This is a genomic window from Companilactobacillus kimchiensis (genome assembly GCF_001438805.1).
In the GTDB taxonomy this organism is placed as follows: domain Bacteria; phylum Bacillota; class Bacilli; order Lactobacillales; family Lactobacillaceae; genus Companilactobacillus; species Companilactobacillus kimchiensis.
Genome location: NZ_JQCF01000015.1, coordinates 1 through 48,801, shown reverse-complemented (window position 1 = coordinate 48,801; position 48,801 = coordinate 1). Strand labels below are relative to the sequence as shown.

45 protein-coding genes are annotated in these 48,801 nt (G+C 36.0%); 30 read left to right on the top strand and 15 right to left on the bottom strand.

Features of this window, described 5'->3' with window-relative positions:
• Positions 1-133 precede the first annotated feature (133 nt).
• The 5 genes from IV57_RS08410 (at position 134) to IV57_RS08390 (ending at position 5,597) form a co-directional block, all read left to right on the top strand.
• Entirely contained in the window at positions 134-676 is a 543-nt protein-coding gene (locus IV57_RS08410; protein ID WP_057881079.1) for a GNAT family N-acetyltransferase, read from the top strand.
• A gap of 64 nt (positions 677-740) precedes the next feature.
• Positions 741-1,586 carry an aldo/keto reductase gene (locus IV57_RS08405; protein ID WP_057881078.1) on the top strand — a complete coding sequence of 282 codons (846 nt, stop codon included), beginning with the start codon at positions 741-743 and terminating at the stop codon, positions 1,584-1,586.
• Between the two features lie 324 nt (positions 1,587-1,910).
• Positions 1,911-3,503 carry a cation:proton antiporter gene (locus IV57_RS08400; RefSeq protein WP_057881077.1) on the top strand — a complete coding sequence of 531 codons (1,593 nt, stop codon included), beginning with the start codon at positions 1,911-1,913 and terminating at the stop codon, positions 3,501-3,503.
• 166 nt (positions 3,504-3,669) lie between these two features.
• A complete protein-coding gene (locus IV57_RS08395) occupies positions 3,670-4,734 on the top strand; it encodes a baeRF8 domain-containing protein (RefSeq protein WP_057881076.1) in 1,065 nt (354 codons plus the stop codon).
• Positions 4,735-4,982: 248 nt separating this feature from the next.
• Complete coding sequence (locus tag IV57_RS08390; RefSeq protein ID WP_057881075.1) at positions 4,983-5,597, top strand: NAD(P)H-binding protein; 615 nt, start codon at positions 4,983-4,985, stop codon at positions 5,595-5,597.
• Between the two features lie 288 nt (positions 5,598-5,885).
• Here IV57_RS08390 and IV57_RS08385 read toward each other — a convergent pair whose 3' ends face one another.
• Positions 5,886-6,455 carry a sugar O-acetyltransferase gene (locus IV57_RS08385; protein ID WP_057881074.1) on the bottom strand — a complete coding sequence of 190 codons (570 nt, stop codon included), beginning with the start codon at positions 6,453-6,455 and terminating at the stop codon, positions 5,886-5,888.
• 173 nt (positions 6,456-6,628) lie between these two features.
• Between IV57_RS08385 and IV57_RS08380 the strand changes: the two genes are divergently transcribed.
• Entirely contained in the window at positions 6,629-7,099 is a 471-nt protein-coding gene (locus tag IV57_RS08380) for an NAD(P)H-binding protein (protein WP_057881073.1), read from the top strand.
• Between the two features lie 773 nt (positions 7,100-7,872).
• On the opposite strand, the gene IV57_RS08375 is transcribed toward IV57_RS08380, so the two are convergent.
• The 5 genes from IV57_RS08375 to IV57_RS08355 all read right to left on the bottom strand — a co-directional run bounded on the left by IV57_RS08375 (position 7,873) and on the right by IV57_RS08355 (position 13,694).
• Positions 7,873-9,684 (bottom strand): oligopeptide ABC transporter substrate-binding protein, encoded by a 1,812-nt coding sequence (locus IV57_RS08375; RefSeq protein WP_057881072.1) that lies wholly within the window; start codon positions 9,682-9,684, stop codon positions 7,873-7,875.
• A 104-nt stretch (positions 9,685-9,788) separates the two neighbouring features.
• Positions 9,789-10,739: an ABC transporter permease gene (locus tag IV57_RS08370; protein WP_057881071.1), complete on the bottom strand. Its 951-nt coding sequence runs from the start codon at positions 10,737-10,739 to the stop codon at positions 9,789-9,791.
• Positions 10,740-10,753: 14 nt separating this feature from the next.
• Positions 10,754-11,713: an ABC transporter permease gene (locus tag IV57_RS08365; RefSeq protein WP_057881070.1), complete on the bottom strand. Its 960-nt coding sequence runs from the start codon at positions 11,711-11,713 to the stop codon at positions 10,754-10,756.
• Positions 11,713-12,684 carry an ATP-binding cassette domain-containing protein gene (locus tag IV57_RS08360; RefSeq protein ID WP_057881069.1) on the bottom strand — a complete coding sequence of 324 codons (972 nt, stop codon included), beginning with the start codon at positions 12,682-12,684 and terminating at the stop codon, positions 11,713-11,715. The genes IV57_RS08365 and IV57_RS08360 overlap by 1 nt, the downstream gene beginning before the upstream one ends.
• On the bottom strand, positions 12,681-13,694 hold the full coding sequence (locus tag IV57_RS08355) for an ABC transporter ATP-binding protein (protein ID WP_057881068.1): 1,014 nt from the start codon (positions 13,692-13,694) through the stop codon (positions 12,681-12,683). The genes IV57_RS08360 and IV57_RS08355 overlap by 4 nt, the downstream gene beginning before the upstream one ends.
• Positions 13,695-14,211: 517 nt before the next feature.
• Here IV57_RS08355 and IV57_RS08350 point away from each other — a divergent pair.
• Positions 14,212-14,700, top strand: coding sequence for a hypothetical protein (locus tag IV57_RS08350; protein ID WP_057881067.1), 489 nt, complete (start codon positions 14,212-14,214; stop codon positions 14,698-14,700).
• A 153-nt stretch (positions 14,701-14,853) separates the two neighbouring features.
• Here the strand turns inward: IV57_RS08350 and IV57_RS08345 are convergent, their stop codons facing one another.
• Positions 14,854-15,078 carry a hypothetical protein gene (locus IV57_RS08345; protein ID WP_057881066.1) on the bottom strand — a complete coding sequence of 75 codons (225 nt, stop codon included), beginning with the start codon at positions 15,076-15,078 and terminating at the stop codon, positions 14,854-14,856.
• A 152-nt stretch (positions 15,079-15,230) separates the two neighbouring features.
• Between IV57_RS08345 and IV57_RS08340 the strand changes: the two genes are divergently transcribed.
• The 10 genes from IV57_RS08340 to argH all read left to right on the top strand — a co-directional run bounded on the left by IV57_RS08340 (position 15,231) and on the right by argH (position 29,727).
• Positions 15,231-15,485 (top strand): hypothetical protein, encoded by a 255-nt coding sequence (locus tag IV57_RS08340; RefSeq protein ID WP_057881065.1) that lies wholly within the window; start codon positions 15,231-15,233, stop codon positions 15,483-15,485.
• Positions 15,486-15,900: 415 nt separating this feature from the next.
• Positions 15,901-18,237, top strand: coding sequence for a glycoside hydrolase family 65 protein (locus IV57_RS08335; RefSeq protein ID WP_057881064.1), 2,337 nt, complete (start codon positions 15,901-15,903; stop codon positions 18,235-18,237).
• A gap of 430 nt (positions 18,238-18,667) precedes the next feature.
• On the top strand, positions 18,668-19,477 hold the full coding sequence (locus IV57_RS08330) for an SDR family NAD(P)-dependent oxidoreductase (RefSeq protein WP_057881063.1): 810 nt from the start codon (positions 18,668-18,670) through the stop codon (positions 19,475-19,477).
• A 13-nt stretch (positions 19,478-19,490) separates the two neighbouring features.
• Positions 19,491-20,237, top strand: a complete 747-nt coding sequence (locus IV57_RS08325; protein ID WP_057881062.1) for a MurR/RpiR family transcriptional regulator — start codon at positions 19,491-19,493, stop codon at positions 20,235-20,237.
• A 150-nt stretch (positions 20,238-20,387) separates the two neighbouring features.
• Positions 20,388-21,782, top strand: coding sequence for a PTS sugar transporter subunit IIC (locus IV57_RS08320; protein WP_083488934.1), 1,395 nt, complete (start codon positions 20,388-20,390; stop codon positions 21,780-21,782).
• A 424-nt stretch (positions 21,783-22,206) separates the two neighbouring features.
• Complete coding sequence (locus IV57_RS08315) at positions 22,207-23,643, top strand: 6-phospho-beta-glucosidase (RefSeq protein ID WP_057881061.1); 1,437 nt, start codon at positions 22,207-22,209, stop codon at positions 23,641-23,643.
• Position 23,644: 1 nt separating this feature from the next.
• The gene (locus tag IV57_RS08310) at positions 23,645-24,544 is read left to right on the top strand and encodes an ROK family protein (protein WP_057881060.1); all 900 of its coding nucleotides are present in this window, start codon (positions 23,645-23,647) and stop codon (positions 24,542-24,544) included.
• Between the two features lie 125 nt (positions 24,545-24,669).
• On the top strand, positions 24,670-26,976 hold the full coding sequence (locus tag IV57_RS08305) for a glycosyl hydrolase family 65 domain-containing protein (RefSeq protein ID WP_057881059.1): 2,307 nt from the start codon (positions 24,670-24,672) through the stop codon (positions 26,974-26,976).
• 127 nt (positions 26,977-27,103) lie between these two features.
• The gene (locus IV57_RS08300) at positions 27,104-28,351 is read left to right on the top strand and encodes an argininosuccinate synthase (RefSeq protein ID WP_275472415.1); all 1,248 of its coding nucleotides are present in this window, start codon (positions 27,104-27,106) and stop codon (positions 28,349-28,351) included.
• The gene (gene argH, locus IV57_RS08295; protein ID WP_057881057.1) at positions 28,348-29,727 is read left to right on the top strand and encodes an argininosuccinate lyase; all 1,380 of its coding nucleotides are present in this window, start codon (positions 28,348-28,350) and stop codon (positions 29,725-29,727) included. The genes IV57_RS08300 and argH overlap by 4 nt, the downstream gene beginning before the upstream one ends.
• 90 nt (positions 29,728-29,817) lie before the next feature.
• On the opposite strand, the gene IV57_RS08290 is transcribed toward argH, so the two are convergent.
• Entirely contained in the window at positions 29,818-30,456 is a 639-nt protein-coding gene (locus tag IV57_RS08290; protein ID WP_057881056.1) for an SDR family oxidoreductase, read from the bottom strand.
• Positions 30,457-30,620: 164 nt separating this feature from the next.
• Between IV57_RS08290 and IV57_RS08285 the strand changes: the two genes are divergently transcribed.
• From IV57_RS08285 to IV57_RS08240, 10 genes are all read left to right on the top strand, one after another.
• On the top strand, positions 30,621-30,971 hold the full coding sequence (locus IV57_RS08285; RefSeq protein ID WP_057881055.1) for a winged helix-turn-helix transcriptional regulator: 351 nt from the start codon (positions 30,621-30,623) through the stop codon (positions 30,969-30,971).
• Between the two features lie 343 nt (positions 30,972-31,314).
• Positions 31,315-32,466, top strand: coding sequence for an acyltransferase (locus IV57_RS08280; protein ID WP_057881054.1), 1,152 nt, complete (start codon positions 31,315-31,317; stop codon positions 32,464-32,466).
• Between the two features lie 4 nt (positions 32,467-32,470).
• A complete protein-coding gene (locus tag IV57_RS08275) occupies positions 32,471-33,988 on the top strand; it encodes an AMP-binding protein (RefSeq protein ID WP_057881053.1) in 1,518 nt (505 codons plus the stop codon).
• Entirely contained in the window at positions 33,985-34,962 is a 978-nt protein-coding gene (locus IV57_RS08270) for an aliphatic sulfonate ABC transporter substrate-binding protein (protein WP_057881052.1), read from the top strand. Before IV57_RS08275 ends, IV57_RS08270 begins: the two co-directional genes overlap by 4 nt.
• Positions 34,963-35,044: 82 nt before the next feature.
• Positions 35,045-35,569: a helix-turn-helix domain-containing protein gene (locus IV57_RS08265; RefSeq protein WP_057881051.1), complete on the top strand. Its 525-nt coding sequence runs from the start codon at positions 35,045-35,047 to the stop codon at positions 35,567-35,569.
• Positions 35,570-35,692: 123 nt separating this feature from the next.
• Positions 35,693-36,367 carry a CPBP family intramembrane glutamic endopeptidase gene (locus IV57_RS08260; RefSeq protein WP_057881050.1) on the top strand — a complete coding sequence of 225 codons (675 nt, stop codon included), beginning with the start codon at positions 35,693-35,695 and terminating at the stop codon, positions 36,365-36,367.
• Between the two features lie 108 nt (positions 36,368-36,475).
• Positions 36,476-36,994, top strand: a complete 519-nt coding sequence (locus IV57_RS08255) for a helix-turn-helix domain-containing protein (RefSeq protein ID WP_057881049.1) — start codon at positions 36,476-36,478, stop codon at positions 36,992-36,994.
• 128 nt (positions 36,995-37,122) lie between these two features.
• On the top strand, positions 37,123-37,350 hold the full coding sequence (locus IV57_RS08250) for a helix-turn-helix transcriptional regulator (RefSeq protein WP_083488931.1): 228 nt from the start codon (positions 37,123-37,125) through the stop codon (positions 37,348-37,350).
• Positions 37,343-37,561: a hypothetical protein gene (locus tag IV57_RS08245; protein WP_057881048.1), complete on the top strand. Its 219-nt coding sequence runs from the start codon at positions 37,343-37,345 to the stop codon at positions 37,559-37,561. The genes IV57_RS08250 and IV57_RS08245 overlap by 8 nt, the downstream gene beginning before the upstream one ends.
• Positions 37,562-37,688: 127 nt before the next feature.
• Entirely contained in the window at positions 37,689-38,234 is a 546-nt protein-coding gene (locus tag IV57_RS08240; protein WP_057881047.1) for a helix-turn-helix domain-containing protein, read from the top strand.
• 45 nt (positions 38,235-38,279) lie between these two features.
• Here the strand turns inward: IV57_RS08240 and IV57_RS08235 are convergent, their stop codons facing one another.
• The 7 genes from IV57_RS08235 to IV57_RS08205 all read right to left on the bottom strand — a co-directional run bounded on the left by IV57_RS08235 (position 38,280) and on the right by IV57_RS08205 (position 45,568).
• Positions 38,280-38,696 carry a protein-export chaperone SecB gene (locus tag IV57_RS08235; protein WP_057881046.1) on the bottom strand — a complete coding sequence of 139 codons (417 nt, stop codon included), beginning with the start codon at positions 38,694-38,696 and terminating at the stop codon, positions 38,280-38,282.
• A gap of 80 nt (positions 38,697-38,776) precedes the next feature.
• Complete coding sequence (locus IV57_RS08230; protein ID WP_057881045.1) at positions 38,777-39,583, bottom strand: MerR family transcriptional regulator; 807 nt, start codon at positions 39,581-39,583, stop codon at positions 38,777-38,779.
• 170 nt (positions 39,584-39,753) lie between these two features.
• Positions 39,754-40,479: an ABC transporter ATP-binding protein gene (locus IV57_RS08225; protein WP_057881044.1), complete on the bottom strand. Its 726-nt coding sequence runs from the start codon at positions 40,477-40,479 to the stop codon at positions 39,754-39,756.
• Entirely contained in the window at positions 40,479-41,291 is an 813-nt protein-coding gene (locus IV57_RS08220) for an ABC transporter permease subunit (protein ID WP_057881043.1), read from the bottom strand. Before IV57_RS08220 ends, IV57_RS08225 begins: the two co-directional genes overlap by 1 nt.
• Positions 41,292-41,294: 3 nt before the next feature.
• Entirely contained in the window at positions 41,295-42,800 is a 1,506-nt protein-coding gene (locus IV57_RS08215) for an AMP-binding protein (protein ID WP_057881042.1), read from the bottom strand.
• A gap of 693 nt (positions 42,801-43,493) precedes the next feature.
• The gene (locus tag IV57_RS08210; RefSeq protein ID WP_057881041.1) at positions 43,494-44,879 is read right to left on the bottom strand and encodes a sensor histidine kinase; all 1,386 of its coding nucleotides are present in this window, start codon (positions 44,877-44,879) and stop codon (positions 43,494-43,496) included.
• On the bottom strand, positions 44,876-45,568 hold the full coding sequence (locus IV57_RS08205; protein ID WP_057881040.1) for a response regulator transcription factor: 693 nt from the start codon (positions 45,566-45,568) through the stop codon (positions 44,876-44,878). The genes IV57_RS08210 and IV57_RS08205 overlap by 4 nt, the downstream gene beginning before the upstream one ends.
• A gap of 700 nt (positions 45,569-46,268) precedes the next feature.
• Between IV57_RS08205 and IV57_RS08200 the strand changes: the two genes are divergently transcribed.
• The 3 genes from IV57_RS08200 (at position 46,269) to IV57_RS08190 (ending at position 48,776) form a co-directional block, all read left to right on the top strand.
• Positions 46,269-46,691, top strand: coding sequence for a Fur family transcriptional regulator (locus IV57_RS08200; protein WP_057881039.1), 423 nt, complete (start codon positions 46,269-46,271; stop codon positions 46,689-46,691).
• Positions 46,692-46,814: 123 nt separating this feature from the next.
• Positions 46,815-47,354, top strand: coding sequence for a PadR family transcriptional regulator (locus IV57_RS08195; protein WP_057881038.1), 540 nt, complete (start codon positions 46,815-46,817; stop codon positions 47,352-47,354).
• A gap of 3 nt (positions 47,355-47,357) precedes the next feature.
• Positions 47,358-48,776, top strand: coding sequence for an MFS transporter (locus IV57_RS08190; protein ID WP_057881037.1), 1,419 nt, complete (start codon positions 47,358-47,360; stop codon positions 48,774-48,776).
• Positions 48,777-48,801 lie beyond the last annotated feature (25 nt).

The following is a 48,801-nucleotide window of genomic DNA, read 5'->3' as shown; positions in this document are numbered from 1 at the left end:
ACGCTAACGATAGGGACTGACATATGTCAGTTCCTTTTTTTGTGCCCTCATTTTTTTGATGTGAACTGTAAAAATGGTTAGTTTTATGGTTAAATATTCAGTTATAAAATACTCTAATGAGAAGGTATAGTGAATGACAAAGATTAGACAGGCTACTGAAAATGATGCCCAGGAATTGCTTGATATTTATGGACCATATATTACTAATACCACAATTACATTCGAAGATGTAATTCCTGCAGTTGAAAACTTCAAACAACGAATCAAGGATATTTCGGAGACTTTCCCATATCTTGTTGCAATGGATGATACTGGTAAAATACTTGGTTATGCATATGCTCATTTTTATGGACCACGAGCAGCGTATGCTTGGACCGTTGAGGCCAGTATATATGTTGATCATAACTACGAAGGACATGGTTTAGGGACCAAACTGTACAAAGAGTTAGAGGATATATTGAAACAGCAGGGGGTCGTTAACTTGATGGCCTGCATTACGGAAGAAAATGCCAATAGTATCAAATTCCACGAAAAATTTGGTTATGAGAAAGTCGGTACTTTTAAAAAAGTGGGTTATAAATTCCACCGCTGGTTAGATGTTACTTGGATGCAAAAAACTCTAAATACTCGTCAGAAAAATATGTCTAAAATCATTCCTTATAATGAATTAAGTTAAAATGTTTGACCTAGAGTTACCTCTAAGGTTTATTATCAACTTATGATCTGAAGGGAGTATTTTTATGACAAAGCTAACAGATACATTTGATATATATAATGGTGTAAAAATTCCTCAAGTAGCTTTTGGTACATGGCAAATTCCTGCCAGCAAAGCTAGACAAGCAGTAAAGGACGCAATTGATGTGGGTTATAGACATATCGATACAGCTCTTGTCTATGAGAATGAAAAAGAAGTTGGGCAAGGTATCAAGGATTCTGGCGTAAAGCGTGAGGACTTATTCGTCACTTCTAAATTGCCAGCTGAAACAAAGACTTATAAGGGCGCTTTAGCCGATTTTGAAACAACTATGAAGAATTTGGATATCGATTATTTAGATCTTTATCTAGTACATGCTCCATGGCCATGGGGCCAAATTGGTGCCAACTATGATGAAGGTAACGTTGATATTTGGTGTGCTATGGAAGAAATTTATAAGTCAGGCCGTGTTAAAGCTATTGGTGTTTCAAACTTTAACGTGCATGATTTGGAAAATATTATGAAGACTGCCACAGTTAAACCGATGGTCGATCAGATTCAATATTACATTGGATTTACCGAACCGAAGATTACTGAATTTGCTAAAAAGAATGATATTTTGGTGGAAGCATATTCACCATTGGCAACTGGTGGTTTGATCAACAATCAAGCTGTATTGAAGATTGCTGAAAAATATGATGTAAGTGTGCCACAATTAGCTATTAAATTTGTTATCCAAAATGGAGTTTTGCCATTGCCAAAGGCTGTTCATAAGGAACATATTGTCGCTAATACTAAATTGGAATTCGAAATTAGTGCTGAAGATATGAAAGTATTAAATTCAATGCCTGATACAGCACCATCACATTTTCATAACCCAACACAGGGTTAAGGAGATATAAATATAAATATAATTCAAAAAGGAGCTTTAACTTCGATTACGGAAGTTAAAGCTCCTTTTTGATGGGAAGGAAACGATTAATTGTAATAGTGAGGGTTAGAAATAGAGCTACTTTTAAAGGCTTTGAAGTTATTCGGTAAATTTGGTGGTATGAAAGAATAAAATCTCTTCAAGGACTAATGGTGGGGTCTGGATATAGTTAGGAATTAATCTATTGCGAATAAATACCATAATTGGAAAGATGAGTTTTCGACTAATGTTTTTTAATTTTAATAGACATATTGTAATATTAAGATAGATAAAGGGGATGAGGTCATGGGGCTTTATGAATCAACTTTTGCGATCCTAATTGCAGTTGCATTTGGTAATATTATTTCAAAATTGGTTCCGAAGGTTTCTGCAACATATATCAATTTATTAGTAGGGATAATCTTTGGTATTATTCCATTTACCAATCATATGATTTTAGGATTTGATAATGAAATATTTATGTTGCTGATAATTGCGCCATTACTGTTCTTTGAAGGACAGAAGACGATGAATTTTATTATTTGGCAAAAATATCGCAATATTATTAGTGCAGCAGTAATTCTAGCGGTAATCATTGCCATAGTGGGAATGCTGACAATCCATGCTTTGATGGGAGTCGCTTTGCCATTAGCCTTAATTATTGCAGCTATCAGTACCCCTACGGATGCAACGGCATTGGAGTCAGTTTCGGATGGCCTAGTTTTACCTAAAAAAATTGGTTCAATGTTAAAAATGGAATCACTATTTAATGATGCAACTGGAATTGTGTTGCTACAGGCAGGATTGATTTGGTTTCAAACGGGAAAGTTTTCATTTGCGGCTAATTCAAAAGCATTTTTTGTTTCAGCAATTGGAGGAATGTTCTTTGGAGTCGCTTTTGCATTCGCCACGATGGTTTTCCGACAATGGTTAGTACGAACAAAAATAAATGTTATTTCCTCACAGACTCTGATTTTTATTTTGACCCCCTATATAATTTATATTTTGTCTGAAAAATTTGAACTCTCAGGAATTATTGCTGTGGTCAGTGCTGGTTTGGTTTTTAATAGTGAAGTTAGAAGAAGTCGTTTTACTTCGCCACGCCAGATGCACTTTGGTGTTCAGTTGATGAACTTTTTAAATGAAGTTTTAAATAGCTTTGTTTTCGTCGTTTTAGGGATTAGCTTGGAAAGAATTGTTGTCCAACAAACAAAGAATATCTCGACATCATTTACTTGGTTGATGATTGCTGTGTTGATTTATTTGTCATCATTGGTTGTTAGGTTTTTGTACGCAAAACTAATTAGTAAATTGACTTCTTATGAGGCTATGGTCTTTTCACTTGGTGGTGTTCATGGGTCAGTCACTTTGGCAATGGCGTTCTCTGTTATTGGAGTAAGCATCAAAAATAATTCTAGAACGTTTGATTTAATTATCTTGGTGGAATCAGTTGTTATCATTTTGAGTATGATCGTGCCTACGATAGCCTTTAAATTTATCTTGAAAAAAGTTCCACAAAATAAAATATCGACTGATGTTGTAAAAATTCGTCGAGAGATGGTCGATTTGGGTATTAAAAGTATTGATGATCTAGACGGTATTTCTCAAGCAGTTAAAGATAGTGTGATTTATGACTTGCAGGATCAAATGCGAGAGAACAGTGTAGGTGACTATTTACAGCAATGGAATAGCGTCAATGGATCAGTCGGAATTTTCGCCTCGGATTTGCGGGAACAAGAGCATAAGGCCTTGTTGCATGCTTTTGGAGTTGAACAGCATTATCTAATTTCAGTAGCGGATAAAAAAATTATTGATCGTAAATATTTGGATGACATTTTTAGTGAGTTATTATTAGCTGAATCAATAATCCTAGATCCAGGTAATCAAATTGAAGAGTAATGAATAAACGAGAGTGGGCACTGTTTACCTTAAGCGGAAACAATTATGCTGCAAACTCTTTTTTTTATAGATAAATTTATATAATTGTTAGACAAAAGTATCTACATCATGCTAATATAAAAATATACTAATGATAACTATAAGATTTTACATAAGGAGATGAACTATGAAATTAAAAAACGATAACTTAATGAGACTATTGACAACCGATATGGAACCCCAAATTAGCATTATTTTACCGATTCATCCGGAAACTCCTCAGGTAGAAAGTAATATTCTTACTTACAAGAATCTTCTAAAAGATGTTAAAAAAGATTTAGAGTACAACTATCCACGTCGGGAGTGGAATAACGTTGTTGAAAAATTAGATGCTTTAGTCCTCGATCGAAGTTTATGGAATGATGCAAAAAAAGCCTTATTGATTTTTGCTAACAATGAAACCATGGAAATTTGTGAAATGGAACATACAGTATTAGCTAAGGAACATGTTGGTAGTACTTTCTTAGTACAAGATTTATTACTACCAGAGGAAAATATTCAAAAATCAGATTATCTAATCAATATTAGTCGAGATCGGATTCATATCTTTGAGACTGATAATTTGAAAGAAATTGAAATAGAAGGACTGCATACCAAATTTGCTGATTATTATTCAGATTTTGATGCCAATTCGAATGTGAATTCAGGTTCATATGGTGGCTTAAATGCTACTTACCACGGGCATCGTGCCAAATCTGAAGAACAACAAAAGGATCAGTCAATCTACTATCAATATTTGGATAAAGAGTTGATGGAACTGCATCGAAGTAAGGGATATAGTTTTGTTCTGGCAGGTTTACCAGAGGTGTTAGATGTCTACCTTAAATCGTATGGTGATAGTAGCTATATCGGAGGAATCATGCATGGACCGATATTTAATCTATCTCATGTGGAATTAGTAGAAAGATTAAACGAATTTTATGCTTTTGAAAGAATGGCTGGGGTGGAAAAAGTTAAACACGATATCGATATAGCCAGCAGAGAGAATCGAATTATCAATGATTTAAATACCATTGATTTTGCTTTAAGCAATCGGGATGTTAAGTCGTTAGTGTCGTTTAATGATGGTAGTTCATATTCAGTGGAGCATAATAAGTTGCTGATTAAATCTCTGATTAATAAAATCAATTGTCGAGTTTTATATACCGTCGACGATAATAGTTATCCTAGTATGAATGCAATTTTGTATTAGTGTAGTACTGCTATCCACCAAACATAGATTTAATTGGTGTTGAATTCTAAAACAATTCCCTGTGTTGATTGGTATATCCAGTTAATACAGGGAATTTGTTGTATCGAATTAAAATAATCAATTATAAATGAGAGACATAAGAACCGTACTTTTGACTGTATGTCCACCTGGAACTCCAACATCAAACTAAAGAAAGATGTACCATATAGGTGTAACTGAGAAGTAAAAATAAATCGGAGGTAGAGAAAATGGCAAATGTATTAATAATTGGTGCAACAAGTTCAATGGGACAACTTGCAGCAAGATATTTCCTGAACAAAACTGATGATAATATTACTTTGATGGCACGTTATACTGGGCTTTTATCACCAATTGATGAAAAACGGGAACGTGTATTTCAAGGAGACATTATTGATGAACAGATTTTGAGTGATGCAATGAAGGGTATTGATGTGGTTTTGGTATCACTCGATAGTAATGAGGAACGTTTGATTCAAAAAATTATTGATATGATGGATAAACATGGTATCAAGCGATTCTTATTCCTAACATCTATGGGGATTTGTAATGAGGTTCCACTTACTACTGGTGCATCAGGCAATTTGACTGAGGACTCGATTTTGAATCCTTATAAAGAAGTTATTAGTGTAATTGAGAATTCCGATTTGAACTACACTATCATTCGTCCTAGCTGGTTAGACGATGGAAAAGATGTTGATAATTATGAGATCACTCATAATGGCACACCATATCGTGAAAATGACGTTTCACGTGAAAGCGTGGCGGATCTTATCGTTCGTCTAGCCCACAATGACAAGTTGGGTTCACATGATGATTTGGCAATTAGTCGTAAGACAGAATAGGTAAAAACACCTAATACTTCTGATTAAGGTTTGGCTAAAATGAGAGCGTACTTAACTTTCCTTCTTTCCAATCTTTACTCCAGACTAAATAATATTTTAAATCTAAAGAGACTCATATGATCTGATATACTTATCAGATCATATGAGTCTCTTTGTTGTTAAAATGAATTGGAATAAATATTCGTAAAATAATTTAAATTAATAAAGCTAAAGGATATTCACCTAGTCTGGAGTAAAAAATCGATGGACTAAATAGCCCGCTATGTTCCAGCCTAATCATTTTTTTAGTTATGCTTGGGGTTTATTTTCGCGTAAAATTTTAGCAGGGTTACCAACAACAATAACATTGTCAGGGAATGAGTGTGTGACAACTGAACCAGCACCGACAATAACATTATTGCCTAATGTTACTCCGGGAAGAATACTGGCACCGCCACCGACCCAAACATCGTTACCGATGGTGATTGGAGCTGTAGTTTCAGCTTCAGTACGACGAATAGCTGGATCTAGGGGATGTTGTGGTGTGTAGAGACCGACTTTTGGTCCAAACTTAACATCATTACCGATAGTGATTTTACCTTCGTCACAGATCATTACATCGTGATTAGCGTAGAAATGGTTACCGATAGTGATATTAATACCATAACTAAAATAAATTGTTGGTTCAACGAAGAACCGATCACCAGCTGATTTTAGTAGACTTTTGATATTTTGATTACGAGTTTTACTGTCAGAAATGCGATTGTAATCCATGAGTTTGTTGCGGACATCGATACGTAATCCGGCTAAATCCTCAGACTCCAAATACATTTCTCCATTGATCATTTTCTGGTACGATGAATCTTCTTCAATATTCATTTATAAATCTCTCCTCAAATTTGACGATACAATAAGCATAGCACACTGACCAAATGCTTGTGATATTGGTAAATAATCTGAAAAATATGACAGAAAAGGTTCAAAAATTTGTTAAGACTGATATTATCAGGTTAGAATTGAAAATCCTTTAGTAGTTAAGTAGGAGGTTGCCAATGAATGTTTTGATTTTAGGTGCGAATAGTAAGATTGCTCAATTAGTTGAGCAACAAATTTTATATGATAAGGCGTTTGCGGATACTAAGTTAACAATGTTTTTAGATGAAGATAGGTCGATCAATGATTTGGAAAGTTCTCAGGCAAGTGTAATCGTTGGTGACAGTAATAACTTATCTGATTTGGAGGCCGCCACTGAAGATCAGGATGTTGTGTTTGATATTACCGAAGCAACTAATAAGGAACAAATAACAACTAAATTGATGCAGGCAATGGAAGCTAATGGTGTGATCAGAATTGTTTCGGTCAATGATTTTAATGATCAGTCAACTAGGCTTTATCAAGATAAAGGTTTTAACTACACCTTCTTACGCAGAGAAAGTAATGTTGATAATAAATTAGTTGAAGTTATTTTAAGGATCATTGATGATTCAGGATACTTGTTAAATAAGGATATCAAGTTGAATTAGATTGGTTCTTTTTCTGAAGTTTGGTTAGAGCGGGAGCGTGTTTAACTTCCCGTCTTCCGTAAAAATCGGGAATTGGCTGGAACGCTGTGGACACGACTTGGAGCCAACCAAAGACCGGTTGTCTTCAAGCTCGGTCTTATCCTAAGCCAGCACAAATCGCTGACTAAGGATAATTTCACAGCTGAGCCATTCCCAATTTTTACTCCAGACTAAATAACATTTTAATTATTTTGTTAGTTAAAAATAATTTTTCATTTATTGATTTTACATAATATTTTCAACACAAATAGTCCATATTAACTGATTATAATGTCAGATAATATGGACTATTTGTGTCTTTAATTATAAAACTAAACAAATTAGAAACTTTTAAAATATTTTAAGTAACTAAAAATAGAAACAACTATCTAGTCTGGAACAAAAATTGAAATTGGCTCAGTAGTGAAGTTGTTCTTAGTGGGGAACCCACTTAGAACAAGGCCGAACTTGAAGACAACATGGTTCTTGTTGGCTCCAAGTCGTGCCCACTACGTTCCAGACAAATTTCGATTTTTGTGGAAGACGGCAGCATAATGACAACTTCGTTGATTTATGCTCTAATCGAACTTCAGTAAGAATCTTAGACCAGACAAAAAGGTTGAAGCAACTTGGATCGGGAATTATCCAAGAAGTTTCAGCCTTTTTTGAGGTTTTATAATTCAAATCTATTAACCATTTTTTATGTGTGTGTAATGGGAGAATGGTTAATTCGATAATGAACGAGGTACCATTGACTACTTCATACTTGAAGAAGTCAATGTAAGGTTACTGTAGAAGTCAACATCGTTAGCAGGACTAATGTTAAAGCCTTTCACACGGTTGTTGACTGGTTGCCATGCATATGAGAATTGTTCACCAACAACACCGGCTTGACTGTTCATATATTCTTGCCAATCCTTGAATGTCTTAGTACGGCTCTTGTCGTTCCAAGCAGAACTATCATTCATCTTGTTGATCAATTGAGTATTCTTAGCAGTAGCAAAGTGACCCATGTTGAATGGAGCAGTTTCACCATATAGTTGTGATTGTGAAGGTTCTGATGATAGTGACCAAACACCTAACCAGAGATCCATAGTGTTTTGACTAGGTTTTTGGAGTGTGTCATAGAAACTATTTGTTTCAATTGGTTTACCGTTAACCAACTTAACGTTCAAACCAACTTTGTGCCATTGTTGTAAGTAATCTTGGTAAGTAGCTTCAGTAGTAGCGTTACTTGACATAGCACCGAAGTGAATTGTAAGTGGTTTGCCTTGTGGATCTGAGCGCCACTTGCTACCGTTACGTTTCTTGTATCCAGCATCATCAAGTAACTTGTTAGCTTTCTTGATGTTTAAAGCATATCCAGCAGCATTTTTATCATAGTATTTTTGGAAGACTGGTGGAATTAAAGTATTGGCACGTTGTTTAACGCCGTTACCAAATTTCTTAGAAACTTGATCAACGTTTAGAGCGTACATCATAGCTTGACGAAGGCTCTTATTAGACATTTTCTTGCTTGGATCTTCAACGTTTTTACCAGTTTTAGTATCGAAATGACCTAAATTGAAGGCAAAGTAGCTATAACCTAATGAAGGTTCGCCGACATTAGTAAAGCCTTTGACATTCTTTAAGTTCTTGTAGTCAGTACCACCAAGGGAAGCGGCGGGGAATGGAACAACAGAATCATATTTCTTTGATTGAAGAGCTTTGTCAATATTGTTCAAAGAAACAACGTTGATAGTAATGTGGCCAATTTGAGCTTTCTTGCCGTAGTAGAACTTGTTTGGTGACCAACTAGTTGATTCACCTTCAACAACTTTATCTAGCTTGTAAGCACCGGTAAAGATAGGGTTCTTACGGACGGGAGCTGATGAAGCAAGTTTAGCGATAGGAATGTTCTTGATGTGTTCATATGGTTCAATATATTGTGAAATATATGAATTACCAACGAACTGCATGCTTGGTGACATCTTTTGGAAGTGAATAACGGCAACTTTACCATTTTCACCATCAGGCATTGTGATACCAGAAATAGTATCAGCAGTTCCCTTATGATAGGCAGCCATACCTTCGATGTTTTCAAAGTCAGATGAGTATTGACTTGAAGTTGAATCCTTGTTGCCTAAGACTTCATAAGCGTATTCAATATCTTTAGCAATGACAGGTGATCCATTGGACCATTTACCATTTTTACGGATAGTGATGGTAGCAGTTTTAGCTGAACGGTCAAGCTTTTGATCAGCAAGTCCACCGGAGATGATTTTGTAGTTCTTATCATATTTGAATAAATTATTTAAGTTACCTGGTGCAAAGGCCATAGAATCGGAAGCATTAGAAGCTAGTTGAGGATCAGTAATACCTTGGAAAGGTGAATTGCTGACCAAAGCCAGTTTCAAAGTACCGTTCTTAGTAGCAGTTTTATCAGTTGCGTCTGAATTTTTATAAGTAGTTGAGAACTTAACAGCAGCGTTTGAGGATGAAGAGCTGTTGTTAGAACAACCGGCAAGTGTCAAAACAGCTAAAAAGGTAACTGCAGCGACAACAAGTTTATTTTTGGTTTTAACCATTGTGTGTTTCCCCCTTAAAATTTATAACCCTAAATACTTTGTAATATGGTGCAAAATTCAATCATTAGTAGGCACCATCTCCCTAAAATTATTTCTTGATTAAATTAATCTGTAATTCCATGACGTTGAGAAGCATCAGCTGAACGACGGACAACTTGACCGATATAACTGATCGATAAACAAAGAATGATAATCAAAATAGCGGCAGGTAACCAAGTCCACCAGTATTGTGTGATGTTATTAGGATCATTAGCATTAGCAATCAAAGTACCAAGTGATGGTGTTTGAATGGGTAATCCAAAGCCTAAATATGAAAGTCCAGTTTCAACCCCAATATTTTCAGCAAAGGATAAAGTTGTATCAACGATAATCAATGAAGAAATATTAGGCATGATCTCTTTGAAGATAATTTTGAAATTACTAGTTCCTGATGTTTTAGCAGCAGCAACGTAGTCCTTCTCAGATTCTGAAAGAGTCCGTGACCGAATCAGACGGGAAGTACCTTCCCAATAAAAAATTGAAAAGATGAAGGTCAAAGTGACGGCATTGTAATTTTTGATGATGGTAACTAAAACAATGATCATCATAGTCATAGGTAGCATCATCATGAAGTCATACACACGTTGCATACCCCAGTCGATATAACCGTTGAAATAACCAGAGATTAATCCCCAACAGATACCAAAAGTTGATGAAATTAATGTCAAACCAATGGCGATACCAATTGAGTTTCTGGCTCCGACAATCAATTGCTGACCGACTGAACGGCCTCCAGTGTCAGCACCAAATAAGAAACCATTTGATCCCGGTGCGGCGTTGTAATTCATAATATTGGTTTCCATCATTTTCGGTGTGTTAATAAATAACGCCGCAATCATAACGAAAAGGATAAAACCGATAACGATTATTAAGGCTCCCATGGCTGGTTTATCAGCTTTAAATTCGTTCCAGATGATTTTGGCTGATGAAGGAGTAGCCTCTTCACTGGCCTCTTTAGTAAGTCGATCCAAGTCGGCCGCAGAAATATTTGAATGTTTATTTAAATTTTCTTCCATAATTAACGGCCCCCTTATTGAATTCGAATTCTAGGATCAACGATACTAAGAATAATATCTGAAAGTAGAGTTCCTAATAGATTTAAAATTCCATAAATTAAAACAAGTGCGGTGATAACGGTGTAATCACGGTAACTAATTGAGTTGATGAAGAGTAGTCCCATACCAGGGTATGAGAAGACGGTTTCGGTAAATAGGGAACCGTTCAACAATCCGGTAATTGAGTAACCTGCAAAAGCAGCAATTGGTAGGAGCGAATTTCTAAAGATATGATGTTTGTAAATATCTTTTTCTGGAACGCCTTTAGAACGGGCAGTTCTGACATAATCAGAACGTTTAGCGTCAATAACTTCAGAACGAAGGTATTGCACGACATTGACGGTTCCAAACAAGGCACCCAAGATACCAGGTAGCAAAATATGGTAAATACGAGAACCAACTGATTGAATTCCTGGTGTGGCAGTTGAAGAGATTGAACCAGTTGTAGGGAACCAACCAAGAACGAATCCGAAGATCCAAACGCCAATAACTAAGATAACGAAGAAGGGAATACAGAAGGTAACATAGGTATAAACTCGGATAATGCTATCGGGTAGTTTACCTTCATGCTTAGCTGCATACATGCCCATTGGTAAAGCAATACAGTAAGTTAAAATGGTTGTGAATAAAGCTAACCAAAGGGTGTTGATGGCACGACCACCAATCAAACGAGTAACTGGTTCTTGGTATTGGTAACTATTTCCCAGATTACCGTGGAACAAGTGGACGACCCAGTTCCAATATTGTTGATACCAAGGATCGTACAAGCCATTAATTTTCATTAAGTGGTGAAGTTGAGCGGGATCGGCTTTCGGGTTAATGGAACCGGTGAACGGATCACCAGGCATAGCCTTAGCTAATAGGAAAACTAAAATACTTAGGATAATAATTTCAGGAATCATAATTAAGATACGACGGAGAATTGTTTTCCACATTATGCTTTTACCTCTCCTTCTTGAACGATTTGTTGGGCCAATGCTTCAGGTAAAGCCACTGCATGCGTTGGTGATACTTGAACTAAAGGATAAGCGTCACCGTGTTCGTCATAATATTTATCTTGTTGTTCACGATAAACTTGTTCAACGGCTAAACGAGCCTCACGGTGAGCCTTACGTTGACTAACATTAGTTTCAGGGATAGCTGCTAGGAGTCGTTTGGTATAAATATGTAAGGGATGATTATAAATATCATCACGAGTACCAATTTCGACTAAACGACCGCGGTTCATGATGGCGATGTTATTACACATATGTCTGACAACACCTAGATCATGAGAAATGAAGAGATAAGAGATACCAAATTCACGTTGGATTTTTTTCATAAAGTTTAAAACTTGTGCTTGAACAGAAAGGTCCAAAGCAGAAACAGGTTCGTCAGCGATGATCAATTTGGGGTTAGTAGCAACCGCTCGAGCAACACCGATACGTTGTCTTTGACCACCAGAGAATTGGTGGGGGTACTTGTATAAGGCATCAGCATCAAGACCAACAATATCTAATAATTGCAGAACTCGTAGTTTTTCATCATCTTTACTAAGATGTTCAAAGTTACGTAGTGGTTCAGCAATAATATCTTCAATTCTCTTCCGGGGATTTAAACTGGAAAGGGAATCTTGGAAAATCATTTGGACATCATGATTGTAATCGAGGTGGTTACGATTTGATTTTTTGGTGATATCTTTTCCTTTGTACATGATTGAACCGCTAGTAACCTTTTCAAGACCAACGACAGATTTACCAGTGGTTGATTTTCCAGAACCGGATTCACCAACTAAACCATAAGTTTCACCGGCTTCAATATTAAAACTGATACCATCAACAGCTTTAACTGAGTCAGTCACACGGTTCCAGAAACCGGAGCGAATAGGATAGTGAACTTTTAAATCTTTGATTTCAATTAGACTCATGCTTTCACATCCTCCGCTTCATCAGGAAACTTAAATTCTTTGTAACAGGTGCAACGAACTTCATGTCCAGTTTCAATTACATGCATCACGGGATCTTTTTCATGAGCCGATTCAGGGACCCAAGGAATTCTGGGAGCAAAACGATCACCTTCATGAGGCATTCTTTGTAGTGAAGGAACATTGCCTTGAATGACATACAAATCATCATTTTGATTTTCCAATTGAGGCATTGATCTTAACAATGAACGAGTGTAGGGATGTTTAGGCGTGTTGAATATTTGTTCAGCTGAACCTTGTTCAACAATTTGACCAGCATACATAACTGCTACACGGTCGGCGGTTTCAGCAACAACTCCTAAATCATGAGTGATCAAAATGATACCAGCGTGATTTTCTTTTTGAATTTCACGAAGAACGTCGAGAATTTGGGCCTGAATGGTTACATCCAAAGCGGTCGTTGGTTCATCAGCAATGATTAAATCGGGCTTACAGGCGATGGCAATGGCAATGATGACCCGTTGACGCATACCACCTGATAATTCATGAGGGAATTGATGAGCAGTTCTTTTAGGATTAACAATTCCTACTTGATCAAGTAATTCTAAAACTCGGTCATGTTTTTGTTCTGCGGTGAAATTAGTGTGATAATCCATTACTTCACTGATTTGATCTTCAATTCTTTTAAGTGGATTCAAAGCAGATAATGGATCTTGAAAAATCATACCGATTTTTGCGCCCCGGAACTTGTTGTAGCCAGCTTCATTGAGTGTTAACAAATTAGTGCCTTCGAAATCAACTTCTCCAGAAATTTTTGTTTCGGCTGGATCATGTAATCCCATAATGGTTGTAGCTAAAGTACTCTTACCACAGCCAGATTCACCAACAATTGCAAGTATTTCATCGTGATGCACCTCTAAGTTGATGTGAGAAATGGCATCGTAATACTTACCATTGATTTTGAAAGCAGTGCTGACGTCCTTTATATTTAAGAATTCTGATGTGGATTCCAAGAAATCCCCTCCCGCTTTTTAATTTGTCTCTTATTCTCCCTAGCCATGTTAGTGGCTCACACATACGTTTGAATTGAGATACTTAATAATTGATTTTGATTATAATTAACATTTTTCTAATTTACAAGTCTTTAAATTAAAGAATTATTAAAATAATTGAACGAAAAATAAGAATATACAGAGGAAGTCTATGGCATCAGCGTGTAGGACGTTACAAAATTGGTGAGAGCGTTATCATTTATGCTTTTAAAAGACAATTTGTCTGTTTAATGCCTTTTGGCTGCAACGTTACAACGATAAATTTGATGCCAAAAGGGTAAAAAATAGGACAAATACTAGCCTATTTAGCTGTAAATTTGTCCGATGAATAAAAATTTTAAAAATGATAAATTTTATTAGAATTTAGTTTGCTGAAAGGATTGAAACAGGTTTTTAGTTCGTGCATACTGTCCAGACACATGTTTATGAATTTTAAAATTAAGAGTGTTAATATATCTATAAGAAAAAGGGTGGTTACATGCGTCATCGTAAAAGCAATAAGAAACCAATAATTATTACGATTGTGTCAATTTTAGTAGTTTTAGTATTATGTATCGTGTTTTTCTTTCCATTGAATAATGTTTTAAGAAATGCAACTGGCAAAGATACGGCTAGTGACAAGGTAGTTAAATCAGAATTGGTGAAAAAGGTTAAATCAAGAAAAACTGGCGACGTGGCAAAAGATGAAAAAATCGATCGTGCCGCTTCAGTTTTGAATAAGAAAAAAATGTCACAGATTATGTCGGCGGCTGATAATCAGAAACAAGCTGCGGATTTGATTGAGAATTCTTCATCATTAACAAAAGATCAATCGGAAAAGGCTGCGCAAGAGATCTTTTCGAACGATAATTATTCTGGGCTTCGCCAAGCTATTAGTGATGGTAATTGGTATCAAGCTTATCAACAATATCAAAAATTATCTGACAATGGTCAATTGAATCAATTGCAACAGGATATTAATCAATAGCCTAATATGGAAATAAAAAATCCCCTATATTAATTGGTTTGGCATGATGCCTTCCAGTTAATATGAGGGATTATTTTATTTATGAGTTAATTGTTTTGTGAATCGGCAGCTTCATTTTGATAAATTACATCTCATTTAACTGATTTAAGGTTTCTATAAGAATGTATTGGTATCCTTATCTTCAGTACTGTCGTAGAAAAAAGCTTCTATAGGAATATTATATTTATCACGAATCAGTAGGATTTCCTTTTGCGTAAATCCTAAATCGTCATTTTTTCTACGGATAGTAGAAGTTGATTTTTCTAGTAGTTTGGCAATATCACTTTGTTTGATGTTTTTTAGAGTGAAATAGGCCTTAAGATATTGATTATTGAACATAATAAATTTATTCCCCTATCCAAGTGTCTTTCCTTAATTTAGGAACAGCTTTATGTTAAGCTAGAATTACAAATTTTTCAATAAGTTTTTTGGAAAAAGTTATATTTTGAGTTAAAATATCATATATGAAAGGTATAGGTTGTATTTGACATATGATGACAATTGGAAGATATTTGAGAACTAAAAGATTTTTTAAAGAATTAACCTTGCAACAGGTCGTGGATACAGTACGAACTAACTATAACTTTTCAACATCAACTTCAGTTTTAAGTACGATTGAAACTGATAAAAACAAGATCATAGATGGAGAATTGTTATTCGTATTATCTGATTTGTATGGAATTGATTTAAATGAAATTAGCGAATTGATTTTAAAGAACCTTAAAGAAAATAATAATAGAATTTAAAAAAGTAATTAGATTAGAGGTTTTATTAGTCTAATCTTTTGTATAAAAATATAAATAACGAATTATTACTATTTATATAATAGTGATAAAAAAAACTCCACGTCAAATTTTTTTGACGTGGAGTTTTTTATTTCTTTTACAAACATGAATTGATCAGGTTTTTTATCGATAAAAACAATTAAATCATCTGTCATAAACTGATATTGATTAAACTCAATAATTTGGACACATAGTAATAATTTTTCGTTGGATGATTTTTCTAGCAAGTGTAACTTGTGGGATTAATTCAAAAAAAGTTAGGTACTTGCTTTCACATTATCGATGAAATCGTTTACAATATGTATGAGGAAGTTTAAACAGGTTAACGACATTACTAGTATTGAGGCAAAATAATATGACGAATGGATGATGAAATATGAAATTTTGCGTAGATACAAATAAAAAGAATAGCTGGTATATAGGTACTGAAGATTTTGATTCGACAATGATTAATAAAATGGAGACCTTAATGTTTCAAGGTAATGGATACTTTGGAATGAGGGCTGCGGCAGAAGAACATCAACTTAATGAGAGACGTAATATGTTTGTTTCGGGGACATTTGATGCTTTTCCAAGCGAAGTAACTGAATTACCAAGTTTGCCAGATTTAATAAATATGGAGATAAAAATCGATGGGCAGGCTTTATGTTTAAGAGATGGTCAAGTAGAGAATTATCATAAGTATTTGAATATGAAGAATGGCGAATTGATCCGTGAATTTGATTGGATCATTAACCATAAACGAATCAATTTCAAATTTTCCCGCTTTATTTCGATGCAAGACAAGCATCTGATGGTTTCCAAAGTGGAAATTGGATCTGATCGTGATGATTTAAACATCAAAATTAGATCAGGAATTGATGGTCAACAGTCTAACAGTGAAACGCAACACTTAATGGAGGGCGACAAACGATTATACGAGGGTACCTTTATTCAATTGAAAGAGGAAACTCAACAGTCGCATATCAAATTTGTTTTTAATGTCAGACATCGGGCCTATATTGATGAAGTTCTATTAAATAACAAACCATTTATTAAAATGGGTCGTCGTCAGATTTTTGGGAATTATGATGTTGATTTGAACAAGGGACAAAAATTTACTTTGGTGAAGTATGCCAACGTTTATACCAGCATTGATTCTGATGTTGATAACAATGATTTAGCCGAGTTATCGGTCAATGCCTTAAAGAAAAATTGTTTATCAAATTATCAAGAATTATTGCAAAAATCGGAGAAAATTTGGAATAAAGATATTTGGCAAAAAAATTATGTCGAAATTGATTCTGACGATATTAATCCGCAAGTAGCAATTAACTTTGCTCGTTATCAGATGGCTGCTAATACACCGCGTGATCCGAGAATGAATATTGGAGCCAAAGGGATTACTGGTGAAGGTTATAAGGGACATACTTTTTGGGATACTGAAATCTTTATGTTGCCATACTATATCTTTACGATGCCTAATGTAGCCCGTAATTTACTGAAGTATCGTTATTTAGGATTAGAAGGTGCACATAAGAAAGCACAATTTAATGATTATGATGGCTCACAATTTCCTTGGGAAGCGGCTTGGCCTAGTGATGGTGAAACAGCGCCACTTTGGGGTTCAGCTGATATTGTAACTGGTGAACCGATGAAAATTTGGTCAGGATTTATTGAACAACATGTTACTAGTGATGTGGTGATTGCGACAATGGAATATTTGAGTGCTACTGATGATCAAAAGTTTGCTGAAGATATGGGTTACGAGATTATTTTGGACGCCGCCAAATTCTGGACTAGTCGTTTGGAATATGACCAGGATCATGATAGATATGAAATTACTGACGTCATTGGTCCCGATGAATATAAGGAACACGCTGATAATAATGCTTTTACTAATTATACGGCTCAATGGTGCATTCAAAAGGCCATTAAAGTTGTTAACCTTTTGAAAGAGGATCATCCTGATTTATATGTAAAACTAGATGACAAATTAAATTTAGTAGGTGCCTATGAAGATTGGGTATCAAAGGTCAACAAAATTTATTTACCACAACCTAATGCTGATGGAGTAATTCCTGAGGATGACAAATATTTGTCCAAACCAATAATTGATCTTTCTAAATACAAATTGAATAATCAAATTAGTAATATTTTTAAGGATTACAATTTATCTCAAGTCAATGATATGCAGATAACCAAACAAGCAGATGTTTTATTATTGATCTATCTTTTTGAGAATATGTTTGATGATGATATCAAACGGAGTAATTGGGAATATTATGAACCTAAAACGACACATGATTCTTCACTCTCACTTTCAACCCATGCCATTTTGGCCAATGACTTAAAACTAGATGAGTCAGCCTATAATTTCTATGAAATGGCCTGTGAAACTGATCTAGGTGTGCATATTGGAAAATCAGTTCAAGGATTACATATGGCAGCCTGTGGTGGAATTTGGAATATGACGATTGAAGGATTCGGTGGTGTCAGAATTACCAATGGTAAATTAAGAATCGAACCGCACTTACCAGCTACTTGGCGGAATTTGAAATTCCAAATCAATTGGCAAGGTAGCCTACTAAAGGTTTGTGTGGTCAATGATAAAATGTCAGTCGAAGTTGTGGGGGATAGCATCGAATTTGTTAATCAGAATCAAGATTATCAAGTTCCGGCTAACTCTAGAATTGAAATTGAAGTACCAGTTGAGGAAACAGTTGAAAGATAGTAATAAAAGCGAGTGGGATATAACATGGCCAGTTCTTGAGCATTAAGGCAAAAAGGTCTGTTAATCATCTTCTGTTTCTGATGTTTGGTTAAAAATTCCGTCTGCCACAACAAAGCTGGTTGATTCTTATTAATTTAAAATAAAAATCACACCATATTATTGTGAATCTCTTAATTGAGGATTCATAAATAATATAGTGTGATTTATTTATTTGAAAATGTATCCCATTTAATAATCGAACTTGAGTAAGAACCATCTTCTGGTTACTACGGGTCTGTTTGTTTTAAGCAGAAAGAGTTAAGTTATTTTCCACATTTAAAGTAAAAACAGTTATGTCCAAAATTATTTTGATGTTAAACCAAGAAATCTAGGTTTCATGCATGGTTTACGCTAAAATAAGAATAACGTAATGTTTCGGAGGTAACTTTCTATGACGAGAGTCGTAATTATTACAGGAATTTCATCAGGTATGGGACGGGCAGCAGCTTTGTACTTTCAAAAACAAGGTTTTGAAGTATATGGCGGTGCCAGACGAATAGCTAGATTAATTGATTTGAATGAACTAGGCATCCATACGCAGAAATTGGATGTGACTGATAAGTTATCCATTCGTGGATTGGTTGATCATGTCATCAAGGAACAGGGACGAATTGATATCTTGATCAATAACGCAGGTTATGGAGAATATGGTCCCTTAGAGGAAATACCAATTGAGAATGCTAGAAGACAATTTGAAGTAAATTTATTCGCTGTCAATCAATTAACACAACTAGTTTTACCAGTTATGAGACGTCAAAAATCTGGGCGAATTATTAACATTTCTTCAATTGCGGCGGATGTTTATAGTCCTTTGGGTGGTTGGTATCACGCAACTAAAGCTGGATTGAATATGTGGAGTGATGTTTTAGATCAAGAAGTTAAACCATTTGGAATTCGTTCAGTTGTGATTCAACCAGGATTGACCAAATCAGAGTGGAGTAAAATTGCGATGGAAAATGCTCGCAAGAATTTGTTAAAAAACTCTCCATATACTGGTTTGGTTGATAAGGTGGAAAAACTTTTCTCAGAGATTAGTACCGGAGCAACTTCTGAGGATTTAGCTAAAGTATTCTATCAAGCTGCGACTGATTCTAGACCAAAACGTAGATATTACAATTCAATTATGGATCATGGCATGGTAATGGTTGCGCGGACAATGCCGAATACATATCGGGCAGTATTATCGAGATTGATGAAATAGGGGAATGAATTAGATGGCATTTTTTGGGTTTAAAGATATAGAGAAGTTGTCAGAGGTGGATATGGCGGTTTATCGTTATATTGTTGATCACGATGAGCAGGTGCCATATATGCGCGTTCGTGACCTGGCAACGGGGGCACATGTTTCAAATTCATCAGTGATGAGATTTATTCATAAGATTGGTTACAGTAGTTTTCCAGAATTTAAAGTGTCATTTAAAAGTGAAAATCAAGATCTAATGGAATCTAAGAGTGATATTTTAACAATGTTTACTCGGGATGCCTTTCCACAGAATATCGAAAAGACGATCAAATTAGTAGCACATTTAATGTTAGATGCTGACAATATTGTCTTTATCGGTATGGGTGCTTCAGGTGCCATTGGGGAATATGCGGCACGACAAGCATCATCTCTAGGATTTAATTGTTTTGCAGTTAAGGACCCTTATTACCCTTTGATTCAACAATTGAGTAATGCGTCTAATAATGTCTTGATTACGCTGTCAGTGTCAGGAAAAACGACAGAATTAGTCGAGATGTTAAATAATTTTGTTAATTCCGCAGATACCGTCCTTACGAGTATTACGGGGAACATTGAAAGTCCAATTGCTAGAATGGGACGTTATGCGTTGTCGTATAGTATTGAGGAAACCAGGATTCACAAATATTACGACCTTACAAGTCAAGTTCCAGCGGTCTATTTGGTTGATGGGCTGTTAAAAGAATTACATAGTCAAGATCTTGCTCGTCAATTACATTAAAATATCTACCTATGGTACACAGTGTTCCCAACTAGGAATATTAAGCAACCGTTAGGTACGAATAACCAAAGCGCTTACAAAGTCTTCACTTTTTGTAAGCGCTTTTTTATACTTAATGAGTAAATTAATTAAGGGGGGACAAATATTATGATGAATGGTTTTAATGCTTTCATGGAAAAACACATCGTACCGTTTGCAACGAAGTTGAATGAACAACGTCACATTGCTGCAGTTCGTGATGCTTTCATGTATACATTTCCAATAACAATGGCTGCTTCAATTGTTATTCTGATTAATAGTCTTATTTTTTCAAAACAAGGTTTTATTGCACAAATTTTATTCTTACCGAAATTTTTCCCACATTTGGAAGAAGCTCAAAAACTTTTAACTTCTGTAACTAACGGAACGATGAATATCATGTCGATTTTCATTGCTTATCTAGTTGCGAGAAATTTGGCCAAGCATTTCAAGGCCGATGACATGCTAGTCGGTATGACTGGTATTGCCGTCTTTATGATCATGTATACACCTTCAATTATGAAAGCTGGTGTTACATACTTACCAACAACTTACATGGGTGCACAAGGTTTGTTCGTTGCGATGCTCTGTGGTGGTTTAGTTGGTGAATTTTTACCAAAACTTACTAGAATTAAGAAACTACAAATTAAGATGCCTGAAATGGTTCCACCTGCTGTTGCACGTTCATTCAATGGCTTGATTCCAATCGTAATTGTAATCATGACTGCTTCAATCTTAAATTACTTGATTCAATTAGTTGCTCCACAAGGTATCAATGATGTTATTTACAAGTCGATCCAAACACCATTGACTCATATCGGGGTAAATATCTACGGTGTTATTATCATCGCTATCGTTCAAAACCTACTATGGCTTGTAGGTATTCATGGTCCAAACACTTTGAATGCTTTAAGATCAATTATCTTTACCGAAGCTGATCTATCAAACCAAACTTTCATTGCTGCTCATGGTGGTAGTACTGCCGGAGTTCCACATCCAGTTACTTGGGGAATTATGAATGATGTTTTCGCTAATATGGGTGGTAGTGGTATGACCCTCGGTCTTATCATTGCAATCTTCCTTGTTTCCAGAAGAAAGGATTACCGTACGATTGCTAAAATGGCCTTCGTACCGGGATTATTCAATATTAATGAACCATTGATGTTTGGTTTGCCAATTGTTTTGAACCCAATTATGGCAATTCCATTCGTCCTAACACCAGTTGTTAATATCTTGATCGGTTACTTAGTAACCATTGTACTGAAGTGGATGCCGTCGCCAGCTATTGGTATGACGTGGACCACGCCGGGACCATTGCTGCCATTCTTAGGAACCGGTGGTAATTTGGTCGGATTATTGATGGGATTTGTTTGTTTAGGAGTGTCCGTAATGATGTACTTCCCATTTGTTCTTGCTGCTAACAAGATGATTATTCCTGATGAAGATGAATCAACAAATGACAAAGAAAAAGAAATTGAAAAAGATGCTAAAAAAGAAGCACCTGCTGATGATACCGTTCTTTCTTAAGCTATCTTAAGTATGCCACTCTCCACAAGAAAGAAAAATTAGCTAGAGCATAGCAAGCACAATCTTTAAGCCCTAGGTATTTGTTTTCAATGTAGTATGGCTTAAGTCTACTAAGTAGGTGTTCAATTAAGCTACTATAAAATTTGGTTATAAAAATCAGATCAAAATATCAGATACATTAATCTGAAATAGGATATTTAATTAAAAAATAATAGATAGATTCACTAGTCTGGAGTAAAAAATCGATGGGCTAAATAGCCAGATTTTCCTTAGTTGGCGGATTCTGCCAACTTAGGAAAAGGCCAAGCTTTAAGACAACGTGATTTTCGTTGGCTTAAAGTTGTGCCGGCTATGTTCCAGCCCAATCGATTTTTTGCGGAAGACGGCATCAATACACAAACCAAATTAAAATCGGAGGCATTTCATGACATTAAAAGGACAAGCATTCCCGGATGGATTCTTATGGGGCGGGGCTGTGGCTGCTCACCAGCTTGAAGGTGGATATGACCAAGGCGGTAAGGGTTTAAGTACAGCTGATGTAATGACAATCGGTGCCAATGGTGTAGCACGAAAAGTTACCGATGGAATCGACCCCAATGAATTTTATCCGAACCACAATGCAATCGACTTTTATCATCGTTATCCCGAAGACATTAAATTGTTTGCTGAAATGGGCTTTAAAGCCTTTCGGACATCAATCGCCTGGACTAGAATTTTTCCCAACGGCGACGAAGCGGAACCGAATGAAGCTGGTTTAAAATTTTATGACGATATGTTTGACGAATGTTTGAAATATGGCATTCAACCGGTCATTACTTTATCCCATTTCGAAATGCCTTATCACTTAGTAAAAGAATACGGTGGTTGGCGTAGTCGGAAAGTAATTGACTACTTTGTTAAATTTGCCACAGTTGTTTTCAAACGTTATCAGCACAAAGTTAAATACTGGATGACCTTCAACGAAATCAATAATCAAACTGATTTTGAATCCAGTCACGCTTTGTTCACTGATTCTGGAATTATGCCTAAGGCTGATGAAAACAATGAAAGATTAATGTATCAAGCTGCTCATTACGAATTAGTTGCCAGTGCTGAGGCAGTAAAAATTGGTCATAAGATCAATCCTGATTTCCAAATTGGCTGTATGATTGCGATGACGCCAATTTACCCATTAACTTCGAAACCAGAAGATATCCTCTTTGCACAACGAGCTATGCAAACGAGATTCTGGTTCGCTGATGTTCACGCCAATGGATTTTATCCAAAATGGTTGTTGAATCGTTTTGCAGAGAAAAAATTAGATATTGATATCACTGAAGCTGATTTAAAAGTTTTACGTGAAGGAATAGTCGATTATATTGGCTTTAGTTATTACATGTCCTTTGCTGTTAAAGATACGGGTAAATTGGAATATAACGAAAGCCATGACCGAGTGGATAATCCTTATGTCAAAGCTAGCGACTGGGGTTGGCAAGTTGATCCTGTCGGTCTTAGGTATGCGTTGAACTGGTTTAATGATCGTTATCATTTACCATTGTTTATCGTTGAAAATGGACTAGGGGCAGTTGATAAAAAGACTGCCGACAATCAAATTCATGATGACTATCGAATCGACTATATGACTGATCATATTCGAGAAATGAAAAAAGCTGTTTTAGAAGACGGCGTTAATTTAATTGGTTATACTCCTTGGGGATGTATTGATCTGGTAGCTGCAAGTACTGGTCAAATGTCCAAGCGTTACGGTATGATCTATGTGGATGAACAAGACGATGGTAGTGGTTCACTTGATCGTTATAAGAAAGATTCATTTTATTGGTTCAAAGATGTAATTGAAACCAATGGTTCGGAGATTGAATAAAATGAAAAAATATATTGGAATTGATATTGGTGGGACCTCAGTTAAATATGGTTTGGTCGATGAGGATGGAATTGTTTCGAACAAAGCTAGTTTCAAAACTAAAGATACAGACCAAGAGGGTCTGCTGAATGATTTAGTTGCAGCGGTTGAAAAAATAAAATCCGTTGATGCAAATATTATCGGTATCGGAGTTAGTATGCCTGGGGTTGTCCAAGCGAATGGTTTCTTAACTACTTCTGGTGCTGTTACCTGTTTCACTGGTATCAATTTGAAAGAACTACTTGAAGCAAAAACTGGTTTGCCAACTAAGGTTGAGAATGATGCTAATGCAGCAGCAGTCGCCGAAAAATGGATTGGCTCTGCTCAAGGGATTCATGATTATCTCAGTTTAGTCTTAGGAACTGGTGTCGGTGGTGCTTTAGTGATCAATGATCAAATTTATCGTGGAGCACATGCTCGGTCTGGTGAGTTCGGTTGGATGATTGTTGAAGATGATGATATTGATGTGGAAATGGGAACTTTAAATTTCCGCGGTGCTACCGTGATTGGTTTGATTAGACGCTATAATCAATTTAGTGAGCAACCAGTTGACGATGCACGTTTGATTTTTAAACGGGCTGATGCCGGAGAGGCTCTTGCCAATAATATTTTGAAGAGTTATTATCACAGTTTGGCTAAAGGAATTATCAATCTTGAAGTTGCTTTTGATCCAGCTGTGGTTATTATCGGTGGAGGAATTAGTGCTAACACTGAATTTATCGATAACTTAAATAAAACTATTGAGGAAGTTAAAAAAATTCACAATAGTATCAAGAATTTAGACTTGCCACCTGTGAAAGCTGCTAAGCTCAAAAACGATGCCGGCATGATCGGTGCAGTCTATCAATTAATTAATGCCTAGATGAATGAAGACATACCGTCAAAAAGTATGTCTTTTTTGTTGCCATTTATAAAATAAATAATTATATTTGAAGGGAGAACGAATATGTGTTTAAACAAATGATGACTTAAGGAAAGATGATTAATATGTTATTTGGCGTAGATACGAAAAAAGATAATGATTGGTGGATCGGTAGTAATACTCCGAATACAAACAACCTTAGTAAATTTGAATCATTGCTTTTCCAAGGTAATGGCTATTTAGGTATTCGAGGGACATTTGAGGAACATTATCTCAATGAAAAGCGAGACATGTTTATATTAGGAACTTTTGATAAGTTTCAAGATGAACCTACCGAATTACCCAATTTACCTGATATTGTCAATTTGGAAATTAAAATCAATGGTAAAATTTTTAATTTGGATCAGGGTGAGGTTACTAATTATCAACGTGGTTTGAATTTGAAGAATGGTGAAGTAACTCGTTCATTTGATTGGAAGTTTGATAAAGAACAATTCAAATTTGAATTTCGACGGTTTGTTTCAATGGCTAACTTACATCTATTTGTTTCTAAGGTGACAGTAACCCCGTTGAATAATAATGTAAGGATTCAAATCAAATCGGGAATTGATGGGCAGATGACTAATAGTGGAACTCAACATTTGGTTGAAGGCAGCAAACGTTTATTTAGAGCTCGTTTTGTACAAATGCAGACGCAAACACAAGATTCAAAGGTTAAATTTGCCTTGACGGAATATCATCGTTTATTTTTGGATAAAGTGGAATTGTCATTGAATCCTCATTTGGAATTGAATCGGCGCCAAGCCTTTGCTAATTATTCAATCGGCGTTGAAAAGAATCAAACTTTGACCTTCGTGAAGTATGCCAATGTTTATTCCAGCACGGATAAGGATCTTAGATACGGCGTTGGTCGAGACTCAATTCATGAATTGGAACACTTAGGTCGGACCAGCTATGCGAGTTTGTTAGCTGAGTCTAGTCGAGTTTGGGAGGAACAATTTTGGCAAAAGAGTCTAGTCGAGATTAAATCTCATAATAATAAACCGCAAATTGCAGTTAATTATGCTCGTTATCAATTGATTTCTAATACACCGCACGATTTTGGAATGAATATCGGTGCTAAAGGGATGACAGGTGAGGGGTACAAAGGCCATGCTTTTTGGGATACTGAAATGTTTATGATGCCATTCTTTACTTTTAATTTGCCACAATATGCGCATAATTTAATGGAATATCGTTACCTAGGATTGATAGGTGCAGTCAAAAAAGCTCACCAAAATGGTTATCAAGGCGCTCAATATCCTTGGGAAGCTGCTATGCCAATTGACGCTGAATCTTCGCCACTTTGGGGTGGTGCTGATATTATCACAGGCGAACCGATGAAAATTTTATCAGGTGAAAGTGAATTACACGTGACTAGTGATGTTGCCTTTGGAGTTTCTCAATATTTGAGAGCAACCGATGATCAAAAATTTGCTAAACGTATGGGTGATGAGATCATTTTACAATGTGCTAAATTCTGGGCCAGTCGGGTGGAATGGAGTACCAGATTAAATCGTTATCAAATTACTGATGTGATTGGTCCTGATGAGTATAAGGAACATGCTAACAACAATGCCTTTACTAATTACATGGCACATTGGTGTATGGAAAAGGGTGCCAATATAATTGCTGATTTGCGCCAAAATGATATGGCAACATATACTTCTTTGGATAAGAAATTACCATTAGCGACTCTATTTAGAGATCTGATTGAGAAAGCTTCAATGATGTACTTGCCACAACCAGATGCTGAGAAAATTATTCCTCAAGATGACAATTATTTATCTTATAAAACCATCAATGTTCAAAAATATAAGGAATCGGATAATACTTCAGAAATTTTTAAGGATTTCAACTTGAAACAATTGGATAAGATCCAAGTTACCAAGCAGGCTGATGTCTTACTATTATTGAAACTTTTTGAAGATAAATTCTCTACAAGTGTTATTAAGAAAAATTGGTTCTTCTATGAACCTCGAACTACCCATGATTCTTCTTTGTCATACTCAACACATGCTATTTTGGCAAATGATCTTAGCTTATACGAACAAGCTTTTAGCTATTTTGAACATGCCTGTCAGATTGATCTGGGGACTAACATGCAATCGTCCGTTAAAGGAATTCATCTGGGGAGTATGGGTGGTATTTATAATACCGTGATTGAAGGATTCGGTGGGGTTAGAATCGTCGAAGACAATTTGTCTATTCAACCGCAGCTTCCTAAAACTTGGGAAACTTTGAAATATTCACTGATTTGGCAAGGTGTAAAAATTAAAGTTTTGGCCACTCAAGATTATTTTTCGATAGTATCTGATAGTAAATTTAAATTTATTTATCATGACAAAGATTATCAAGTTGAACCGAAGGAAAAGCTTACCATTGAGCTTTAGAGATAAAAAATTATATTATAAAAAGTTAGAATTTCTAATTTTCCTCTAATTTAGTTGTTGAAAATGAATTTTAATGGTGTTAATATCATTTTCATAAATTAATTTTTTTCTAATAAAGGGAGATAGTATTATGACAGAGACAAACAAAGTAGTTCTAGCATATTCAGGCGGATTGGATACATCAGTAGCGATTCCGTGGCTAAAAAATAAAGGATACGACGTCATTGCATGTTGTATTAACGTTGGTGAAGGAAAAGATCTTGAGTTTATCAAGAACAAGGCAATCGATGCCGGTGCGGTTGATGCCATCGCCATTGATGCTTTGGATGAATTCGCTGATGATTACGCATTAGTAGCTTTACAAGGACACACCCTCTACGAAGGTGTTTATCCGCTTCTCTCTGCTCTATCCCGACCTCTTATTAGTAAAAAATTAGTAGAAATTGCCCAAGAAAATGATGCAGTCGCCATTGCCCATGGCTGTACCGGAAAAGGTAATGATCAAGTTCGTTTTGAAGTTGCTATCCACGCTTTGGCACCAGAAATGACAGTGCTTGGCCCAGTTCGTGATTGGCACTGGTCACGTGAGGAAGAAATTAAATATGCTAGGGAACATAACATTCCAATTCCAATAGATTTGGACTCACCATATTCAATTGACGCCAATATTTGGGGACGTGCTAACGAGTGTGGAGTATTGGAAGACCCATGGAATGAAGCACCGGAGGATGCTTTTGACATCACTAATCCAATTGAAAAAACTCCTGATGAACCAACAAGTATCGAAATTAAATTCGAACACGGTGTTCCGGTGACATTGGACGGCGAAAAAATGAAGTTGTCTGATATGATCCAAGAACTAAATGTCGTTGCCGGTGAAAATGGTATCGGTAGAATTGATCACATTGAAAACAGATTGGTTGGTATCAAGTCGCGTGAAGTTTACGAAACACCAGCTGCTGCGGTCTTATTGAAAGCTCACAAAGAACTTGAAGATTTGACACTCGAACGTGATTTGGCTCACTTCAAACCATATATTGAAAAAGAATTGAGTGACACAATTTATAACGGATTGTGGTTCTCACCATTGATGGATTCATTGTTGGCCTTCTTGCATGAAAGTCAAAAGATGGTCAATGGAACAGTTAAATTAAAGCTCTTTAAAGGTACTATCTGGGTTCAAGGACGTAAATCACCTAATTCACTTTATGATAAAGATTTGGCAACATACACTTCTGCTGATTCATTTGACCAAGAAGCGGCACAAGGATTTATCAAACTTTGGGGTCTACCAACTCAAGTTTCTGCTCAAGTAGCCAATAAGGTTGCTGAAAAAAAGGCTAACCAAACTCACCAAACTGAGGTCAACCAATGAGCACAGAAAAACTGTGGGGTGGAAGATTCTCAGCTCAGGCTGATTCTTGGGTAGATGAATTTGGTGCTTCAATTAGTTTTGATCAGTTGATGGCTGATGAAGATATTGAAGGGTCTTTGGCACATGTCAAAATGTTGCAAAAGACCGGTATCTTGAGTTCAGATGATGTCAGTCAAATTGTCGCTGGACTGGAAGATATTCAAAAAGATCTTCACCAAAACAAACTCCATTTCACAGTCGAAAATGAAGATATCCATATGAATATTGAAAGTATTTTGACTGATCGAATTGGTCCCGTAGCGGGGAAGTTACATACTGGTCGTTCTAGAAATGACCAAGTGGCAACCGACTTTCATCTTTATGTTAAGAATCGTTTGCCTAAAATCATTGAAGAAATCAAAACGATTCAAAAGACTTTGGTTAAGTTGGCGGCTGAGAATGTTGAGACAATTATGCCTGGATATACTCATTTACAACACGCTCAACCAATTTCTTACGGCCACTACTTGATGGCTTACTATTCAATGTTGAAACGTGATATTGAGCGGTTTGAATTTAATGAAAAGCATACTGATATTATGCCTTTAGGTGCCGCAGCCTTAGCCGGAACAACCTTCCCAATTGATCGTCAATTTACCGCTGACGAATTAGGATTTGGTGATATTTATAGCAATTCATTGGACGCTGTGTCTGATCGTGACTTTGCTTTGGAATTCTTGAGTAATTCTTCAATTTTGATGCTACATTTATCTCGATTCTGTGAAGAACTCAGCATGTGGGTCAGTTACGAATTCAATTATTTGGAATTGAGCGACAAGTACACGACCGGAAGTTCTATCATGCCTCAGAAGAAGAATCCTGATATGGCGGAGTTGATCCGTGGAAAGAGTGGTCGTGTCTTCGGTCATCTGTTCGGATTACTTTCAACGATGAAATCTTTACCTTTGGCCTACAATAAGGACCTACAAGAAGATAAAGAAGGTGTCTTTGATACTGTCAAAACTATTTTGCCAGCTTTGAGAGTGTTCAATGGCATGATCTCAACTGTTAAAGTTAAGAAAGATAATATGTATAAAGCTACAACACATGATTTTTCTAATGCGACTGAATTGGCTGATTACTTGGCTACTAAAGGGATTCCCTTTAGACAAGCCCATGGTATTGTTGGTGAATTAGTGTTAAAAGGAATTCAAACGGGTAAGAATCTGCAAGATATTTCGATGGCTGAATTTAAAGAAATCTCACCTTTGATCGAAGAAGATGTCTATGAAGTCTTGAAACCAGAAGTTGCCGTCGCCAGAAGAAATTCTTACGGTGGTACTGGGTTTAAACAAGTTCAAGCACAAATCGATAAAGCTAAGGAAGAATTGAGCTAGATCCTTTTTTAATAGCAAAAATCAAAAAATTCTCTTCATTGATTGTATTATCAATTAATGAAGAGAATTTTTTTTGTTATATTTAGAATTTTACAGTGGTTTGATGTCAGATATTTTGGTAGTTCCTGCATATAGATTGAATGATTTATTATTAAACTTTTCATTCTTTAGTGCTTCTACAGTGACCAGGGCAACATCTTGTCTGGTTATTCTAGGATTGTTATTATTGATTAGATCGACTTCTTTTTTAGCTTTATCATCAGTTAAAATGGCAGGTCTGATGACGGTATAAATTAATCCTGAAGTTTTCAGATATTGTTCAGCATAATATTTGGCAATGTAGTATTGAGGTATGTCGTAAATACTCCAAGTTGCTCGATCTTCGGCTCCAGCAGCAGAAATCATGATGAATTTTTCAATATGATTCTTTATTGCTGCCTGCATGACTTTAACGGCACCGTCTAAATCGATCCACATTGCTTGTTCAGGATGTGCTTGGGATGCTCCGGAAGCAAATACGATTGAATCAATATCAGCTAATTTTTCAGCTATTTCATCAACGGTCATATTAACAATGTCAATAATTGCCGTTTCAATTCCATGGTTTTCAAATTCTGCTGCTTTTTTGGTTGATCGAACCCCAGCGACAACTTGAGTACCGTCTTTTTTAATTTCTGATAAGATTTGTGATCCAGTTCTACCAGATGCACCGATAACAATTGTTTTCATTAGTTTCTCCTTGGTATATTCTTAGGTTAATTAACTTACTTTATATATAAAGTAGGTTTTATTCTTTACCTTGTGATTCAAGATATTGAGAGTATATAACCCTATAATTACTTAAACAAGAAGACAAAATAATTACCGTAACGCACCTAAAGGAGTCTAACGTAATGATAAAAAGTGATTTGCTCAATGAAGTTTTTAATAAAAATTTATCTGAAACAGGATTTGGTTACACCTTAGATAAAATTGGTGGTAAATATAAAATCAGCATTCTGTATGTCTTGTCCTTGAAAAAGGGACCAATGAGATATAACGAGTTGAAAAGAGCTCTAGATTCAATTCCCTCAAAATCGTTAACAAATGCGCTCAATGGTCTAACTATCGACGGATTAATAGCTAGACATCAATTCCCAGAAATTCCACCTAGAGTAGAATACGATTTAACAGCAGAAGGTGAAACGTTGATACCAGTGTTGGATGCAATGTGTGACTGGGGAGAAGCACATAAGAATAAATAAAATTATGATTGTTTGCTTTAAAAATAGTCCTATATCAATTGGTTTGAATAATTCATGCCAATTAATATAGGACTATTTGTTTGTCTAAATATTCTATTGTCGTATTTAAATGACAATAGAAATGTACAGAAACCTAGTCTGGAGCAAAAATTGAAATTAGCTCCAAGTTGTGCCCAACACGTTCCAGCTAAATTTCAATTTTTGTGGAAGACGGCAGTGAACAAACCTAAAATAAGAAATTCATATATTAACCTTAATAAATCATCAAGACCCCACCACTACTAGGATGCTATAACTTATATATGCTTTTGAACAAGCAATAAATCGTAATAGAGGTGACGCTTTGGCAGAGGCACAGAAAAAAAGATATTTACATGAAGTGGATCTGATGCGAGTTGTTTTTATCGGTGGCGTGTTATTGAATCATACGACCACGGCTTTTAAGAATAACGTAGCTGATGGATCTGGAAGTCAGCTTTTTATCGAAGCAAGTCATTTGGCACTTCATTTTACCAGAATGGGTTTTATGTTTATGACCGGTCTGGTCTTAGTTCTCAATTATTACAATAAAGAAAATCATTGGTTCAGCTTTTGGAAAAAACGTTACATCAGTGTTGGAGTTCCTTATATCGGTTGGAATGCCATCATCATGTGGTTCACAACAATTACCGCTGGTGTTGCACTGAGTTGGCCGAACTACTTTAAAAATTTAACCGATGCCGTTATTCATGGGAATAAGTATTACATGTACTACATTCTCGTGACGTTCCAGTTATATCTGATTTTCCCGTTAATAGTTTATCTGTTTAAAAAATTACCGGATCATCATTTAGCCATCTTGATAACCAGTGCCATTATCCAATTATTATTATTGATCGGTATCAAATATTGGTTACCAGGTGTTAATCGTGACAGTTGGTGGTATCTCTTTCGAGCTTATGGAATGAACGTTTTAGTTTATCAATTTTATTTTATCGCCGGAGCATATGTGGCAATTCATTACGATCAAGTTGATAAATTCATTGAAAAATATCATCGCATGATTGGTTGGTCAACGTTAGTTTTAGCGATTGGTACAGTTGCCTTGTTCTTTGGAAATCTACATATTTTGAAATTAAGTATGAGTGCAACCGAATCAATTCACCAACCATTTATCTTTATTTATGACATCTTCATGATTGCCTTTGTTTTCTGGATTGGTCGGCAATATGCCCACGCTAGAAATCGTGGTCTACCTAATTGGTTAGATCGAGGTATCAAGAATATGTCAAAGGTATCTTTTGGAATTTACTTAGTTCAAACGATTCCACTTACAATGCTTTATGGAATTCTCAGCATGATCAAAGTTCCCTCAGTCGTCATGCTATTAATGTTACCGCTTGGGTATGCTTTTGTTCTCGGTGGAGCATTCTTAATCTCATGGTTCTGCTACAAGGTTCCTCCATTCGGAGTGCTGATTGGCAGACCACAATGGCACCTTAAAAAAGGAGTATAAAAAAATGTCAAAAATAACAAATCAATTAAACAAGCAATTAGTGAATAATATGAGTGAAAATATCATTAAAGATGAAACATTGAATCAATGGTTCAAAGGTTATGAAATAGCCGATGATGTCCGCATGATTCGGGAAGAATTGTTAGACTTGCACGTTGGATTAGGCGATGTGGTGCTGGTTTGTTTACCAAACACAGCTGCTTATCCAGCAATTACGCAGGCAATTTGGGAAGTTGGGGCAGTGATGCACCCAATTGCCGCCACTACTCCAGAAGTGGAATTGCAACAAGAACTATCCGAACATGATTATGTGGCCTCAATTGTTGGTCAAGAATTAGTTGATGCTGTATTAGATGATCAATTAGCTATTGTGACGGCGTTACATTTGCAGACCTACTCGTTATTACATATCATCCGTAATCGTGAACTAATGGGTCATGACGCAGCTGTTCCAATGGAATCTGATTTAGCCTTAATTATGAATACTTCGGGAACAACCGGTAAGCCTAAGCGAGTTGGTCTAACACATGAATTGTTGTTAAATGGCGTTGAACATGATATCGAAAGTCATGGCATGACAGCCTTAGATACGACACTAGTGGTGATGCCAATGTTTCATATCAATGCACAGGCAGTGTCGATTCTTTCAACGAGATTATCTGGTGGCAAAATTGTGATAGCCGATAAATTCAGTGCTTCCAAATTTTGGAACCAAGTTCGTGATAATGAGGTAACTTGGGTCTCAGTGGTACCGACTATCATCAATATCCTTTTGATTAATCAAAGGGCCAATGAAAGTTATGATAATGATATTAAATTGCGTTTTGTCAGATGTTCATCATTTGCTTTACCACTTGATAAACTAAATGCTTTTCAAAATAGATTTCACACGACGATTCTTGAAGGCTATGGTATGACAGAGACCGCTAGTCAATGTACTATCAATCCGTTCGATGCACCAAAGATCGGTTCAGCAGGTAAGGCCTTTAAGACTGATGTCGCAATTATGATCAATAATGAAATTAGCAAAGAAGCCAATCAGATTGGAGAAATTGTTGTTCGCGGCGATCACGTTATTAGTGACTACTTAGATTCACATCCGGATTCATTTCAAGATGGTTGGTTTCTAACCGGTGATTTAGGTTATCTCGATGAGGACGATTATTTATTCGTGGAAGGACGTAAGAAAGATATTATTAATCACGGTGGTGAAAAAATCGCTCCAGTTCAAGTTGAAAATTCACTCAGTCAGTTGAGCTTTGTTAAAGAAGTTTCGGTTATTGGAACACCAGATACACTCTATGGTGAAGCTGTAACAGCAGTGGTTATTAGTCAAGGGTTACAAGATGAAGAGTTGGAACGACAAAAAATTATGGCTCATGCTAGGGAAACTCTAGCCAGTTATGAACAGCCAACCCGGATTTTCTTCGTGGATGACTATCCTCGAAATGCGACTGGTAAAGTAATTCGTTTGAAATTACGTGAACAGGTTATGTCTGCTTTAGTAGGGAGAGCTGGATGAACAAAAAACGAAGAGGTTTTAAGAAGTTATTGATTAGTCTTGTTTTGATCCTTTGGGCTGGAATTGCTATTTACGGATTCAAGCAAACCGATGCTGGTGCCGCTACTTCTGATTTAAAGACGGTTACGATTGGTTATCAAAAAGGTGATCCTTTCGATATTGCCAAAGAACGTGGCGAATTCGTTAAGAAGATGAAGGCTAAAGGGTATAAAATTGTTTGGAAGGAATTCCAGGATGGAAGTTCCTTAATGCAAGCAATGAAATCTGGTAGTATCGACTATGCTAGAACCGGAGATGCGCCACCAGTTTCTGCTTTATCAACTGGGACAAGGCTAACCTATATTGCTGCCAGTTCGTCGAAGGCCAAAGGGTCAGGAATTTTAGTCAAAAAATCTTCAAGTATTTCGTCATTGAAAGACTTGAAGGGTAAAAAAGTTGCCTATACTAAAGGAACTAGTTCCCAATACATGCTGGCTGCCGCTTTGAAAAAGGCCGGTTTAAGTACCAGTGATATTACCTGGGTCAATATGGATCAATCCAGTGCTAGTGTAGCTTTTTCAAAAGGTAAGGTTGATGCTTGGGCTACATGGGATCCGTACACTTCCCAAGCTGAATTAACGCAAAATGCAAAATTATTAACAAATGGTGTTGGCATTACTAATAATCGTGATTACATTTTGTCTATGCAAAGTTATGCCAAGAAAAATACTGAAGTATCGAAGTATTTGGTTAAATATCTGGAAGAAGATATGGAATGGGCCAACAACAACCATAGCGAACTCATAACGATGATGAGTAAGTCATTGAAGGTTTCTAAGTCAGTCGTTAAGAAGATGGTTGAACGGCGAACTTACAGTATCAGTGCGATGAATAGTACTTATGTAAAAGAAGAACAGAAGATTGCTGATTTATTCTATGAAGAGAATTTGATAGAAAATAAAGTTACCGTCAGTGATTCAGGAGAATATAAATGAATAAATTAAATTATAAAAGTCGACCAAATGGTCGACTTTTTTTTGGTATCATGAGGGATAAATAATTTAGGGGAGAATTTTTATGAAGATTGGCAAGCAATTACAAAAACAACGCAAATTAAATCAGATGTCACAAGATGATTTAGCAAAAGAATTAAATATTTCTAGACAGTCAATTTCCAAGTGGGAAAATGGGGCAACTTTGCCTAGTTTTAGTAATGTTGTTGCTATTAGTGAAATTTTTGATATTTCTTTAGATGAATTAATCAAAGGCGATACAGAGTTGATGCAAGACCTGGAGAGTAACAAGTCCAAAATTAGTAAAACCTGGCTCATTATTATTATGGGATTCATTCTCGCAGTAGTCGTTACGGGTGCTTTAAGGTTATTGCATGTTTCAGATGATAATATGGATAACTGGTTTTTTATTCCAGAATTAATAGCCTTTGTGTGGTTAATGTTTAATATCAACTGGAAGAAGATTAATTTGAGCATTAATAGAAAGGTATTAGTTATTGGAATTATCTGGTTAGCCTTATATTTGATACCACGCGTTAACGAGGCCATTGCAGGATTCATTCATGGATTCAGTAGTAGTATCAGATAACGCTAGCAAAACGGTATAAGAAAACATCTTTGATGTTACATATGCTGATGCAACCCTCAGGTTCTTTTGAATAGAGTGGATTTTGGATAAAGTTACTTTATTCTAATAAAGTGGGGTATCGTTATGAAAACAAAGATTTGGGAGTTCAGTAGGAAAGCCATCTGGCTATTTGGAATATTTATTCTATATCAATTGACGCAAGTGCCGTTTATTATTCCAACTTTAAAAAAGATTCATTCCAGTTGGGTTCAGGCTATTCTAATAATAGTAGGTGTTATTTTATCGATACTATTAGTTAGATATATCTGGCGGTCGTTCAACGGTGACTTAAATCCTAAGGTGAATTTTTTACCGAATTGGAACTTGAAACAACGAATTTGGATCTATCTGATTCTTTTGGTTGCGCTATTAGGATTAGGATATTTGGCTGGTGATTTACCAACATCGAGTAATCAAACTGAAATTGAGAAAATGTTTCAAGGAAATCGGTGGGCTATTTTAATTGCGGTTAATTTATGTGGACCCGTGATTGAAGAGTTGATTTTCCGTGGTACTTTGCAAAAGTTATTTTTTAATAAAATGGAAAACCTTTGGCAGATGGGCGCCTACGTGGTTATCTCAACCGGGCTTTTCGTATGGATACATGAACCAGCTATGAATTTACAAATGGTACCATATATTTTAATGGGATTAGTTTTTTCGTTAGCTTATGTATTGTTGGGGAATATTAAATATGATATTTCGCTACACATCATTAACAACATTGTGTCCTCTATTGGAATTATTTTGTCGCTATAACGGAGCTATTCAATGATTAATTTAGTTAATTAAACGATACAATCGTCAGTTTCTGTTCGAGAGAACCTTCTTGGAATAGAATCATAAGTAATCAAGGGGGTATTACAAATGAGCATTGGAGATCAGTTACAAAAGCAACGTAAATTGCATGATATGTCACAGGAAACTTTGGCTAATAAATTAGGGATTTCTCGACAAGCTATATCACGCTGGGAAAATGGGGCTACTTTACCTAGTTTCAGTAATTTGATGGCTATCAGTGATCTATTCAATATCTCACTTGATGAATTGATTCGAGGAGATGAAGCAATGATGAGAAAATTAGATAATGAAAAATATCGGCCACAATACGGTAAATTACAATTGGCTATTCTAGTTAGTATTACTATTGCAGTAGTAGTTTGGAGCATTACTAAGTATTTTAAGGTTTATGACAGTGGTAACTATAAATTATATCGAGATCTGATCCGAGTGACGGCAGTGTTGGGATTAGGTTTTAATCTCAATTGGTCGAGTATATCTAAGGAAATTGAACGTAATATTAATAAAAAGACTATTATCTGGATAGTTATACTTTTAATTATTTGGGCCTTACCCATTGCCAATAATATTTTGACTGATTGGTAATTCTTATAACGACTTCATAACGGTTAAGATAACGAATAATTGGCTTTACATAATAAACGCAACCGCTATTTTCTGGGAAATAAGTGTTTTTCAGCCTAGAATCATAATCAATCAAGGAGGAATTGTAGATGAAAATAGGGGATCAGTTGCAAAAACAACGTAAGCTTCATAAAATGTCACAGGATGAATTAGCTGAGAAGTTACATATCTCAAGACAGTCCATTTCCAAGTGGGAAAACGGAGGCAGTTTACCAAGCTTTAGTAATGTTGTTGCAATTAGTGACCTATTTCATATTTCTCTTGATGATAGTTTCTATGGTTATTTATCTTATTTTGAAGATATTGAATGTGTCTAACTCAGTGATTGATCATTGGGTCGTTTTTATTCAGCTAGTTGCATTGATCAATCTAGCGTTGAATCTTAATTGGAAAGCCTTTGTAAAAAGTTTTAATGAAAGTAGTCGTTTCTGGAGCATTGTTGCAGCAATAGTTATCATGATCCCGATTCTTAATGAACTCGTTAATGGCATTATTGGTGGAATTAAGGGTGCTAATCATATACAGTAAAAAGTAATGATTGAATCAAGCCGACAATTGTCGGCTTTTTTAGTATATTTAGTAAGTGCAACCGCTACGTTCTCGTCAAATTATCGCTATGCGCATAAGATAATAGTTAATCAAGGAGGAGACACTCATGAAAATAGGTGATCAATTACAAAGGCAACGCAAATTGCATCAAATGTCTCAAAATGATTTAGCAGATAAATTGCATCTTTCGCGACAATCGATTTCTAAATGGGAAAATGGAACTACTTTACCTAGTTTTGCGAATGTGATTGCTATTAGTGAATTGCTTGATGTCTCACTTGATGAACTGATTAAAGGGGATGAAGCTCTGATGGATAAATTTAATAATGATGATAAAATTAGGCTTTCAAAAACTGAAACTATTTATGTAGTAGGTTTCATTCTGGTAGTAATTATATTAGGGATTATTTATTCTTTAGGAATTCCGACTAGTTCAGTTGATGATTGGATGTCTAGTTTTAGTTTTGTGTTTTTCATTGGATTTATAAGTAATATAAAATGGAGTATCTTTAATAAAAGCTTGAATAAATGGGCAGTTGTATTTGGGATATTGATGTTAGTAGCAATTATGGTTCCTAGCATTATGCATGAAATTCCTGATTTTTTAAAGGGAATTACCGATGGCATTCGTTCTGGTTATAGCTATAAATAAAAATAGCGATATCAGTAGTTTTTCGACTATTGGTATCGCTATTTATTAATCATTTTCAGAATCTGAGAAGTCGAGTGTTGGCAGGGTCATGGCTGGAAAGCCACTGGAGGCAGTCATCATAGAAATAGTTGGTCTCAAATATGAAGCCAAAATTGAAGCTCCTTCATTTTGAAGAATTTGTAAAGCATCATCATGTGACAATAAATTTGAAATCTGAAATAACGTCATAATACGAGCGGTGATCTTATAAGGTGCATTATCACCGTCATAATTGATGAAGATGGTTAGATAAACAGGGATATCATCTTCAAAATCGATATCCAGCTTATCAGGTATTTCAACTAAGGTACTAATATCGGTATCGTCTTCTGGAGTATCAAAGTCAAAATCATCATTAACTTGAAAGTCGAACTTTAATACAGTGGGATCTTCAAATTGTAAATACTTGTTGGGTGTATTCATAATCCTTCTCCAGTCATTTTTCCCAATCTTAGCATGTTAAGAAAGAAAAAACATTATTCTGAAGGCGCTTGTTGAGATTATTATTGGATTTGAAGCTCTAAACGAATGATTGGGGATCCGGCTTCATTTTTCCCGAGATTGGTCTGCCATAATTCTGAATCAACGCGTAGGTTTTTAGTTTTAATAAACTCTTTGAGGTGATTTAAACCGGTTCGAATATTTTGGCAACTGAGACTATAATTGCTGATAACGTCAACGGCCAAATAATTACCAGCAGGTCGAGTAATAGTTGTAATAGAATTATTATTAACTGGGACAGTGGCTTCTTTGATTAAACTGAAATTAGCATCTTCAAAAGCTTTGAAATCGATTTTGGGTAAGTTAATAATAAAACCGGAGTAATTTCCGTTGGCACCCATAAGACGGTCAAGGTTACTGTAGAATTCCGAAAATGCTTTGGCAATTTGTTGAGTAGAACAGTTTTCAAGGTTGGTAGATTTCCAATAAAATCTTTCCTTATTATTGTGCTCATATGGTTGATAAAGAGCGGCCTCATCAAAGCTATTTTTTAACATAATACGCTGATCGATTGCAGTGTTCACCTTGAGTAAATCACTTATCTGATCATTAACTTGGGATTTTAATTGGAGCAGAAATTCTTCAGAAATTTGGTCCTTGTTAAAAACAATGGTTTTAATTTCATCGATTGATAATCCTAATTTTTTAAGAGTCAAAATTGTATTTAATTCATTAATCTTTTGATAGTCATAAAAACGATAGCCTTCACTGTTGACGAAAGTTGGTTTGAACAAATTATTGTTGTCATAAAGAATCAAAGTTCGACGAGTAGTATGCGCTAGTTGAGCAAATTCACTTATTTTTAACATTAAAATTCCTTTCGATTATTGGCAAGAATATTAGGTCATAGTTTAGCATAGCTTTTTCAATAAATGAGAGATTTCTTATAACTTTCTAATTAAACTATAAATTAGCTAAAACTAATATATTTGTGTATGAATATACTAATAAAGAATCGAATTCCTAGGAATTCGATTCTTTAGGCTGTTCTTTGTTGTGAAGGCTTCTCTTCTAAAATTTCACTAAGGACACGATCAGTGACGATGCCAATTTGACCGGAATTACGATTTTTAGGGCAACTTTCTTCATAAGAATTAGTTGAATCCTTCATAACAATGATTCGATCGGCCATTCGCGCAGCTTCCTCAACATCATGAGTTACGAGAATGGTAGTTAGGTTTTGTTTCTGACAAATATCCATGATTAGATCCTGCATTTTGCGTCTGGTTAAAGCATCTAAAGCTCCTAAAGGTTCATCCAATAAGAGGATTTTAGGATTAGTCATCAAGGCTCTGGCTAAAGCAACACGTTGTTTTTGACCACCTGATAACTGATTGGGGAAGTGATCAGCGTAGGTAGTTAACTCGACTAGTTCAAGTAACTCTTGGGCATGCGCTTTAGTATTTTTATCTTTTGAACCAAAAGATAAATTGTCTAAAACGGACATCCAAGGTAGTAGTCGATCTTCCTGAAACATTACGCGCATCAAAGATTTTGAATCTGTTTCATTGATGGTCACTAATCCACTGGTAGGTTGTTCTAAACCAGCAATCAGGCGAAGTAGGGTACTTTTACCACCACCACTCATACCGACCAAAGCAATAAATTCTCCTTGCTGAATATCGAGTGAAACATCATGCAAGGCAGTCAAGTTATTATAAATTTTATTAACATTTTTAATTGAAATCATTGAATTATTATTCATTAAATATTACTCCTTCCAGTATTTTGCCAATCAAGTAAGAAACTTTCAAAACTTTTGGCAACAAGATCAGAAATTTTACCTAAAATAGCGTAGACAACGATACAGAGAACGACGGTTTCCATATCGACAAAATCTTCGGCGTTGTTAGCCATATAACCGATACCTGAACTAGCGGAAATTGTTTCAGCAACGATTAGAGTAGTCCACATAACACCTAGTGCATAACGGATACCAACTAAAATTTGTGGTAAAGCTGCGGGAAAGATTATTTTGAAAAACATCTGGCCCTTAGATAGTTCATATGATTTTCCCATTTCAATCAAATCAGGATCAACGGAAGAGATTCCGTGGAAGGTGTTGATGTAAACTGGGAACATTGTTCCAATGGCAACTAAAGAAATCTTGGCTGATTCATTGATACCTAACCAAATAATAATTAGCGGAATAAGAGCTAAATGAGGAATATTTCGAAACATTTGAATTGAGGAATCAAATAGCAAACGGAATGTTTTTGACATGCCATTGATAAATCCTAAAATAAAACCAATTCCACCACCAATCAATAAACCGACTGTGGCTCGATAAAGACTGATACTAAGGTTCTTTGGTAGTTCGCCTGATTGCGTTAATTTGATGCCATCTTGTAGGACTGCCATTGGTGAGGGTAAAACAGAACTTGATAACCAACCGAAGGTGCTACTAACTTGCCAAATTAAAATAACGATAATTGGTATCAGAAATGGCAAGATTTTGTCGACCGGTAAATGAAATTGTTTGCGACGAGTGTCACTGATAGTAACAGGCTTTTGCATCGATTAAGCCTCCTTTAGTTGCTGTTGATTCACTTCATGAGCTAGAAGTGTACGTTGAATCTTGCCCGTCGCATTTTTGGGTAACTGCGTACTAAAAATGTATTTTGTAGGGCGTTCAACAGGGAGTAACTGCTCATTTGCTAATTTGTTCAACAGAGCTAGTTGGTGACGATGATCGTGACTAAGTTTCTTGGGAACAATGACGGCGGTGACAGTTTCACCATAGATTAAATCGGGAGTACCAATAACGGCAATTTCACGGATAAACTTCAAATCAATCAAACAATTTTCAACGGCTAAGGGATTAACATTTTCACCACCACGAATGATCATTTCTTTACTACGACCAGTGATGTGAAGATAACCATTATCGTCCAGTGAACCAAGATCACCAGTTAAGAGCCAACCATTATCAAAAGCTTCTGGCTGGGAATCAAGATAATGAGAGATAATATTCTCACCTTGTAAAGCAATTTCACCGGTTTGGCCTATGGCTAATTTATTTTGATTAGAGTCAAGAATTTTTATTTTAATCCCAAAAGATTTCCCAACACTCTTGGAAAGTGGTCGTTCCAAGGGATTTTGGGTGATTTGACCAGCCGCTTCAGTCATACCGTAACTTTCAATTAAGGGAATATCGAAACGTCGGTTAAATTCTTGGTGAATGCTTGGGAGGAGAGGGGCCGAAGCAGTCCGGAGAAACCGAAGATTGTTATTTGCCGGCTGTTCATCACGTTGTAAAAGGATTGATACGATTGCCGGAGTTAATGAAACCCAAGTCACCATCTGACTACTAACTTCTTTCCAGAAAAGATGGGCACTGAATTTTGGTCTAAAAAGCAATTGACCATGAGAGAGACGAGTTGCTAAATTGGAGATGACCAGTGCATTGATATGGAACATTGGCATCAAGATAAATGTACTATCTTGAGCAGTTAATTCTTCACTATCAATTACATTAAATGCACTTTTTAAAAGTTGGTGATGAGTTAAACCAACACGTTTAGGTCGACCGGTTGTCCCAGAAGTATGCATGATCAAAGCCAGTTCATCGTCATTGGGAACCTCAACGGGATGGTGAATGTGTTTATTACGCAGATAAATTTGTACCTCAGGTTCTTGTAAAGTTGATAGACGGGGTTGAATCGTAAAAATTTTATTTAAAACATCAAGGTCTTTAATATTTGAATTTAAAATAATTGCTGAATAGTTGTATTGGGCTTCAAGCTCATTGAGTTGGGTTTCAGTTGTTTCAGGATTAATAGGTTGAACGATAGCACCCACCTCCCATAGACTTTGAATAGCCAGAGAGTAAGTAACGGAATTAGTTAAACCGACAAGGACGATATCATTGTGACCAATACCCTTATTTTGCCAATAGTTTTTCCAAACGTTTTCTTCAAGGTTAAGTTCACTGCCGGTGTACCAGTGCTGATTTTCATCCTGCATTAAAGGACGAGATGCGCCGGCAATTAATTGTTGTTGTAATCTTTCTGTAAGTTCTGACATAAGTTAAGCACCATGTCCTTTCGATTGAATAAACATAGTTTACAAGGATTAATGATGAGTAACTACTTAGGTTTGATAAGGTTTATATAAGAAATTCTTAGAGAGGGCTACGACATGGCGTTCAGCTCCCGAGGATTAACACTACTAGTTCAGTCGATTGCAACGCAATCGGCAGAGCTAGTTGAGTTAACCGGAAGGAGTTGCCATGTCGTAGCCCGTTTAGGCAGCAGTCAGAAAGGAACTAGAGAGAAAACTCCTCATATTTGAATTAAACGCAATCGCGGCAGAGCTAGTTGAGTTAACCGGAGGGAGTTGCCATGTCGTAGCCCGTTTAGGCAGCAGTCAGAAAGGAACTAGAGAGAAAACTCCTCATATTTGAATTAAACGCAATCGCGGCAGAGCTAGTTGAGTTAACCGGAGGGAGTTGCCATGTTGTAGCCCGTTTAGGCAGCAGTCAGAAAGGAACTAGAGAAAAAACTCCTCATATTTGAATTAAACGCAATCGGCAGAGCTAGTTGAGTTAACCGGAAGGAGTTGCCATGTTGTAGTCCGTTTAGGCAGCAGTCAGAAAGGAACGAGAGAGAAAAAGTTTCCGTATTTTGAACTAAAATCAATAAACCAGTTAAGTTAACTAAATTTCATCTTAGTATGAAGATATATCCAACAAAAAAAGACCTCAGTCCCAGAAAAGGACTAAGCTCTCTCAGCAAATGAAATCATAAAAATTGAACCCTTAGGTTTATTATCTAAAACTTCAATTGAACCATTATTGATTTTAACTAATTGTGAAACAATCGATAATCCCAAGCCACTACCTTTTATTTCAGTAGAATGAGAAGTATCGACTCGATAAAAACGTTGAAAGATCAAATCTTTTTGATCATCAGGAATACCTATTCCCAAGTCAGCTATTGATAATTGGACCTTGCCATCAACTCGTTTTAGCTTCAAAGTAATTGGAGTTTTATCAGGAGAATATTTGTTAGCATTATCCAACAAAGCAACAATGATCTGCTTCAAAGTATCGGCGTTGCCATCAATATGTAAATTAGATTCTATTTGTAACTGTAATTCATGGGCGATTGAAGTTTGGTATTGCTGAGCAATTCGTTGAGTTAAATCAGAAATATTTTCATTCTCTAAAACCAATTCAGCTCGGTCAGCCCGTGATAAATGTAAAAGATTTTCAATTAGACTTTGCATTCTCATTGATTCTTCATCAATAAAACCGAGGGATTCAGGAATAACGTCGGGATGTTTGTTGCCATGACGTTTGATTAAGTTGATATTGCCACGAATTGCAGCAATTGGGGTTTTTAATTCATGTGAAGCATTGGAAACAAAATCACGTTCACGTTGAAGCCGTTGATTCTGAGTTTTCAAAAGATCATTGAAGGCATTTCCCAATTCCTTAATTTCTTTAGGACTGTCGGGAACCTTCAAAGTTGGCTGATCAGCTTCAGCATCTTTAATAGTATTTCTGGTTTCATTGACCAGTTCAATTGTGGGAGCACTTAATTTGGTAGCCAATTGCTGTGCCCACCAAGTTCCAAAACCTAATGTCACGAAAGTAATAATACTGATAATTATTAATAGGAGAAACAGACTACTAATTAACCTATTCAAACTGGTCCAAATTTGATAGGTAGTGTCATTATTTTTCCTAGAATAAAAGAGGAATAAACCATATCCGCGAACGTAAACAATATGTTGACCTGGCAAGATACTAATTTTTCGTTGGGTTATAAATTTTTTGGAAGTAGAAGTTGTCATTATTTCTTGTCCAGAACGGCTGGAGGCAGCTGTAATTGAAGATCTTTTAGTTTTGACGCGAATGACAGTATTTTGTTTAGTGTGACGGTTATTTTGACTATTCCAATGAATAAAGCTAGGTATATCATCGATGTTAGCTCGAGATAGACCCATCATTTGACCGTGGGCATCGTGAACAGTTTGGACATATTGCTGTACGCCGACGACAACTAAGGTCAAGGCACTAATCGATAGGGTGATAATGATAACTAATTTGCGGATAGCATTGTTGATCAGTTCTTGATAAGAGGGAGATTGCTTAGTCATTCGGTAACGTCCTCAAGTGAGTAACCCACGCCACGAATAGTCTGAATCAAAGGCTTATTTTTTTTACCATCAACTTTGTTCCGCAAGTAACCAACATAAACATCGACTACATTTTGTTGCCCTAGAAAATCTTCACCCCAGACATTATCAAGCAATTCATCACGTGTAAAAACTTTGCCAATATGTTGTAAGAAAAATAATAGTAAATCGTATTCACGCCGAGTCAATTGAACATTTTCAGTATTACGAACTACTTGGTGTGATTTGGTATTCAAGGTTAAATCAGCAATTTGGTAAGTTTGTTCGGGTTCGGTCATATGTTCAACTCGGCGTTGAATGACACGGATTCGAGCCAACAATTCCTCGATTTCGAAAGGCTTAGTTATGTAATCATCGGCACCATTATCCAAACCAGCAACTTTATCACCGATATAATCGCGTGCAGTCATGACGATGACAGGCACCTGATCATGCTTTCGAATACGGCGTAAAACCTCCATACCATCTAATTTGGGTAACATCCAATCCAAGAGAATTAATAATAATTCATTTTGATGTTGCTCATATAACTCCAATGCTTCAGCACCATCATTGGCAATGATGACATCAAAGTCCTCAAATTGGAGCTCCTTTCCAACATAACTAGATAGGCTTTTTTCATCTTCGACAATTAAAATTGTATTTTTCATTAACAAATCTCCCAACCGACATTTTCTATTATTATAGTAGCAAATTAATCTTAACTCTAACTAAAATAGCTTTTACTTATGATTGGTTAGAACGTAAGTCTTATTATACTGCCGTCTTCCACAAAAATTGAAATTTGGCTGGAACGTAGTGGGCCGATTTGGAGCCTTTTGTTCCAAAAGTCTTCAAACTCGACCTTGTTCTAAGTGGGTTCCCCACTAAGAACAATTTCACTACTGAGCCAATTTCAATTTTTGTTCCAGACTAGATCATTTTAATGGATGTTTGCTTATTCAAATCTATATCAACAGGAATCCATATTTTCTAACATTTTCCATCGTTTGATATGGACTCTTTGTGTAAAATAAATCATTCAATAACAATTTATTTTTAATCAACAAAATAATCAAAATATTATTTAGTCTGCAGTAAAAATTGGAATAGGCTCAGCCGGGAGATTCTTCTTGATTGGCGTACTTTGCCAATTTAGAAGAAGGCTCGATTTGAAGACAACTCCGAACTTGAGTTGACTCCAAACGATGCCCCCAGCGTTCCAGCCTATTCCAATTTTTGCGGAAGACGGGAAACTTAGTATACCTATGTTCTAACCAATCATGAGTAAGAACATCTTAAAACAGTTTAATTAGTAATAATTACTAATTATGGTACACTACTGAATGATTAGTTGAAAAGGTGTGACATATGGAAAAAGCAATTGAAATTCTCAAAAAGAATAATTATAAAGTAACCAAACAAAGAACTGACTTAATTGATTACCTTAGCAAGTTTACCGTTCAATATGTAGCGATTAATGACATCGTTAATTACATGCGTTCACTCTATCCGGGAATGAGCAATAATACGATTTATCGGAATTTAAAGGAGTTTTCCGATATTGGTTTGGTTGAATATCAAGAAAAGAATAAAACTCTAGTTAAATATCAATGTGATTTTGATCATCGTCATCATCATCACTTTGTTTGCAAAAATTGTGGCAAAGTTACTGAATTAAAGGCTTGTCCGATTGAATTTTTTACTGATCAATTACCAGGCTATACTGTTGAAGGACATGCCATCGAAGTTTATGGTTTGTGTGCCGATTGTACTAAGAAATTAAAAGCTTAAGCATAGAAATACCCTCATTTTCTGTAAGTGAGGGTATTTTTTTGCATACTTTCTGTAAAATCGGCTTGTTATATATATCGAAACGATATATACTAAATATTCATGAAAGCAAGGTGATTAAAGGTGTATGACTTATTTATTCTGGGACAATTGATGGACCATTCCATGACGGGATATGCATTGCGTAAGGCTTTTAGTAGTGTTGTTGGCAATGAAATGACCATCAGTTTTGGATCTTTATATCCGCTACTTGATAAATTAGCTAAGTCAGGTGAAATAACTTTAACGTTTGAGGAAACGGATAACAAACGTCCGCAAAAGGTAGCTACGATTACAAAAATCGGGCAAGATAGGTTTATGGAATTGGCGTTAGAAGAAGTGCCGGTGAATAAGCAGACTCAGTTAACTTTTCAAATGAAACTTAATTTTTTACATCTTTTGAACCAAACGCAGCAAGTGAAAGTTTTAAAAGATTTTCAGGCGTCAACGTTGGACCATTTGAAGAAGTTGGAAGAATTACGATTATTTCTAAAGAATAATCACCATATGATTCAAGCCGATATTGATGACGCTTTATTATTAAAAGAATTACAAATTGCACGAACGAAAACTCAATATGATTGGGTGACCGCACTGCTCAAACGAGTAATTAAAGGGGATTAAATTATGGATAGTTTTGCCAATGATCCAAAGATTCAAAAGAACCGCTGGCTGATTTTGGTCGCAGTTTGTTTATTTATTTTTATGTCAACGTTAGACGGAAGCATCGTCAATATTGCTTTACCAGTGATGAGTAAAGCCATGTCCATTCCGATGAACCAAGCTGAATGGGTCGTTTCAATTTATTTGATTGTCATTTGTGCTTTATTGCTATTATTTGGAAAACTCGGGGATGCTTTTGGTAAGATTCGTATTTTTAAATTAGGTTCAATTTTATTTACGATTGGATCGTTACTTTGCGGATTTAATTCTGGATTAGTATTTTTACTAATCGCCCGTGCCATTCAAGCTGTTGGTGCAGCTATGACTATGAGTACGAGTAATGGAATTATTACCGAAGTTTTCCCATTTAGTGAACGTGGTCGTGCTTTGGGTATGATCGGCTCATTTGTAGCCTTGGGAAGTATTGCTGGACCTGGTGTTGGTGGATTGATTTTAGCCCACTTTAACTGGGGATATATTTTCTTGATCAATGTCCCAATTGGAATTGCTGCCATTCTTATAGGAATGAAAATTCTTCCTAAAGATATTACGATTACTAAGCAAAAAATTGACAGCTTTGGTGCAACTTTATTCGCTATTGTGATGGTTACTTTGTTTGCAGGTATTTTCTTAGGACAAGAAATTGGTTTTAATAAACCGGTTATTCTGCTATTGTTCGCCGTAGCGTTGATTGATTTTATTGCCTTTATCTATATTGAATTGCATATTGATAAACCAATCTTGGATTTGAAAATTTTCAAAAATGCTAATTTTTCATTGAGTATTCTCTGTGCTTTCTTAATCTTTGTAGCTAACTTTTTCTTTAATGTAATTTCACCATTTTATTTGGAAAATGCAAGAGGTTTAGCAGCTAACTATGCAGGTTATGCCTTGATGACTTTCCCAATTGTTCAGGTAGTTGTGGCTCCAATTTCTGGTGCTATTTCTGATAAAATTGGACCTGAATTATTAACCTTTGTTGGTTTGATTCTGATCTCAATCAGTCAAGTTGGTTATATGTTTATGGGCTTGGCTACACCACTATGGATCTTCATGTTATTCGTTGGATTAGTTGGATTTGGTAATGGTGTTTTCCAGGCCCCTAATAATACGATTGTTATGAATTCGGTTGAAGTGAAAGATTTAGGAGTTGCTGGAGGTGTTAATGCCTTGGCTCGTGAGTTGGGTATGATCATTGGTATTTCATTGGCTACGACTGTTTTGTTCTCAGCTATGAGTCAGACTGCCGGTCATCGAATTACTTCATACGTACCAGCACATCCAGAGTATTTCATCTCCGGAATGCACGTTGCCTTTATGGTTTCGTTGGCGGTTTGTTTGATTGCTACCGTTATTACTGGAGTTAGATTATTGAGAAAATAAAAGAGGCTGTGACATAAGTCTCTAA

What these genes read in the sequence shown, in the direction of transcription:
- IV57_RS08410 (WP_057881079.1), top strand. Translation starts at nt 134, where the DNA reads ATGACAAAGATTAGACAGGCTACTGAAAATGATGCCCAGGAATTGCTT.
- IV57_RS08405 (WP_057881078.1), top strand. Translation starts at nt 741, where the DNA reads ATGACAAAGCTAACAGATACATTTGATATATATAATGGTGTAAAAATT.
- IV57_RS08400 (WP_057881077.1), top strand. Translation starts at nt 1,911, where the DNA reads ATGGGGCTTTATGAATCAACTTTTGCGATCCTAATTGCAGTTGCATTT.
- IV57_RS08395 (WP_057881076.1), top strand. Translation starts at nt 3,670, where the DNA reads ATGAAATTAAAAAACGATAACTTAATGAGACTATTGACAACCGATATG.
- IV57_RS08390 (WP_057881075.1), top strand. Translation starts at nt 4,983, where the DNA reads ATGGCAAATGTATTAATAATTGGTGCAACAAGTTCAATGGGACAACTT.
- IV57_RS08385 (WP_057881074.1), bottom strand. Translation starts at nt 6,455, where the DNA reads ATGAATATTGAAGAAGATTCATCGTACCAGAAAATGATCAATGGAGAA.
- IV57_RS08380 (WP_057881073.1), top strand. Translation starts at nt 6,629, where the DNA reads ATGAATGTTTTGATTTTAGGTGCGAATAGTAAGATTGCTCAATTAGTT.
- IV57_RS08375 (WP_057881072.1), bottom strand. Translation starts at nt 9,684, where the DNA reads ATGGTTAAAACCAAAAATAAACTTGTTGTCGCTGCAGTTACCTTTTTA.
- IV57_RS08370 (WP_057881071.1), bottom strand. Translation starts at nt 10,739, where the DNA reads ATGGAAGAAAATTTAAATAAACATTCAAATATTTCTGCGGCCGACTTG.
- IV57_RS08365 (WP_057881070.1), bottom strand. Translation starts at nt 11,713, where the DNA reads ATGTGGAAAACAATTCTCCGTCGTATCTTAATTATGATTCCTGAAATT.
- IV57_RS08360 (WP_057881069.1), bottom strand. Translation starts at nt 12,684, where the DNA reads ATGAGTCTAATTGAAATCAAAGATTTAAAAGTTCACTATCCTATTCGC.
- IV57_RS08350 (WP_057881067.1), top strand. Translation starts at nt 14,212, where the DNA reads ATGCGTCATCGTAAAAGCAATAAGAAACCAATAATTATTACGATTGTG.
- IV57_RS08345 (WP_057881066.1), bottom strand. Translation starts at nt 15,078, where the DNA reads ATGTTCAATAATCAATATCTTAAGGCCTATTTCACTCTAAAAAACATC.
- IV57_RS08340 (WP_057881065.1), top strand. Translation starts at nt 15,231, where the DNA reads ATGATGACAATTGGAAGATATTTGAGAACTAAAAGATTTTTTAAAGAA.
- IV57_RS08335 (WP_057881064.1), top strand. Translation starts at nt 15,901, where the DNA reads ATGAAATTTTGCGTAGATACAAATAAAAAGAATAGCTGGTATATAGGT.
- IV57_RS08330 (WP_057881063.1), top strand. Translation starts at nt 18,668, where the DNA reads ATGACGAGAGTCGTAATTATTACAGGAATTTCATCAGGTATGGGACGG.
- IV57_RS08325 (WP_057881062.1), top strand. Translation starts at nt 19,491, where the DNA reads ATGGCATTTTTTGGGTTTAAAGATATAGAGAAGTTGTCAGAGGTGGAT.
- IV57_RS08320 (WP_083488934.1), top strand. Translation starts at nt 20,388, where the DNA reads ATGAATGGTTTTAATGCTTTCATGGAAAAACACATCGTACCGTTTGCA.
- IV57_RS08315 (WP_057881061.1), top strand. Translation starts at nt 22,207, where the DNA reads ATGACATTAAAAGGACAAGCATTCCCGGATGGATTCTTATGGGGCGGG.
- IV57_RS08310 (WP_057881060.1), top strand. Translation starts at nt 23,645, where the DNA reads ATGAAAAAATATATTGGAATTGATATTGGTGGGACCTCAGTTAAATAT.
- IV57_RS08305 (WP_057881059.1), top strand. Translation starts at nt 24,670, where the DNA reads ATGTTATTTGGCGTAGATACGAAAAAAGATAATGATTGGTGGATCGGT.
- argH (WP_057881057.1), top strand. Translation starts at nt 28,348, where the DNA reads ATGAGCACAGAAAAACTGTGGGGTGGAAGATTCTCAGCTCAGGCTGAT.
- IV57_RS08290 (WP_057881056.1), bottom strand. Translation starts at nt 30,456, where the DNA reads ATGAAAACAATTGTTATCGGTGCATCTGGTAGAACTGGATCACAAATC.
- IV57_RS08285 (WP_057881055.1), top strand. Translation starts at nt 30,621, where the DNA reads ATGATAAAAAGTGATTTGCTCAATGAAGTTTTTAATAAAAATTTATCT.
- IV57_RS08275 (WP_057881053.1), top strand. Translation starts at nt 32,471, where the DNA reads ATGTCAAAAATAACAAATCAATTAAACAAGCAATTAGTGAATAATATG.
- IV57_RS08270 (WP_057881052.1), top strand. Translation starts at nt 33,985, where the DNA reads ATGAACAAAAAACGAAGAGGTTTTAAGAAGTTATTGATTAGTCTTGTT.
- IV57_RS08265 (WP_057881051.1), top strand. Translation starts at nt 35,045, where the DNA reads ATGAAGATTGGCAAGCAATTACAAAAACAACGCAAATTAAATCAGATG.
- IV57_RS08260 (WP_057881050.1), top strand. Translation starts at nt 35,693, where the DNA reads ATGAAAACAAAGATTTGGGAGTTCAGTAGGAAAGCCATCTGGCTATTT.
- IV57_RS08255 (WP_057881049.1), top strand. Translation starts at nt 36,476, where the DNA reads ATGAGCATTGGAGATCAGTTACAAAAGCAACGTAAATTGCATGATATG.
- IV57_RS08250 (WP_083488931.1), top strand. Translation starts at nt 37,123, where the DNA reads ATGAAAATAGGGGATCAGTTGCAAAAACAACGTAAGCTTCATAAAATG.
- IV57_RS08240 (WP_057881047.1), top strand. Translation starts at nt 37,689, where the DNA reads ATGAAAATAGGTGATCAATTACAAAGGCAACGCAAATTGCATCAAATG.
- IV57_RS08235 (WP_057881046.1), bottom strand. Translation starts at nt 38,696, where the DNA reads ATGAATACACCCAACAAGTATTTACAATTTGAAGATCCCACTGTATTA.
- IV57_RS08230 (WP_057881045.1), bottom strand. Translation starts at nt 39,583, where the DNA reads ATGTTAAAAATAAGTGAATTTGCTCAACTAGCGCATACTACTCGTCGA.
- IV57_RS08225 (WP_057881044.1), bottom strand. Translation starts at nt 40,479, where the DNA reads ATGAATAATAATTCAATGATTTCAATTAAAAATGTTAATAAAATTTAT.
- IV57_RS08220 (WP_057881043.1), bottom strand. Translation starts at nt 41,291, where the DNA reads ATGCAAAAGCCTGTTACTATCAGTGACACTCGTCGCAAACAATTTCAT.
- IV57_RS08215 (WP_057881042.1), bottom strand. Translation starts at nt 42,800, where the DNA reads ATGTCAGAACTTACAGAAAGATTACAACAACAATTAATTGCCGGCGCA.
- IV57_RS08210 (WP_057881041.1), bottom strand. Translation starts at nt 44,879, where the DNA reads ATGACTAAGCAATCTCCCTCTTATCAAGAACTGATCAACAATGCTATC.
- IV57_RS08205 (WP_057881040.1), bottom strand. Translation starts at nt 45,568, where the DNA reads ATGAAAAATACAATTTTAATTGTCGAAGATGAAAAAAGCCTATCTAGT.
- IV57_RS08200 (WP_057881039.1), top strand. Translation starts at nt 46,269, where the DNA reads ATGGAAAAAGCAATTGAAATTCTCAAAAAGAATAATTATAAAGTAACC.
- IV57_RS08190 (WP_057881037.1), top strand. Translation starts at nt 47,358, where the DNA reads ATGGATAGTTTTGCCAATGATCCAAAGATTCAAAAGAACCGCTGGCTG.